At 59.4% G+C, this 55,757-nt stretch carries 54 protein-coding genes and 1 pseudogene (2 of these 55 cut by a window edge); 23 read left to right on the top strand and 32 right to left on the bottom strand.

Annotated elements, in window-relative coordinates:
* The 5 genes and pseudogenes from ASE04_RS21800 to ASE04_RS31070 form a co-directional block, all read left to right on the top strand.
* On the top strand, positions 1-993 hold the 3' portion of the coding sequence (locus ASE04_RS21800) for an oxalate decarboxylase family bicupin (RefSeq protein WP_056821868.1). It extends 144 nt beyond the left edge of the window; only the last 993 of its 1,137 coding nucleotides appear in the window; its start codon lies beyond the left edge, outside the window; the stop codon is at positions 991-993.
* Positions 994-1,109: 116 nt separating this feature from the next.
* Positions 1,110-1,823 carry a hypothetical protein gene (locus ASE04_RS31755; RefSeq protein WP_244490470.1) on the top strand — a complete coding sequence of 238 codons (714 nt, stop codon included), beginning with the start codon at positions 1,110-1,112 and terminating at the stop codon, positions 1,821-1,823.
* A gap of 144 nt (positions 1,824-1,967) precedes the next feature.
* Positions 1,968-2,852, top strand: coding sequence for an alpha/beta fold hydrolase (locus ASE04_RS21790; RefSeq protein ID WP_056821866.1), 885 nt, complete (start codon positions 1,968-1,970; stop codon positions 2,850-2,852).
* Between the two features lie 231 nt (positions 2,853-3,083).
* Positions 3,084-3,131 (top strand): annotated as a pseudogene (locus tag ASE04_RS31750) (hypothetical protein); the annotation flags it as partial.
* Between the two features lie 20 nt (positions 3,132-3,151).
* Positions 3,152-3,346 carry a hypothetical protein gene (locus ASE04_RS31070; RefSeq protein ID WP_056821865.1) on the top strand — a complete coding sequence of 65 codons (195 nt, stop codon included), beginning with the start codon at positions 3,152-3,154 and terminating at the stop codon, positions 3,344-3,346.
* A gap of 82 nt (positions 3,347-3,428) precedes the next feature.
* Here the strand turns inward: ASE04_RS31070 and ASE04_RS21780 are convergent, their stop codons facing one another.
* From ASE04_RS21780 to ASE04_RS21770, 3 genes are all read right to left on the bottom strand, one after another.
* Positions 3,429-3,695, bottom strand: a complete 267-nt coding sequence (locus ASE04_RS21780) for a hypothetical protein (RefSeq protein ID WP_056821864.1) — start codon at positions 3,693-3,695, stop codon at positions 3,429-3,431.
* Between the two features lie 108 nt (positions 3,696-3,803).
* Positions 3,804-4,805: a ketopantoate reductase family protein gene (locus tag ASE04_RS21775; RefSeq protein WP_056821863.1), complete on the bottom strand. Its 1,002-nt coding sequence runs from the start codon at positions 4,803-4,805 to the stop codon at positions 3,804-3,806.
* 308 nt (positions 4,806-5,113) lie between these two features.
* Positions 5,114-6,529 (bottom strand): aldehyde dehydrogenase family protein, encoded by a 1,416-nt coding sequence (locus ASE04_RS21770; RefSeq protein ID WP_056821859.1) that lies wholly within the window; start codon positions 6,527-6,529, stop codon positions 5,114-5,116.
* A 99-nt stretch (positions 6,530-6,628) separates the two neighbouring features.
* On the opposite strand from ASE04_RS21770, the gene ASE04_RS21765 reads away from it, so the two are divergent.
* On the top strand, positions 6,629-7,522 hold the full coding sequence (locus ASE04_RS21765; RefSeq protein ID WP_200960760.1) for a LysR family transcriptional regulator: 894 nt from the start codon (positions 6,629-6,631) through the stop codon (positions 7,520-7,522).
* Positions 7,523-7,683: 161 nt separating this feature from the next.
* Here the strand turns inward: ASE04_RS21765 and ASE04_RS21760 are convergent, their stop codons facing one another.
* The 3 genes from ASE04_RS21760 to ASE04_RS21750 form a co-directional block, all read right to left on the bottom strand.
* Positions 7,684-8,412 (bottom strand): response regulator transcription factor, encoded by a 729-nt coding sequence (locus ASE04_RS21760; protein WP_082597430.1) that lies wholly within the window; start codon positions 8,410-8,412, stop codon positions 7,684-7,686.
* The gene (locus ASE04_RS21755; RefSeq protein WP_056821850.1) at positions 8,405-9,988 is read right to left on the bottom strand and encodes a sensor histidine kinase; all 1,584 of its coding nucleotides are present in this window, start codon (positions 9,986-9,988) and stop codon (positions 8,405-8,407) included. Before ASE04_RS21755 ends, ASE04_RS21760 begins: the two co-directional genes overlap by 8 nt.
* A gap of 181 nt (positions 9,989-10,169) precedes the next feature.
* Positions 10,170-11,024 (bottom strand): oxidoreductase, encoded by an 855-nt coding sequence (locus tag ASE04_RS21750; RefSeq protein WP_056821849.1) that lies wholly within the window; start codon positions 11,022-11,024, stop codon positions 10,170-10,172.
* 307 nt (positions 11,025-11,331) lie between these two features.
* Between ASE04_RS21750 and ASE04_RS21745 the strand changes: the two genes are divergently transcribed.
* Together ASE04_RS21745 and ASE04_RS21740 are read left to right on the top strand one after the other, a co-directional pair.
* The gene (locus tag ASE04_RS21745; RefSeq protein ID WP_162260543.1) at positions 11,332-12,627 is read left to right on the top strand and encodes an ATP-binding protein; all 1,296 of its coding nucleotides are present in this window, start codon (positions 11,332-11,334) and stop codon (positions 12,625-12,627) included.
* A gap of 57 nt (positions 12,628-12,684) precedes the next feature.
* Positions 12,685-14,112, top strand: a complete 1,428-nt coding sequence (locus ASE04_RS21740; RefSeq protein ID WP_244490469.1) for an MFS transporter — start codon at positions 12,685-12,687, stop codon at positions 14,110-14,112.
* Between the two features lie 16 nt (positions 14,113-14,128).
* On the opposite strand, the gene ASE04_RS21735 is transcribed toward ASE04_RS21740, so the two are convergent.
* The 3 genes from ASE04_RS21735 to ASE04_RS21725 all read right to left on the bottom strand — a co-directional run bounded on the left by ASE04_RS21735 (position 14,129) and on the right by ASE04_RS21725 (position 18,450).
* Positions 14,129-16,672, bottom strand: coding sequence for a two-component system VirA-like sensor kinase (locus ASE04_RS21735; protein WP_056821842.1), 2,544 nt, complete (start codon positions 16,670-16,672; stop codon positions 14,129-14,131).
* Positions 16,673-16,877: 205 nt separating this feature from the next.
* Entirely contained in the window at positions 16,878-17,600 is a 723-nt protein-coding gene (locus tag ASE04_RS21730) for a response regulator (RefSeq protein WP_056821841.1), read from the bottom strand.
* A gap of 196 nt (positions 17,601-17,796) precedes the next feature.
* Positions 17,797-18,450 (bottom strand): hypothetical protein, encoded by a 654-nt coding sequence (locus tag ASE04_RS21725; RefSeq protein WP_056821839.1) that lies wholly within the window; start codon positions 18,448-18,450, stop codon positions 17,797-17,799.
* A gap of 444 nt (positions 18,451-18,894) precedes the next feature.
* On the opposite strand from ASE04_RS21725, the gene ASE04_RS21720 reads away from it, so the two are divergent.
* The 5 genes from ASE04_RS21720 (at position 18,895) to ASE04_RS21705 (ending at position 22,652) form a co-directional block, all read left to right on the top strand.
* The gene (locus ASE04_RS21720; protein ID WP_056821837.1) at positions 18,895-20,361 is read left to right on the top strand and encodes a sodium:solute symporter family protein; all 1,467 of its coding nucleotides are present in this window, start codon (positions 18,895-18,897) and stop codon (positions 20,359-20,361) included.
* Positions 20,362-20,428: 67 nt separating this feature from the next.
* Positions 20,429-20,590, top strand: coding sequence for a hypothetical protein (locus ASE04_RS31265; protein WP_200960756.1), 162 nt, complete (start codon positions 20,429-20,431; stop codon positions 20,588-20,590).
* 131 nt (positions 20,591-20,721) lie between these two features.
* Positions 20,722-21,231, top strand: a complete 510-nt coding sequence (locus tag ASE04_RS21715) for a cytochrome P460 family protein (RefSeq protein WP_056821835.1) — start codon at positions 20,722-20,724, stop codon at positions 21,229-21,231.
* Between the two features lie 416 nt (positions 21,232-21,647).
* On the top strand, positions 21,648-21,827 hold the full coding sequence (gene tatA / locus ASE04_RS21710; RefSeq protein WP_056821833.1) for a twin-arginine translocase TatA/TatE family subunit: 180 nt from the start codon (positions 21,648-21,650) through the stop codon (positions 21,825-21,827).
* Positions 21,828-21,896: 69 nt separating this feature from the next.
* Positions 21,897-22,652, top strand: a complete 756-nt coding sequence (locus ASE04_RS21705; protein WP_056821831.1) for a response regulator — start codon at positions 21,897-21,899, stop codon at positions 22,650-22,652.
* Between the two features lie 500 nt (positions 22,653-23,152).
* Here the strand turns inward: ASE04_RS21705 and ASE04_RS21700 are convergent, their stop codons facing one another.
* The 5 genes from ASE04_RS21700 to ASE04_RS21680 form a co-directional block, all read right to left on the bottom strand.
* On the bottom strand, positions 23,153-23,569 hold the full coding sequence (locus tag ASE04_RS21700) for an organic hydroperoxide resistance protein (protein ID WP_056821829.1): 417 nt from the start codon (positions 23,567-23,569) through the stop codon (positions 23,153-23,155).
* 275 nt (positions 23,570-23,844) lie between these two features.
* Entirely contained in the window at positions 23,845-24,894 is a 1,050-nt protein-coding gene (locus ASE04_RS21695) for an alpha/beta hydrolase (protein WP_056821824.1), read from the bottom strand.
* Positions 24,895-25,353: 459 nt separating this feature from the next.
* Entirely contained in the window at positions 25,354-26,166 is an 813-nt protein-coding gene (locus ASE04_RS21690; protein WP_056821823.1) for a GNAT family N-acetyltransferase, read from the bottom strand.
* A gap of 264 nt (positions 26,167-26,430) precedes the next feature.
* Positions 26,431-27,540: an FAD-dependent monooxygenase gene (locus tag ASE04_RS21685; RefSeq protein ID WP_056821822.1), complete on the bottom strand. Its 1,110-nt coding sequence runs from the start codon at positions 27,538-27,540 to the stop codon at positions 26,431-26,433.
* Between the two features lie 140 nt (positions 27,541-27,680).
* The gene (locus ASE04_RS21680; protein WP_056821821.1) at positions 27,681-28,598 is read right to left on the bottom strand and encodes a LysR family transcriptional regulator; all 918 of its coding nucleotides are present in this window, start codon (positions 28,596-28,598) and stop codon (positions 27,681-27,683) included.
* A gap of 86 nt (positions 28,599-28,684) precedes the next feature.
* Here ASE04_RS21680 and ASE04_RS21675 point away from each other — a divergent pair, with 86 nt between their 5' ends.
* Positions 28,685-29,485: an SDR family NAD(P)-dependent oxidoreductase gene (locus ASE04_RS21675; protein ID WP_056821820.1), complete on the top strand. Its 801-nt coding sequence runs from the start codon at positions 28,685-28,687 to the stop codon at positions 29,483-29,485.
* Between the two features lie 70 nt (positions 29,486-29,555).
* On the opposite strand, the gene ASE04_RS21670 is transcribed toward ASE04_RS21675, so the two are convergent.
* Positions 29,556-30,005 carry a hypothetical protein gene (locus tag ASE04_RS21670; protein WP_156408858.1) on the bottom strand — a complete coding sequence of 150 codons (450 nt, stop codon included), beginning with the start codon at positions 30,003-30,005 and terminating at the stop codon, positions 29,556-29,558.
* A gap of 392 nt (positions 30,006-30,397) precedes the next feature.
* Here ASE04_RS21670 and ASE04_RS21660 point away from each other — a divergent pair, with 392 nt between their 5' ends.
* From ASE04_RS21660 to pcaF, 4 genes are all read left to right on the top strand, one after another.
* Positions 30,398-30,754: a hypothetical protein gene (locus tag ASE04_RS21660; protein ID WP_156408857.1), complete on the top strand. Its 357-nt coding sequence runs from the start codon at positions 30,398-30,400 to the stop codon at positions 30,752-30,754.
* Positions 30,755-31,102: 348 nt separating this feature from the next.
* Positions 31,103-31,951, top strand: a complete 849-nt coding sequence (locus ASE04_RS21655; protein ID WP_056821813.1) for a CoA transferase subunit A — start codon at positions 31,103-31,105, stop codon at positions 31,949-31,951.
* A gap of 10 nt (positions 31,952-31,961) precedes the next feature.
* On the top strand, positions 31,962-32,744 hold the full coding sequence (locus ASE04_RS21650; protein ID WP_056821809.1) for a CoA-transferase subunit beta: 783 nt from the start codon (positions 31,962-31,964) through the stop codon (positions 32,742-32,744).
* A 1-nt stretch (position 32,745) separates the two neighbouring features.
* Entirely contained in the window at positions 32,746-33,951 is a 1,206-nt protein-coding gene (gene pcaF / locus ASE04_RS21645; RefSeq protein ID WP_056821806.1) for a 3-oxoadipyl-CoA thiolase, read from the top strand.
* Between the two features lie 66 nt (positions 33,952-34,017).
* On the opposite strand, the gene ASE04_RS21640 is transcribed toward pcaF, so the two are convergent.
* The 5 genes from ASE04_RS21640 to ASE04_RS21625 all read right to left on the bottom strand — a co-directional run bounded on the left by ASE04_RS21640 (position 34,018) and on the right by ASE04_RS21625 (position 36,805).
* Entirely contained in the window at positions 34,018-34,812 is a 795-nt protein-coding gene (locus ASE04_RS21640) for an SDR family NAD(P)-dependent oxidoreductase (RefSeq protein WP_056821797.1), read from the bottom strand.
* Positions 34,813-34,907: 95 nt separating this feature from the next.
* Positions 34,908-35,639 (bottom strand): glutathione S-transferase, encoded by a 732-nt coding sequence (locus ASE04_RS21635; RefSeq protein WP_056821795.1) that lies wholly within the window; start codon positions 35,637-35,639, stop codon positions 34,908-34,910.
* A 43-nt stretch (positions 35,640-35,682) separates the two neighbouring features.
* Complete coding sequence (locus tag ASE04_RS21630; protein WP_056822676.1) at positions 35,683-35,997, bottom strand: hypothetical protein; 315 nt, start codon at positions 35,995-35,997, stop codon at positions 35,683-35,685.
* Between the two features lie 84 nt (positions 35,998-36,081).
* Positions 36,082-36,255 (bottom strand): hypothetical protein, encoded by a 174-nt coding sequence (locus ASE04_RS31260; RefSeq protein ID WP_200960755.1) that lies wholly within the window; start codon positions 36,253-36,255, stop codon positions 36,082-36,084.
* Positions 36,256-36,541: 286 nt separating this feature from the next.
* Positions 36,542-36,805 (bottom strand): DUF2934 domain-containing protein, encoded by a 264-nt coding sequence (locus ASE04_RS21625; RefSeq protein ID WP_056821788.1) that lies wholly within the window; start codon positions 36,803-36,805, stop codon positions 36,542-36,544.
* Positions 36,806-37,014: 209 nt separating this feature from the next.
* Between ASE04_RS21625 and ASE04_RS21620 the strand changes: the two genes are divergently transcribed.
* The 3 genes from ASE04_RS21620 (at position 37,015) to ASE04_RS21610 (ending at position 40,546) form a co-directional block, all read left to right on the top strand.
* On the top strand, positions 37,015-38,478 hold the full coding sequence (locus ASE04_RS21620; RefSeq protein WP_056822673.1) for a phospholipase D-like domain-containing protein: 1,464 nt from the start codon (positions 37,015-37,017) through the stop codon (positions 38,476-38,478).
* Between the two features lie 88 nt (positions 38,479-38,566).
* A complete protein-coding gene (locus tag ASE04_RS21615; RefSeq protein WP_056821783.1) occupies positions 38,567-39,427 on the top strand; it encodes an endonuclease/exonuclease/phosphatase family protein in 861 nt (286 codons plus the stop codon).
* An 81-nt stretch (positions 39,428-39,508) separates the two neighbouring features.
* Entirely contained in the window at positions 39,509-40,546 is a 1,038-nt protein-coding gene (locus ASE04_RS21610) for an alpha/beta hydrolase (protein WP_056821781.1), read from the top strand.
* Positions 40,547-40,593: 47 nt separating this feature from the next.
* On the opposite strand, the gene ASE04_RS21605 is transcribed toward ASE04_RS21610, so the two are convergent.
* From ASE04_RS21605 to ASE04_RS21580, 6 genes are all read right to left on the bottom strand, one after another.
* Positions 40,594-42,054, bottom strand: coding sequence for a sensor domain-containing diguanylate cyclase (locus tag ASE04_RS21605; RefSeq protein ID WP_056821779.1), 1,461 nt, complete (start codon positions 42,052-42,054; stop codon positions 40,594-40,596).
* Between the two features lie 145 nt (positions 42,055-42,199).
* On the bottom strand, positions 42,200-43,246 hold the full coding sequence (locus tag ASE04_RS21600; RefSeq protein ID WP_056821777.1) for a sulfate/molybdate ABC transporter ATP-binding protein: 1,047 nt from the start codon (positions 43,244-43,246) through the stop codon (positions 42,200-42,202).
* 10 nt (positions 43,247-43,256) lie between these two features.
* Positions 43,257-44,129, bottom strand: a complete 873-nt coding sequence (cysW, locus tag ASE04_RS21595; RefSeq protein WP_056821775.1) for a sulfate ABC transporter permease subunit CysW — start codon at positions 44,127-44,129, stop codon at positions 43,257-43,259.
* Complete coding sequence (gene cysT, locus ASE04_RS21590) at positions 44,119-44,976, bottom strand: sulfate ABC transporter permease subunit CysT (RefSeq protein WP_056821773.1); 858 nt, start codon at positions 44,974-44,976, stop codon at positions 44,119-44,121. The genes cysW and cysT overlap by 11 nt, the downstream gene beginning before the upstream one ends.
* Before the next feature lie 8 nt (positions 44,977-44,984).
* On the bottom strand, positions 44,985-46,010 hold the full coding sequence (locus ASE04_RS21585) for a sulfate ABC transporter substrate-binding protein (protein WP_056821771.1): 1,026 nt from the start codon (positions 46,008-46,010) through the stop codon (positions 44,985-44,987).
* A 179-nt stretch (positions 46,011-46,189) separates the two neighbouring features.
* Positions 46,190-46,645 (bottom strand): PTS sugar transporter subunit IIA, encoded by a 456-nt coding sequence (locus ASE04_RS21580; RefSeq protein WP_056821770.1) that lies wholly within the window; start codon positions 46,643-46,645, stop codon positions 46,190-46,192.
* Positions 46,646-46,981: 336 nt separating this feature from the next.
* Between ASE04_RS21580 and ASE04_RS21575 the strand changes: the two genes are divergently transcribed.
* On the top strand, positions 46,982-48,025 hold the full coding sequence (locus tag ASE04_RS21575; protein ID WP_056821768.1) for an NAD(P)-dependent alcohol dehydrogenase: 1,044 nt from the start codon (positions 46,982-46,984) through the stop codon (positions 48,023-48,025).
* A gap of 49 nt (positions 48,026-48,074) precedes the next feature.
* On the opposite strand, the gene ASE04_RS21570 is transcribed toward ASE04_RS21575, so the two are convergent.
* The 3 genes from ASE04_RS21570 to ASE04_RS21560 form a co-directional block, all read right to left on the bottom strand.
* The gene (locus ASE04_RS21570; protein WP_056821766.1) at positions 48,075-48,578 is read right to left on the bottom strand and encodes a GNAT family N-acetyltransferase; all 504 of its coding nucleotides are present in this window, start codon (positions 48,576-48,578) and stop codon (positions 48,075-48,077) included.
* Between the two features lie 39 nt (positions 48,579-48,617).
* On the bottom strand, positions 48,618-49,454 hold the full coding sequence (locus ASE04_RS21565; RefSeq protein WP_056821761.1) for a nickel-binding protein: 837 nt from the start codon (positions 49,452-49,454) through the stop codon (positions 48,618-48,620).
* 86 nt (positions 49,455-49,540) lie between these two features.
* Positions 49,541-50,425, bottom strand: a complete 885-nt coding sequence (locus ASE04_RS21560) for a LysR family transcriptional regulator (RefSeq protein ID WP_056821758.1) — start codon at positions 50,423-50,425, stop codon at positions 49,541-49,543.
* 215 nt (positions 50,426-50,640) lie between these two features.
* On the opposite strand from ASE04_RS21560, the gene ampC reads away from it, so the two are divergent.
* Positions 50,641-51,825, top strand: coding sequence for a class C beta-lactamase (gene ampC, locus ASE04_RS21555; protein ID WP_056821756.1), 1,185 nt, complete (start codon positions 50,641-50,643; stop codon positions 51,823-51,825).
* Positions 51,826-52,461: 636 nt separating this feature from the next.
* On the opposite strand, the gene ASE04_RS21550 is transcribed toward ampC, so the two are convergent.
* From ASE04_RS21550 to ASE04_RS21540, 3 genes are all read right to left on the bottom strand, one after another.
* Positions 52,462-53,829 (bottom strand): FAD-containing oxidoreductase, encoded by a 1,368-nt coding sequence (locus tag ASE04_RS21550; protein ID WP_056821754.1) that lies wholly within the window; start codon positions 53,827-53,829, stop codon positions 52,462-52,464.
* The gene (locus tag ASE04_RS21545) at positions 53,829-54,287 is read right to left on the bottom strand and encodes a hypothetical protein (protein WP_056821753.1); all 459 of its coding nucleotides are present in this window, start codon (positions 54,285-54,287) and stop codon (positions 53,829-53,831) included. Before ASE04_RS21545 ends, ASE04_RS21550 begins: the two co-directional genes overlap by 1 nt.
* Before the next feature lie 140 nt (positions 54,288-54,427).
* Positions 54,428-55,757 carry the 3' portion of a transglycosylase SLT domain-containing protein gene (locus ASE04_RS21540; RefSeq protein ID WP_056822670.1) on the bottom strand. It continues 128 nt past the right edge of the window, so only the last 1,330 of its 1,458 coding nucleotides appear in the window; its start codon lies off the right edge, out of view; it ends in the stop codon at positions 54,428-54,430.

Raw genomic sequence — 55,757 nt, 5'->3', positions numbered from 1 at the left:
TTCCCGTTCGCGATGGCTCACAACCGTCTCGAGGATGGTGGTTGGGCGCGCGAGGTGACCGTGCGCGAATTTCCGGTTGCCAAGAGCATGGCCGGCGTGAACATGCGCCTCGGTCCTGGCGTGGTCCGTGAACTGCATTGGCACAAGGAAGCCGAGTGGGCCTATATCCTGCAGGGAACCGCTCGCCTTACCATTGTTGATCCGGAAGGAAATCTCTCGATCGACGACCTCGAGCCGGGCGACGTCTGGCTCGTGCCCGCCGGTGTGCCGCACTCGATCCAGGGCCTTGAAGTGGGAACGGAATTCCTTCTCGTGTTTGACGACGGCAATTTCTCCGAGAACGAGACGCTGCTGATCACCGAATACATGGCGCACACTCCGCCGAGCGTCCTTGCGAAGAATTTCGGCGTCGCCAGCGAAAATTTCGCCGACATTCCGAAATCGGAGAAATACATCTTCCGACTCCCGGTGCCGGCACCGCTTGATGCCGTGCGCCGACTGCTGCCCAACAGCCCGCCGCCCTTGTCCTATGTCTTCCATTCCTCCGAAATCCCGGCGGTCGGTTACATGGGCGGGTCGGTGAAGACGATCGATGCGCGCAACTTCCCGGTAACGACGCTTTCCGCGCTGATCATCGAGATCGAGCCGGGCGGGATGCGGGAGATGCATTGGCATCCGGACGCCGACGAATGGCAGTACTACGTCGAAGGCGAAGCGCGAATGACGGTTTTCGATGCCACGTCGAAAGCACGAACGTTCAACTATCGCGCCGGCGACGTCGGCTTCGTACCGCGTACCCTGGGCCATTACATCGAGAACACAGGCACCACGCCGGTCAAGGTGATCAACGTCTTCAACAGTCGCCTCTGCACGGATGTATCGCTGAACCGATGGATGGCATTGACGCCGCCAGACCTCGTAAAGGGCCATCTGAACCTCAACGAGACTGTGATGAAGGCTCTGCGCCAAACCCGCGAAGCTATCGTACGTTGATCACCCGTCATCCATAAGGCGACCGTGCAGACTTTTATGAAGTCAGGGTGCGTGGGCACATCTGTCCACGCACTCTCAATGGCGCGCTCGTAGCACGACCCGTAGAAAGAATTTCGATGAGAGTGAAATCAGCATTTTGTTTGGCGCTCATTTCGTTTGGGCTTATCGCCTCGGATGCGCTGGCGATGGAGAATGAGCGCTCCGCCAAGATCCACGCGCAGAAGATAGTCGGTCAGACGTCTCGACAGGAGCCTGCGGCGTCGCTACTCGTGATCGATTCAAAAGCGGCGACGCTCGAAGGGAACAAGCTTATTCTGACCGGCGTGTCCCCAAACTCGATCGTCTTCGCCGATAGGCCCACCCAGGCAGCCGGCCACCTTTCGACTGAAGACCTCATCAAGCAGTGGGACCAGGGACCCGACAGTTTTGCTGTGGACCCGCCGAACGCGACGATCTCGGTGCTGAACGGCAGATCCGATATCAGTGATGCGGTCGTAACGCTGAAGTCCGCCGCGCTCGCAGGCGACACGCTGACTTTCGATGTCACTGTGCTCGAGGGAAGCTTGAACGGTGCGAGCGGACCCGCCGCCCTCTTTGTCGATCATTGGCACGGCTGGAACAATGCGGGCTGGTACGGGCTTGGCCTGGCAACGGGCGCGGTCGCTGCGGCGCAGCTCGCTCATCCGCCGCGTCCGGTTTACGCAGAGCCTTCCTATTATGATCCCTATTATCCTCCGAGCGCGTGCCCTCCGGGTTTCTGGTTGGGACCCTGGGGTGACTGCCGGGACACTCCGTATCATGGGCAATTGCCGAACGGGGCTTGGCAGTAGGCCGGTCCCATCCGCGGTCACACCGAGCCCTGCAGTCCCTCGGTCCGTCGTTGCAACTGTAGTGCGATACAGGCCCGTTGAAACCTTGGATCGATCTGCTCGCCCCAGAATTCGAACGGGTCTTCCAAAAAACAAGGCAGTGCGATGTACGCTAAATTAAACGGCACGGAAATTTTCTTCGATATCGAAGGCAGCGGTTTCTCCATTGAGGGAAATCGGCTCAGCCCCAAGCCCTCCATCATCGTTTTGCATGGAGGCCTGGGCTTCGATCACGCCTACCTGCGGCCGGATCTCGGCAAACTCAGTGACATAGCGCAGATCATCTTTGTCGATCTGAGGGGGCAGGGCCGATCGGGCAGGCCGGATCTCAGCACCTGTACCTTGGAGCAGATGGCTGATGACGTCGTTTCCTTGTGCGGGCACCTCGGCATTTCCTCGCCCATCGTGTTCGGGCATTCGGCCGGCGGCTTCGTAGCCCTGCATCTCGCGCTGAAGTATCCATCGTTTACCGGCGGTCTCATTCTCTGCGGCAGCAGCCCGACGACCGCTTCGCTGGATGACGACGGTGGGACGGTCGCTCCGCCGCTGGCATCTCGAGCGTCGCCGGATGCCTTGGCAGCGGCTGCACGAATCTTCTCCGGAGAAATCACGTCGGAGACGATCGCGTTGTTCTTCACCGAGGTGGCACCCTATTACGCGGCACCCGCCAATATGGATCGCGTCCCGCAGCTTCTCGACCTTTGTTCCGCCGACATCGGGATGATGCGGCACTTTATGCATGACATTGCCCCGAGCTACGACGTTAGGTCTCGACTGCAGGAAATCGTCGTGCCCGCGCTGGTGCTAGTCGGCAGGTATGATTGGGTGTGCCCGCCGCGGGCAAGTCGTTTTCTCGCCAAGAATATTCCGCGATCGACATTGGTCGAGTTCGCTGCATCGGGACACTTCCTGTTCATGGAAGAATCCGAGGAGTTTTGCTCCGTCGTCAGAGAATTCGTAGGAACCATCGGCGTGCCGCAGGCCGGGTAGCGGAGCAATTCTGAAGATTTAGTAGGGCCTGTCGGCGACGTTGACGCCGGCCAGGCCCGCGAGCCGATGCACCGTGCCTCGGCGCGGCCGGTGACCCAGCGAGCTACGATAGTGGAGCATTCAATAGGATATCAGACCTCGACGATTTCCGCACTCGCGGACAGTGTGTAAGTCGGTGAGACGACCTATGGCGATTTCGGCCTCGGCACTTTCAGCAATCTTGACGATGAGATGATCGGCTTCGGTGGCGTTTTCTATCAGCTGAGATCGGACGGTTCCGCTCGCGTCGTGCGAGATGATTGGAACACGCCTTTCGCTGCCATGACATCGGACCGACGCTGCACAAGGCCTTCGAAACAGCCGGCTCGGTGCTGATCAGCGTGAACGTCGACTACACCGATAATTTCAAGCTGTTCAAAACCGTCGATCGCGACAACTCTTTCGAGACCGAACTTCTCGAAGCAGCCGCGCGACGCGTCCGACAGCGCGCGTAAAGTACGCGCCCTCGCTATTGGCCTGCTACAACACGTCGATGCGGTCAAACGGCTTCGACCGTTCGACGGTCACCGGAGGCAGTCAACTCGTTCGCATATCCGCCACGGAGGCGTATGCGGGAATGTCTCGAAACGTATGTTCCGAGAGCCACTTGTGGCAGGATGCGGCGTTTCGAAGCCCTGGTGTGGTTCGGTGTCCTTCACGGAACAAGTGGATCAGGATCGCGGCCGCCAGTTCAACGTCGGGATCGTGCAAATCCAACAAGCGTTCGTTTCGCCACTCGGTGAGCACTTCGTCGACAATTCCAAGTTCCACCGTGCCGAAGACGGTCGTAAAAAATGCATTCATTGCCACAAACTCAAATGTCATTGGTGCTTAATTCGTGAGGTCGCGATCGGCTCGAGATTGGCGCTACACAGCCGATCCGCATGATGAAACGGGGCGCGATCGAGCCGGTTAGGCAACGTCGCGGCGCCGATCTCGGCTTTTAAAATGCGCGATTCCGGTGATCGCACGAACAATGGGAAGATCGATACCGCGCCGGTCGGCCAGTTCGATTACCGCGTCGCAGATTGCGGCCAACTCCAGAGGACTGCCGCGCTCGAAATCCTGCAGCATGGAGGTCTTGACCTCTCCGAGCCGACGCCCGGATTCGAGGATTTCATCCGGGTCCAACTCAAGCTTCGATCCGTATGCGGCGATAACCGGAAGAACTTCGTGGAGCATCTGCTGGCTGATCGCTGCGAGATGTTCGTCTCCAAAGTTCTCGCCCAGCGTTGCACCGGTAATTGCAGTCACGGGATTGGAAATTAGGTTTCGTACGACCTTGGTCCAGACGGCATCCCTGATGCGTGATGCAACGCGGACGTCGATACCCGAGCGCCTCAATATCCCGGCGAGTTCTTCCAAGCGCTTGGATGGATGATCGTTCAGTTCGCCAATCGTCAGATGCATCGGATGGATTGTGCGGGCGGTGCCCACTCGCAAGCGTTCCGCGGCGATCATCGTCGTGGTGCCGATAACCTGACGCGATGGAATGAGCTTCTTTAGCGCATGGTCGGGATCAACGGAGGTGATGTCGAAGCCGCCCCAGCGGTCTCCCTCGCCGTCAAAATACCACCAGGGAATCCCGTTTATAAGCGGCACGATCATGGTGTGGTCCGCGATGAGCGGCTGAATATCCTTGGCCATCTCCGGCATGTCTTGCGACTTCGGGCAAAGAAACACGATGTCCTGCGGTCCGAAATCGCCAGCGCGGCCGACGCTGACGTGACTATGATGCTCTCCTTCCAGATCAAACAATCTGATACCATTTCGTTTAATGAAGCCGATGCTCTCGCCACGGGCGACGAGGTTCGGCGCGAGACCCGCCAGGCAAAGGCGGGCGGCGATCGTGATGCCGATTGCGCCCGGCCCCACGACACAAATCGAGCCTGCGAATTCGTCTCTATTACCCATTGTGCATTCTCCTAGAATTGCGGTTTCAGGAGAATTGAGCCGGCAGGCTTTGGAGCTATTACAGCCTCCGCATCAAGTGCTACAGATTTAACACTGGCACTTCCGCGATACGTCTCGCCTGACTTCCTGGAAGAGGTTTGTTGAGGAAGAAACGCGAGGCCGAGCTTCATGAAATCGTGTGGGGATAAGCCTTGGTACAGCTTCGCGGGCAATCGCTGCGGTACCGTTTCTACGTTGGTTCGATTTTTCGCTGCATCGCCAACGTGGGCCGGCCTCGAAATGAATCCGGCCCACGGTTGCCAAGCTCCTTATGCGAGCACGGCCTTGCGCTCCAGGAAAGCCTCCAGTCCGAACACACCATACTCGCGTCCGATACCCGATTGCTTGAAGCCGCCGAAGGGTGCGAGCGGCTCGTGCGGAGCTGCATTTATGACGACACGACCCGTGTCGATGCGTTCCGCCAATTCCCGCATGTGAGCCATGTCGCTGCCATTGAGGTAGGCCTGGAGGCCGTAGCTCGTATCGTTGGCGATCTGGATGGCTTCCTCCTCATCCCGGTAAGGAATGACGCACAGGACCGGTCCGAAGATCTCCTCGCGAGCGATCCGCATGGTGTTGTTGACCTTCGTGAAGATTGTCGGCTGCGAGAACCAGCCGCGATCGATGCCTTCGGGACGCCCCGGTCCTCCCGCAAGCAATTCAGCTCCCTCCTCGAGACCAAGCTGAATGTAGGACTGCACACGCTCGTATTGCTTGCTGCTGACCATCGGTCCAATCATCACCTCGGCCTTGGTGGGTTCACCAGGTTTGAAGGTCTTGATCCCGTCCTTGAGCCGTTCCAGCACCTCATCCATCCTGCTCTCCGGGACCAGAACGCGGGTGCCGGCCACGCACGCCTGCCCGCTGTTCATCAGACCCATCATCAGCACATTGGGGATGACCGTATTGAGATCGGCATCTTCGACAATGATGTTCGGTCCCTTGCCGCCGAGTTCAAGCGTCACGCGCTTCAGCGTTTCGGCGCCGACGCGAAGGATTTCCTTGCCGACTGCCGTCGATCCAGTGAAGGTTACCTTCGCGATGTCGGGATGACGGCTGAACTCCGCCCCGACCACGTCTCCGCGGCCGTTGACGATATTGAATACCCCTTTGGGCACATCGGCTTCGTGCAGGCATTCGGTCAGCAGTTGCGTCTGGATTGCGCTCATCTCGCTCGGCTTCATGACGAGTGTCGTTCCTGCTGCGATTGCGGTCGCAAGCTTGGTGCAGATGAAGCCGTAGTTGTTGTTCCAGGGGGTGATTGCCGCGGCGATCCCAACAGGCTGCATCGTCACCTCGGCGCGGCCGATGCGCTGCGTGAATTCGTAATCCTCGAGCACCTTCGCGAGGGTCAGAAAAGTCGCCGAGGCATTTGCAACCGAGAAGCCGGTAAAATACTGCGGAGCGCCGTATTCCTCGACCATGGCGGCAGTGAGTTCCTCGCTACGCGCAGCGATTGCCGCGCTTAGGCGCTTCAGAATGGCGATGCGTTCGGCTTTGCTGCTGCGGGAAAAGGCCGGAAACGCGCGCTTGGCCGCCGCAATGGCCGCCCGGGCATCCTCCACGTCACCAAGCCGTACCGTGCCTATCTTTTCCTCGGTCGAGGGATTGAAGAGATCGGCGGTTTCTGTCCCATGCGGGATGATGAACTGGCCGTCGATGTAGATCTTTTCGATGGTGTGCATTTCTGTCTCCGTGGAAGTGATGCCCTTCATCTAGCCATCGTCGATTGCTCTGATAAGCTGGTCAAATACGGACAAGCCGATAAGGAATTACGGACAATGATGCGTGGGACCCTGGCGGAGCTGGAGGCGGTCATGACGGTCGCGGCACATGGCGGATTCCGCGCCGCGGCGCGCGAACTTGGAATATCGGCGTCGGCTCTTAGCCAGCAAATAGGAGCGTTGGAGGCGCGGATCGGCGTGCGTCTCTTCAATCGCACGACGCGCAGTGTGGCGTTATCCTCGGCAGGAGAGCAGTTCGTTGCCGAGATCACGCCGGCATTGGCAGCCATCCGTAATGCGCTTGATCTTGCGGATGAACATCGTGCCGAGCCGACCGGAATACTGCGGATCAACACATCGCTCGGCGCTGCTCGTATGGTCCTCTCTCAGCTCGTGCTGGAATATCTGCGCCGTCACCCGAAGATGTCGCTGGAGATCGTCACGGAAGGTGCATTGGTGGACATCAATGCTCGGGGTTTCGATGCGGGTATCCGTATATTGGAAGCTGTTCCGCCGGACATGATTGTGGTTCCGATCAGCCGCTTCGTCCGGCCCGCGATCGTTGCGTCGCCCGAGTATTTCGCCGCACACGGCCAACCGCGCGTTCCTGCCGATTTGCAAAATCATGAGTGCATCCGAGGCCGCATGGCGAGCGGGGAAATATATCATTGGGAGTTCGAGCGGCGCGGGGAGACATTCACGATGAACGTCCCAGGCCGGCTCGTTCTCGACGAGAGCGACATAATGCTGCAAGCGACAAGAGCGGGTGCAGGCATTGCCTATCTCAACGAGTGGCAGGTAGGCGAGGACCTCGCTTCCGGACGCCTCGTGCGGATCCTGTCAGACTGGACGTCGCCCTATCCGGGACTATGCCTTTATTACCCCGGCCGGCGTCATATCCCCGCAAAACTCCGCGCCTTCGTAGATCTCATCAAGGAAATCCGGTGGGATTGAGCTCGCTCGCGGATAGGCCACGGATATCAATCCAGCCTGTGTGCAAGACCCGCGTAGACGGCACATCCGCGAGCGTGGACGAGTGGGCACGCCTACGCACACGATGGCATCCTGCGTTGAGAGCTTCTGTTGAGATGAGCGCCGACCGTTTCATCCTAACATTAACCGCGGGGAGGCAGTGCTATATCGCCTTGCCCGCTGCGCAACGCGCTGTTTGCCGGGCGCTTGTCGTCTGCTTGCTTCTTCAGCGCCCGATGACGGCTCACGCGCTCGTTGGCACGAACCAGTTCAGCGACAGAGGTCACCTCCATCTTCTTCATCATGCTCGCGCGGTGCAGCTTTACAGTGATTTCGCTGATCCCGAGCTTGTAGGCAATTTGCTTGTTCATCAGCCCCTCAACAACCGCCTCCAGGACGTCTCGCTCCCGGGGAGACAGAGTGTCCATCCGAGAACTGAAGCGATCAACGTCGCACATCTTCTTGCGGCGGACTGAATCCTGCTCGATCGCCGCCAGCACCGAGTCCAGCATATCCTGATCTCGGAATGGCTTTGTCAGGAAATCGATCGCGCCGGCTTTCATTGCCCTGACGCTCATCGAGATATCGCCAAATCCGGTCATAAACACGATCGGGAGTATGCTGCCGTTTCGCTCAAGATGTTCCTGGAGATCCAGCCCGTTGAGCCCTGGAAGCCTGACATCGAGAACGATGCAGCCGGGTCGGGCAAGTTCCGCACGTTCAAGAAATTCCTCCGGGCTCGCAAATGCGGTCGCCTGAAGGTTCATCGATTGGAATAGATCGATCAACGACTCACGCATTGAGACGTCGTCCTCGACGATATTGATGATTGGGTCGCGGGTGCCGCGCACCGGTGCGGTCGATTCAGGCATCAGCTTTCTCCTTGGGCAGCCGGATCTCAAACACTGCGCCTCCCTCGGGATGGTTGCGCGCCTCGAGCGTTCCTCCTCTGGCCTCGATAGCGGTCCTGCAGATCGACAGGCCCATGCCCATTCCGTTCTTTTTTGTCGTGAAGAATGGCATGAATATTTTCTGCGTGGATTCCAGGTCCAGGCCGTTTCCGGTGTCGCGGACGGAGATCAGAACGTGCTCTCCATCTGCTTCATTTCTTAACGTGATCGTCACGAGCCTTCGCTTTGCAGCGGCGGCGGCGATCGCATGAGCCGCGTTGGAGATGAGGTTTATCAGGACTTGCTGCATCTCGATCTTGATGCCGGATACCGGAGAGATCTCCTCGTCCTGGATAATTTCGACGGCGGTGCGTTCCCGCTGAAGATCATGCTCCATCAATGTCAGGGTTTCGCTGAGAAGGGCGTTGAGATCGATATGCTCAGCCTCAGGCGGAGTCGCTGATAGCATTGACCGGGTGTTCTTGATGATGTCGCTTGCGCGGTTGCCGTCACGCAGGATGCGCTCCGCGGAGCGACGTGCCGCGTCAAGATCCGGCGGGTCTTTTGCCAGCCACCTGAGCAGCGTCTGCGAGTTCACCACCACTGCGCCGAGCGGTTGGTTGAGTTCGTGCGCAAGGGATGCGGAAAGAACCCCGACGGTTGCTGCCTTCGATGCTCGGCTAAGCTCCGCCTGAGCCTCTGCCAGCGTCTTGCGCGCCTCTTCCCTCTGCGTGACATCGACCATACTGACGACGACACGGTTGAACGCAGACGTATCGTCGGGAAAACCGATGCTGAGCAGAACGGACTTCGTCTCGCCGTTCTCGCTGATGACTTCCGCACTGTGTTCAAGATGAGAGGCGCCATCCATGATCGCTTGAAGCACCTCGGTGATTGCCGCGCTCTCTGGCGGAATGTAGCCGGCCATCGCGCAGCTGGAGGGGTGATCGGGCGGTGTTCCCAGCAAGTCATTCGCGGCGGCATTGGCCGCGACGATCTCGATCATCTCGATGCAGTCCCGAATGAATTCCGGGTTGTCGCGTGCGTAAAGCTTGACGTCGCTGATGCCCCGCGCTTTCAGCGAGACGAGATGGTGGCGCAAGCGCGAATAGTCACGCTCCCAAAGAGCAACCCTTGTCCCGTGGAAGATCGAGCGATAGCGCGTTTCGCTTTCACGAAGGGCGAAATTCATCCGCAACAGCTCCGCCCTTGCCTGGTCATTTCGGACGAGCAACGCTGTCGTTACCCCAAGCGAGGCCAAGGCGACGACAAGCCGCAAGAATGCCTGCATGTCGGGATCGGGACCGTGGCCAAAGAAGAACGCGAAAAGGGTAAGCGCGATGAAAATCGCAGACAGCGCCACTAACGCTTTGCGACTGGCGGCCTGGGCGGCGAACAGAAGGGCCATCGAATAGAGGACCGCGACGGCACCCTCGATCCCTGTAAACATATCGACGGCAAATACCGCTGAACCGATCAGGAGAGACAGACCGCCGAAAACCAGGTCATGGTGTTCCGCCTCATGTCTCGCAAAGAACCCGTCAAAGCCGATAGCCATTTCTTCAACCCATTTCGATCAAGACATCGGTCATTTCGTTTTGTCGGATTTCAGTCGGCGCCTTAGGGACCGGTGTGGCGGAAATAAACAAGGGCCGCCTCTTGAGGGGGGAGGAGAGGCGGCCCTTGGCGGATCGGAGGGCGATCCGCGACTTCGGCGCGAGGAGGGGTGATCGCCGAAGTCAATTCGTCTTTTGAGGCGTGCGAACTTGCTCGAAGTCGGTGGAAAGGCTGAGCTCCTCCCAGCCATCGAGCTCAATCTGCCGCCGCTGGCTTGCAGCGCGGATTGCTTTTACGGCGTCGCTTCCCAGCGCGAGCCTGAGCGGGGGTGCATTGGCTCGAGCGACTTGCAAGATCGCCTGAGCGGCCTTCTGAGGATCGCCGGGTTGGCGTCCGTCATAGGCGCGCTGTGTTCTGGCGGCAGCGCCGACGACCTGATCGTATTCTGGACGTCCGAAATTCAGCGTGGTCGAGGCGCCTGCGAAGTCCGTTCTGAAGCCACCCGGCTCGATGATCGTCACCTTGACGCCAAACAGAGCCATTTCGCCGGCGAGGACCTCCGAGAAACCTTCCACACCCCATTTCGAGGCGGAGTAAGCACCACGACCCGGTGCTCCGAGGCGTCCGCCCACCGAGGAAAAGTTGATGAAATGGCCACTGCGCTGTTCTCGGAAAACCGGGATCACCGCCTTGGCGACCATGATGGTCCCGAACAGGTTCGTTTCGATCTCATTTCGTATATCTGCCAGCGTCGCATCTTCGATGGAATTGATCGTGCCGTATCCCGCATTGTTGACGACAACATCGAGCCCGCCGAATTGATCGACAGCTCTCTCGACAGTTGCGGAAACTTCGTCGGCGTTCGTCACGTCCAAGCGCAGGATCATCACTCGATCGCCGTACTTGAGCGACAGATCCGCGAACCCATCGGTGTCGCGAGCGGTCGCAACAACATGATGTCCGCTTTCCAAGGCGGCGTGGACGAGCGCACGGCCAAGACCCTTGGAGCTTCCAGTTACCAACCAACGTTGCTTCATCGCCAATCTCCGAGACTTTGTTTGTCCCGGATCGTTGGCCCCGTATGTATCTGGTGAATTTCGGAAGACCGCAGTTTTTGCAATGTCGTGTAAGTTTCGGCGGCCACGACATACGAGGATACAAACGCCGGCGATCCTCCGGGTGTCGCCTCGGAATAAACCCCTCATTACAGACGAAATACATCCGACCGGATCTGAAACGAAAGCATGGCTTTGGGAACGCACTACTGACCTCGATCGAGGGCTTCAAAGGATGCCCTCGGGGATAGCAGCCCGACACGTCAGTAAAGCAACCACAGAGATTCCGATGGCCAGCCGATTTTCAGATTCTCGAATGCACGGTTTCCCTAAACCGAGTGTCAGGCCCAGGCTCAGCACTATGCGGGACCGACTGATATTCGTAACGATGGCGGGAGTATTGCTGGCGCACGGAGCACTCGCACTCGGCGTGTACCAGATGCGGGGGACCTTGCATGAGCGTCGCGATCCGCAATTGGAAAGGGCGACGCCTGTAGAGTATGCCGCACTCACCGATCAAATGGTCCTCGATCCCAGGTATCAATCCCAGCGCATGCCGGAGCGTTTCCCAGCCGGATTGTTCCAACGGGCCGAAGCTGATCGTCCGGAGTTCGATGCAATCGCGGCCCCTGTGCCGTCTTTTGCGCGGCTGGAATTTCCGGCAGCGACTGTCGATCCGCTGACGGCAATGGTGGGAAGCCATATCGTTCTTCTGCTGCTGATCGGTCTGATGTTCGCTTATGTGATCCGCACGACAATCAGGCCACTGTCGCAAATCACCTCAGCCGTCAGTGCATTGGGGCCTGAACGTCTCGGCCATGAACTGGAAGAGAATGGACCACCCGAGGTGGCTGCCATGGCGAGGGCATTCAATACGATGCGTCGCCGCATGCGAGGCCATATGGACGAGCGGATTCAAATGCTCTCCGCCTTCTCTCATGACATGCAGACACCGATCACCCGGATGCGACTTCGAGCAGAGCTGGCAAACACGTTTCCGGATAGGGAGAAGTTCTTGCGAGATCTTGATGAAACTGAACGGCTGATCAGAGAGGGAATGGCCTATGCGCGAAATGCGCATGTGAGGCAGGAGGAAATCAAGTCCGTTGATCTGCACGCATTCATCGATTGCCTTGTCACGGACTATCAGGAAACCGAGCGCGCCGTGAGCCTTATCGGCAATGTGGGCGGCGTGATCATGACCCGGCCTCAGGCGTTGCGGCGCGCGCTCACGAATTTCGTCGACAATGCGCTCAAGTTTTCCGGCGCTGCCGAAGTGCGTGTTGAGCACAAAGACAACGGCAAAATCGTGATTTCGGTGTTGGACCGTGGCCCCGGTATAGCGGAGGAACTGCTCGAGAGGGTCAAGAAGCCCTTTGTGAGAGGCGCGCAGTCGGCGACGGGCCAGGTCCAGGGGACAGGCCTCGGTCTGGCAATTGCTCAGCAACTTACTGCCAGCCTGGGTGCGAATTTCAACCTTCGTCGGCGGGCCGGCGGCGGGTTGATTGCCGAGTTGATACTATCGGCCACCGCCCCGCAAGCGTTGGAAACTCCGCGTTCGGAAGCTGCTCTGGCGTCAGCTTGAGAGAAACGATCGGGCCACCTCGGTGCAGGTGTCGAGACACGCTTCACCGCCCCCCGGTTGCTCTCTTTCAGATGTAATCAGAATTCGGCTTACATTGGCGGCGGTTCAATATTAGGACCTCTGAAACTTCGATACAATTCTTATGGCCTCGCTACATTGACCCAGCATGATGCTCACACCTCTGCCAGCCGGGAGGTCTCGTCTCAACACGAACAGGAACCGCGCAGCGTGGTTCGCATGCTTGGAATAGCAGCAGCCGGCGGAGCGCTCGAGTTCTATGATTTTGTTATATTCGTTTTTTTTGCGGACATCATAAGCGTACTTTTCTTTCCTCCGGGTCTTCCGCGATGGTTGGCTACCATGCAGACCTTCGGGATCTTCGCCACCGGATATGTTTTTCGTCCGCTGGGCGGCATTGTTCTCGCGCATTTCGGCGACCTGTTCGGCAGGAAAAGGGTGTTCGCCTTTTCAATTCTTCTCATGGCCGCTTCGACGCTCGGTGTTGGCCTGTTGCCGACCTATAAGATGATCGGCCCAGTGGCTCCTGTTCTTTTGGTCGTGCTGAGGATTACACAAGGCATCGCCATTGGGGGGGAGGTTCCCGGCGCGTGGATCTTTGTCGCCGAGCACGTTCCCCATAACCGCAGGGCGGTTGCGTGCGCGCTTGTTTGCGCCGGGTTGAGCGTGGGTGTGTTTGTTGGAGCTGGGCTGTCCGGTCTGCTTTCCCTGGTCCTGTCTCCGGCGTCCATGCTGGACTTCGGATGGCGCATACCTTTCCTCCTCGGAGGGGTGTTTGGCTTTGTCGCTGTTCGACTGCGGCGGATGCTCCATGAGACCCCCATCTTCGTCGCGCTGCGAGCGCGAAGGGTCCTGGTTCCCGAGCTTCCGATCGGTGTGGTCATTCGCACCCATCTTCGTGGAGTGGCTATCTCCGCTATTTGCACCTGGATCCTCTCGGGCTCCGTGGTGATTTTGACGCTGATGGTTCCAACGATCCTTCAAGGCGCTCATCATTTCGAGCGGTCAACAGCGATGATCTCGACGACGACCAGTTCGATCTTTCTGGGAGTCGGCGTCATGGTTGGAGGGCTGGTCTACGATCGGGTCGGGGCTGGCTGGTTTTTCCTTTTGGGGGGAGGGCTCTTGGCTGTTGGCGGTTGCGCGTTTTTCAGCGTTGCCATGGTCGAGCCGTCATATGTCTATGCACTGAGCGCCCTGATTGGATTTTGCGGCGCAATCATTGCTGGCGTTCCCGTTGCGATGGTGTCGTGCTTTCCGCCCGCAGTGCGTTTCTCAGGAGTGTCGTTTTCCTATAACGTCACCTATGCGGTTGCCGGCGGTACGACACCGCTGATGATCGCCATGCTGTTGAACCTCCACCCTCAGTCGCACGTCTTTTATCTCCTCGCGATCAGCGTCCTTGCGGTTTGTCTCGGTATCTATTTTCTGGCGAAGCCCGACGTTCTTCGCTACGGCGCGGACTGACGGCGCCACGGTCGTCTCAGCCTTCCGATCTTGAATCGATCGCCACCATCTTGGTCTCGATCAGCCTCGAAAGCGTGGTCGCGAGACTGTTCGCGCTGACAGGTTTTCGCAGGGTTGGAACACTCGGAAAGCGCCTTGGATCCAGTCCGTCGCGCGCCGGATCGGTGAGGAAAAGTGTCGAGCCAAACGGATATTCCTGAGCCACTGCTTCCAGGTCCGGCGGGGACTGCCAAATATCCAGGTCGAAGACGATCAGGTCAGGATGCCGCTCACCGTCTGCGATCCATTTCCGCAGGGCGGCGAGGTTTGAAAATCCGACCGGCTCGTATCCAAGTGCTGCAATTTTCTCCTCGAACATCAGCCGTAGGCTTTGGTCTCTTTGCGCCAACGCAACCACTTGCCCGTCGCCAAGTGGGACAGTTCGCTCATCGAAGAACTGGGCGAGTGGAACGGGGTTTTCCGCTGTAAACGGAAAATAGAGCTTGAAGGTCGTTCCCGTCGCCGGCGTGCTCTCGACATGGATTCTCCCATTCATCCCGGTGACGTAGCCGTGAACAGCCGCCAGACCCAAGCCGGTCCCGCCGGATTTCGATTTGGTCGTGAAGAAAGGTTCGAAAACATGGCGCAGAAGGCCAGGCGCAATGCCGCTTCCGTTGTCGGTGACATCAATCATTATGTATCGTCCGCGAGGAAGCACATCGTGTGAGAGCGGCGTATCTCCGGCGATCTCTATCCGCTCGGCCGTGAGCCGAATGCGTCCTTCTTCTCCGGACGCCTGCGCCGCATTCATGCACAGGTTCATGATGGCCTGTTGCAGCTCCAGCGGATTGCCGACAATGGCCGGCATCTCGTCGGCGATCGCTGCGGTTACGGATATTCCCGCCGGAATAGACATCTGCACCAACGGCACAATGTCATCGATCGCTTCCTTCAAGTCGAAGGGTCGACTTACTCGCTCTCGTTTGCGGCTGAAGGTCAGAATTTGATCGATGATATGTTTCGCGCGATGTCCGCTCGAAACAATTTCCTGCAGATACTGCCGTGTGCGAGAGGTGCGATTGTTGAGGTGGAGCGCCATCTCGCCGTAGCCCATGATCGCACCCAAGGTGTTGTTGAATTCGTGAGCAATGCCGCCAGCCAATGTGCCCAATGCTTCAAGACGCTGAGAATGTTCGAGCCTGGCCTCCAGCTGCCGCCGCTCCCTTCGTTCACGCTGGCCCTTTATGCATTGTGCCAGCGTGATGATTGCGTGGCCAAGAAGACGGATTTCGTCTCCGCCGGGCTTGCTGCGGAGGTCCTTGTGTTCAAGAAACATCAGCGCAACAGAGTCGGCGTCTATGCTGGCGGCGACAACCGAACCGGCACTCATCGCCCCCTCGGGAAATGCCAGAATCTCCGATTGCTGCAGGTTGTGGTAGTAGAAGCGGTCCCAGTGGAGCTGCTCCTTCATCGTTGCCGTCGAAATTTGTTCGGAGTGCCGCTGAAGAAGAGGAGCCAAAGCGGATTGGTCCGTTTCTCCATAGCTCGACATGATCATCTTCGTTCTGCTGTCGACGATAAAGAAGCTGTATCTGCTGGCATCGAAGAAGTCGGCGACGATCGACAGGCAATCGACAAGAGGTGCCGAAACGTCGTCGGTATCGTCACCGAACCGTCGCCTTATGTCCGCCGTCAACGTTTCGAGATCCAATTGCTGCGTCAGCCGGTGGGTTTGCGCCCGCAAGCGGTAAACGAGGATGCCGATGTAGATGCACAGGAAGACCGAGATGGAGCCGAGCAATGTCCGGCTCCACGACGATCGGACGCTGATCAAGCCGTAAGCATCCAGATATTGCTTCTGAAGTATCTGCGCTTCGTAGGATGTCTTCGACGCCTGTATGGCCTGGATCGTATCGTCCACGGCCGGAAGTGCGGTCAGGATTGTGCGTGCCTGGGCGACATACGAAACGATGCTCGGATCAACGGCTTTATCGGACCGAAGCATTGCGCCTAATTTGTCCTGGATTGCACGCGCCAATCTCTCGTTCGGCTCGGTGGTAAACCGCATCATCAGATTGCCAAGATCGACGGACCTACCGACCGCCTCCTTGATGGCGGGGTCGTTGCTTTCGTGAAGTTCGGTGAGCAGTTGATTGGCTGCAGTGAGCGAGGTCTGCAGGAGTGTGTTGTCCTTTCTGAAACGCTCTACCAGCTCTTCGTCACGATCGATCGACCCCGACAGGGCATTCAATTCCATGGTGAGGGCCGGAATGTTTTCCACGCCGCTCTCGGGGAATACCGATCTCAGTCGGTTCACGGTGGCGCGCAGATCCGAGATGGATCTTACCAAGGGGTCGTAGCTTCTAAGGAGGCCGGCCCTGGCCTGCAGAACGTCACGCTGGAGGGACGCATGGTTCACGTCGATCGCGCGCAGCGACGTGAGGATAGCCTCATGGGTATCTCGGGACGGAACGCGACCGAGGGCAAGCAAGGCGAAGCAAAGAGCTCCCACGACGAGTACGGCTATGCGCCATAATTCAACCGTTGCTCGCCGCCTTGGCGGTCGTGGGCTTATTTCCATCGTCTAACCAACTGGGTCCGGTCGTGGGCAAGGGAGCAGGTGCGGCTCGCTGCACGGGCTTTCACGCGGATTCTTCGAAACGCCTAAAACATATACGCAGTCATATTGGAACCCCAGGCCGATACCGCACAACCGATACGTTGGTATAGTTGATCACACGGCGAACGCTAGGCTTCCGTCGACAGATAGAAGCCGACGAGGGCGCCTATCTCTGGCGCCTTCTAGCCTCGATAGCCACGTCGCTATCGAAAATGTACCCGGCGCCTCGTTCGGTGCGGATGAGCTTTGGTGTCGAGGGATCGGTCTCCAATTTACGGCGCAGCCTGAGAATTAGGACGTCGATGCTCCGATCGAAGATTTCCTCGTCGTGAACACGGCTGGCGGAAAGCAGCTGCTCTCGCGACAGAACCTGGCGCGGCGCATCGAGGAAGGCGATCAAGAGATTGAATTCACCCGCCGTCAGCTTGACTTCGCTCTCCTCCGCCGACATCAGCTGTCGCTTCTTGACGTTCAATGTCCACTTGTCGAAGGCGTAGATCTTTCGTTCCCTGCGATCGGTAACCACGGGACGAACTCTGAGCGCGGCGCGGACGCGCGCAAGGAATTCGCGCAGTCCAAATGGCTTTGTCACATAGTCGGACGCACCGAGTTCCAGCCCGACGACTTTGTCGGTCTCTTCGAGCCGATCGCCGCTGATGATGATGATGGGAGCATCAGACCTCCCGGACAGCGTGCGGACAATCTCGAGGCCATCTTCGTGGCCGAGGTTCAGATCGACGATAATGAGGTCCACGGGCTCGGCTTGCAGCACCTGCCCGAGTTGATGGCTATCCTTGACCCCGGTGACCCTGAAAGCGTGCTGGGACAGGTAATCGATGAGAAGACCGCGAAGCTTGCTGTCATCGTCGACGACGAGAATGTGTTTCACGTTTCCCCCTGGGGCGGCAGTCGTTGATCCGGCATTGCGTACCACATATTCAGCGATACTGTCGCTTGATCGCGTGAGTTGCAGTTCGAATTTTTCGTATCACGCCGCCAAATTTCAAATGCGTTTCAATCGGCAAAGCTTTGTTACAAATGCAATTTTCTGACACGGAGAAAGCGGCAGCCATCGGATGAGGTCGCTACCAATGGCTCTCGGCGACCTGCGCGGATTTTGGCCAGCGATGTGGGGCAAACGCCAGTCGTCTGAGCTTTCCTACCGCAACATATTCGTCGACAAGTCGTCGTTCGGCAGCGAATGGATGGTATGGGGGGCCGGAGTGCTCAAGGCCTACGATGGTCACGTTAGCCCCAGAGAACCTGTCGAGAACGGCGGCGACCAGAATAATCTCGCTGCTCGGCACCAGGTAGGGTCCAGGGCCATAGAAGCGAAGAGCGTCGTCGACCCAATCATGCAGCCGTTCATCGACCACACGAAAGACCTTTGAAGTCGCGGCACACAGTCGATCAAATTCGCCTGAGTGGTCGTCGCAAAAGTCGCGCAATTCCGGATGCAACACCGCCACCAGCGGCCGTATCGCGTTGAACTTCTTCGGATCGTTGAGGCCCCAGATCTCGGTTGCCTGCTGAACGGCAGGCTGGGATTGCCATTTCCGCGATTCAAGCACCGATCTTGCCGGTTGCCCGAAATTGCGAACCGCCACGATATCGGTCCTTGTTCCGGCAACCCCTTGCGATCGGCAGTCGTCCAAACGCACGACCAGATCTGCCGCATCAATTGTGGAAGCAAACCTTCTGTCAACTCTGCCGTTTCCGACGATGATAATTCGAGCCATCTCTTTTTCCGTTCAACGATGAACAGGGGCTGCATTCTGCCGACGATATGTGTCGGCGCACCCGTTTTCCCTGCCGAGACCTGCAGGCCGAAGGTGAGGGTTCTGTTGCAGAAGTGACCATTCTGATTTTAATCGTAACAGGCTGGCTGTGATTATTACGATCGTAAGACGATAGACGCGCGACCGGCCTCAATGGCGCTGGTCAGCCGGTTACCGAGGCGATACGGTTGCAACTGGTTGGAGCGCCTGAACATCAAAGCAGATCATGAGAAAACAGAGAGTGACCGACGGTGGCCTGTTGCTGCGTTTCGATGGTCCGCCCGGAGGAACACTGTCCATAATCCGAGCGATCGATAATGCGAAAGCGGCGAGATTGAAGGCAATTATTGGCTGGCTTTTCAGCTGTCGTGAAAGCACGCAAAGTTCTGCCTTGGAGCTGCGGACATGAACATCGCGCTCCTCTTCGTTTTCGGAATCACTGCTGGCATCATGCTCGTAGGCTATCTGGGACGAGCCCAACGGCCTATCAGTCTCGAACAGTGGGCGCTCGGCGGAAGACGCTTTGGAGCCCTGCTCGTCTTCGTCCTTATGGCTGGCGAGATTTACACGACATTCACGTTCCTCGGAGCCAGCGGATTCGCCTACGGGAAGGGCGGGGCCGCGTTCTACATTTTAACCTACACCTGCTTGGCGTTCATTTCCTCGTACTGGTTGCTGCCTCCGATCTGGCGCTTCGCCAGTCAGAGAAGGTTAGTCACCCAACCGGATTTTTTCGAGCAGAAGTACCAGAGTTCCGGTCTGGGGCTGTTGGTAACGATCGTCGGCTTGGTTGCTTTGATTCCCTACCTGATCCTGCAGCTGAAAGGATTGGGCATCATAGCGGAGACGGTGTCGGACGGTAAAATACCCCATGCGGTCGCAATCATCGTCGGGGCGGCGGTTATGGCGTTATACGTGATCGCATCCGGCATGCGGGGATCGGCCTGGGCGGCGACAGTCAAAGACGGCACGACCTGGGTGATCTGCGCGTTTCTGGGAATCTATCTTCCCTATCACTACTACGGTGGCATCGGCGAAATGTTTGCGCAGATCGAGATCGCGAAGCCGGGATTTCTCTCGCTGCCGGATGCCGGGGAAACGATCGTTTGGTACTGTAGCACGATCGCTCTGTCCGCCCTCGGTCTATACATGTGGCCGCACACATTCTCGTCGGTCTACACCTCGAAAACAGACGCCGCGTTTCGGCGAAACGCCGTCTTTATGCCGCTTTACGCCCTGGTTATGCTGTTCGCGATGCTGGTGGGGTTTGCTGCCGTTTTGCAGGTGCCCGGACTGCAAGGCGGCGAGATAGATCTCGCTCTCCTGAAACTGTCCATCAAGACCTTCGATCCGTGGTTCGTCGGTGTCATCGGAGCTGCGGGAGTTCTCACCGCACTAGTTCCCGGTTCGACGATCCTGATCGTCGGCTCGACACTGATATCGACCAATATCGTCAAACGCCTGGCACCCGCTATGTCCGATAAAGGCGCAACGACGTCCGCGCGCCTGTCTGTCGTCTTGATCAGCACCGTTGCTGTCTACTTCACCCTTGTCGGGGGAGAAAGTATCGTCGCCATCCTGATCATGGGCTACAGCATCGTGACCCAACTGTTTCCCGCGCTCTTCGCCAGTTTGTTGCCCAGGAATCCCTTCACGAAGGAGGGGGCGGCGGCCGGCATTATCGTTGGGGTCGGCACTGTCGGCGTGGTCGTAACAACCGGCCTGACCATTTCGAGTTTCTTTCCCGGTGCTCCCGTCATGATCAAGCAGGTCAATACCGGATTCATAGCGTTGACGTTGAACGTGCTGGTGGCGTTGCTCGTCAGTGTCGCGACGGCGCAGCGTCCCGTCTCGTCCACGAACTACAGGTAGCTTTCAAAATGGCTCCAGCGAAACACGTGCATTGGAGGCGACTGTGAGAGGAGTGATCGTTTTCATCATGGTGGCGATCGTTTTTGCGGGCAGCATTGCCTGCAATACCGATGGAACCGTATTCGGTCTGCCGGTTTTTTTCGTCTGGAACGTGTTCAGTGTCTTCTTGATCGCGGGAGGGATGTGGCTGATCTTCCAGTTGGATCCCCGCAACAGGGACAAGCCCTGACGGCCAATAGCTTCGCCTAAGCCAATCGCACGCGACGTACACACGGATACAAAACGGCGGGCAGCGGAAATCCGACAGATACATTCACCGGTGATCTTCTTCGAGAAGCCTGATCACCGTAGGAGTGTGGAATGAAGCTTGCTATTCTTGGTGCGGTTGCCGTTGCGGCTGCCGGTTTTGCAGTCGCGGTATCCTACTCCGAGGCCACGGAAGCACCTTCCGCCAATGCTTCGCCGATTTACGGCGTCACGATCCCTGAAGGCTATCGCGACTGGAAGTTTGTCGCTCCAGCCCAGGAAGCGCCGCCGTTGGATGAGTTGCGGGCGGTGCTCGCAAACGATATCGCCATCGATGCCTACAAGAGTGGGACGCTGCCGTTCCCGGATGGCTCCATCCTCGTCAAGCTTGCCTACAAGCGGAAGCAATCCACGGAATTTCCGCCGGCGACGGTGCCGGGTGCCCCGACGACTGTCCAGGTGATGGTGAAGGATTCGAAGAAGTATCCCGACAGCCATGGGTGGGGATTTGGACGTTTCATCGACGGCAAACCTGTCGATGTGGCTCAGCACGAAACCTGCCTGGCGTGTCACGAATCGAGAGTGAAAGACCATGACTACGTCTTCACTCGGTACGCGCAGTAGTCCGTCCAACAGCCGGAATTGCCGCCGTTCCTAGCGGCATTCCGATAACACAGCAGTTTGAAAGAGCGCAGGGGTGGCCGCAGAGCATGGGGCCGGGCGCAAGAAGTCGGCAGCCGCGCTGGCGATGAACATTATGGCACTTTTCAGACTACCGGATTATGCGTGAAACTTGCACCGATCGGTGCCGCGTCCGAGATGGTTATACTCGACATTGTATCTCAATGTGTCCAACCCAACGGCAGCTACAATAGCCTTCAATTCGATAAGCTTGCGGACATAGCCGCGATACATCGGTGCTGTTTTATCACCGATGGAAGCTGACATGCGGGGCACCAATGTTCCCGACAGAACAGTCCTTCCAAAACCAACGGATTGTAATCTGAATATCGTCGATCGTTGAGCCTATGGAGGCATATATGGGATCGTTCAGCGCCTGGCACTGGCTAATCGTCCTCGCAATCGTCGTACTGCTATTCGGCCGCGGGAAGTTTCCTGCATTGATGGAAGACGTTGCTTCCGGAATCAAAAAGTTTCGCCGGGAGATGCCCTTCGAGGACGCGATTGAGCAGAGCAACGATGATCCAAAACATGGATGAGCGCTGTGCCCAGGGATTTTAGACAGCGTAGCAATTCCGCGATTTCAGAAGAATAAACTAGAGGCGAATATGGACCACATCGATCACATACTTGTCGTGGATGATGACCGTGATATCCGCGAACTCATATCTGATTACCTTAGAAAGAACGGATTCCGCATAACGGCGGCCGCCGACGGTCGTCAGATGCGCGGCCACCTGGAAGCAAACGCATTCGATTTGATCGTTCTTGATATCATGATGCCGGGAGATGACGGGCTCGAGCTCTGCAGGGAATTGCGCTCGATGAAGGAACGTTCGCTACCGATCATCATGCTTACCTCGAGATCGGATGATGCGGATAGAATCCTTGGGCTTGAGATGGGAGCGGATGACTACCTGACGAAGCCGTTTTCCGCTCGTGAGCTATTGGCACGCATCAATGCAATCCTGCGGCGCGCGCGAATGATGCCGCCGAACTTGAGCGAGGCGGGGCTGCCCGATGTAGTGGCCTTTGGGAAATGGATGCTTGATACCGCTGCCCGTCGTCTCTTCGATAAGGGAGGAACGTCGGTTGCGCTCAGCGGAGGGGAGTATCGGCTTCTCAAGGTGTTTCTGGATCACGCGCATCGCGTGCTCAGCCGCGATCAACTTCTATATCTCAGCCAAGGCAAGGACGCGGATGTTTTCGACCGCTCTATCGACTTGCTCGTCAGCCGGCTCCGCCAGAGACTGAATGACGACGCCCGCGATCCCGCCTACATCAAGACCGTGCGGAGCGAAGGTTATGTCTTCTCTGCCCACGTCAATCAGTCGCGCGTACCCGCCAATCAAAGGACCGTCTGAGCGGTTCTCGAATGGCGCATGTGGTGGAGATACCCGGGATCATGCCGCCGTGTTTCCAGCGACGGTCGCCGCTATTGTTCATGGCCTCTTGAGCTCTGCACCGGCTCTGCTGGCGTGGTCAGAGCTATTTGTGCGATGTCCATCATCCGGCGCCAAACACTCGCCTTCAATGTCATGACTTTGCGGATCGGCCACCGTCTGCGCGAAGGCCAATCCGTGCCGGCGTACGGCTCAACTACTTGGTCGCTTTCGCCTGAAACACGAACCAACAATAGGACCCCTTATTCGAGCTCATGGACCGGTCGTTGGTAATGGCTCCTGACCGAGGCGCGAGGCGTCGATGAGGCCCACGAGTGGGGATGGTTCTTTCGAACTGATCTCGTATATGCATGGCGCTGCGAGTACGCTGGCGACAAGAATGGCAATAATTGCTGCTTTCATATCAACTCCTCGGGAGGGTAATGCCCCTCCCTTTGTCAACGGGGTGGGTTCGCGCTGGATCAAACGACTGATATCTCGACGGTGATGTTGCCGCGGGTTGCTTTGGAGTATGGGCAATTCTGATGCGCCTCGGCGACAAGGCTGCGAGCGGTTTCGCCATCAAGGCCAGGTAGAGTGACGCGCAATCTTGCCTGAAGCAGATAGCCGCCGTTTGTCATTCCGAGGTCAACTTCCGCGTCCACGGCGGTATCGGCCGGAATCTTGATATCGCGCTTCGCCGCAGCATGGCTCATTGCGCCAATGAAGCAGGCCGACCAGCCAGCCGCGAAAAGCTGCTCGGGATTGGTGCCGGCGTGATTGCTGCCGGGAGGCGAGAGCCTGATCACAAGCTGCTCGTCACTGCTCCTCGCAAAACCGTCGCGACCTCCGGTCACGTGTGTTTTGGCGGTATAGAGCACTTTGTCGATCGTCGTCATGGGGCACGTCCTTTATCGGGTCGCGGGATGCGACACGTCTTTACAGTTCCGATTCTGACGCAGGGACGTATCTCGTATATTTCCGGCAAAGCTGCTGAGTGTATCCAAGCGTAGAGGAATTCTCTTGTAGCGGTCGCCGCTCTCAGCGGTAGCGCTTGCATCTCTGGTATGAGCAGCAGTCGCGTCTCTGATGCGATCAACAAGGACGCGCAGACATCCGCGCTTGAGCGGCTATCCGGCTGCCGAAACGAGAGTTCGGCAGCCGGTTTCTGCGATTAGAGGCGCGTTACGTCCAGCATAGCCTGTGCGAAGGCTTGCGGGGCTTCCTGCGGCAGGTTGTGACCAATCCCGCCGGTCACATCACGATGCTCGTACTTGCCCGTGAATTTTCCGGCATAACTTGCCGGCGCGGGATGCGGCGCACCGTTGGCATCGCCTTCCATGGTAATCGTCGGGATGCCGATGGTTGGGGATGCGGCAAGCTTTCTTTCCAGGGCGTCGTACTCCCGCTGGCTTTCCGCGAGACCCAACCGCCAACGGTAGTTGTCGATGGTGATCGCCACATTGTCCTCGTTCTCGAGCGCCGTTGCTGAGCGATCGAACGTCGCGTCGTCGAAGTGCCAGTCCGGCGAAGCCAGCTTCCAGATGAGCTTTGCGAAGTCGTGTCTGTATTTGTCGTAGCCTTCGCGGCCGCGCTCCGTCGCAAAATAGTACTGGTACCACCAGGCGAGTTCGGCTTGCGGGGGGAGCGGCTTCTTGTTCGCTTCCTGGCTGCCGATCAGATAGCCGCTGACGGACACCATGCCCTTGCATCGCTCAGGCCAGAGAGCCGCCATGATGTTTACGGTCCGGGCGCCCCAATCGAACCCGCCGACGACGGCTTCCTTGATCTTCAGCGCGTCCATGAACTCGATCATATCGACAGCAAGGGCGGCTTGCTGTGCATTGCGGAAGGCGTTCTTCGAGAGAAAGCGGGTTGTTCCATAGCCACGCAGATAGGGAATGATAACCCGGTAGCCGGCCGCCGCGAGAATGGGAGCGACATCGACATAGCTGTAGATATCATAGGGCCAGCCATGCAGCAGTAGGGCAACAGGACCGTCCGCTGGGCCGGCTTCGGCGTAACCGATGTCCAACACTTTCGTCTTTACCTGCTTCAATGCCTCAAACGACGTGTGGGAGCCGGGTTTGACAGCCGCTGCTGCGTCGGCTGTTCCCTGTGTCTGGGCTTTTGCCGAACCGATAAGGCCGAATTCGACCGCGGCAACAGTTAGTGCGGCAGCACCGAGCAAGCCTCGTCGCTGATGGTTGATTGTATCTGGCATGAGCAGTCTCCGGTTTGTTCAACTAACAGAACTAGAAGACCTCCGCGTTGTATCCCCGTTATGTCCCTTGGAAGATGATATTGAATATGCATGTCGCAAAATAACGCCCATACATTCTTCGGTACAATGTGCCGGTGTTTCTGGGGATAGCCGGAGCATTCGCCGCCGCCGGTGGAAACTGGGCGAATGACTACGCGCACGCCACTGCTGTCGCGTTGTTGGTGCTGCTTGCGTTCGGTCGAAATCATGCGGGTCCGTATTTGATCCGGCGGCGGCGATTGCGTCAGATACGATATCCACACTGCCAGGCGATCAACGGTGGCTTTGATCGGTGTTATGGATCAGCGGCAGGCGTGCCTGTTGCGAGTACGAGGCCGCAACCGGCATCCTCTCGCATACCGACTATTCCCAAGGCTGTCGGCTCGGCCGCAAGGGATCGTATGTGCCAGGCGAGGCAAATTACCCCTTGCGGGCGAGAAGCCGTATCGTCGAGGTGCAATGGTAGCCAAGCCGCTCGTACAGCGGTCGTGCTCCCTCGGAAGCGTGAAGGACCGACCGTGTGAGGCCGGCCGCGCGATGTCCTTCGTATAAGGCCTTCTTGACCGTCGCCTCGGCGAATCCACGTCGCTGCAAGCCTGGCTTGGTCGCGACCAGTGCGATAACCAGCCGATCGTTTGTCTCGATTGCGGCCGCCGTAGAGACCGGTACGCCATCTTTCAGCGCCAGATACGCGAACGCATCTTCACGCAACAGCATGGAACGAGAGATCCCGTCTCGTCCGCTTTCGCTCGGCAGGCCATAGGCGGCTGAATTGATGTCGGCATAGGCCAGGAGGTGCTGCTCGCTCGCCACGCGAACGAATGTAAGCGATGGGTGCGATGGCGGCGCTTGAGGTATCCAGTTGCTCGCCATGCCGTAGGCTGTTTCTGCGACCTCAAGTCCAACCTCACGGGCAAGGGCGGGGAGCTGATGACGTAGCTCCACTGTCAGAAGCTCCTCGAAGAGCCAGAAGTAGCCTGGTCTCGTTCGCCGCTCCATATACTCGCGTCCTGCGAGAAGCCGTTGTGTAAGTGCCTCTTTCTTGAAGACCGGTTCGACGAGCGTGATCGAGTTGAATAGGCGAAAGTCGCTATCTGCCCACCGCCGGGCCAGACCGTTCTGATTCCAGACCGCGCCAGCGCCATAATCGAAGACAATTTTTTCCCAGGTGTCGGTGAACTGTCCGATTGACTCATGGAGCTCGGAATAAAGCTCATTCGCTCTCAGATGCATGGCGCCCTCCAGTTCATGTTGGCAATGTAACGATGGAGGGCGAGCAAAAGAGCCGAATTTCGAATCCAGAGATGCGGGTTTCAGATGCAATTGTCCTCGACGAACCGACCCGAGTTGCGAGGGTTATTTCTTGCGTGTCCGGCGGGCGCCAACTGTTCTCGCGTCCGGTTCGGCTTCTTGTTCAAACCAGCCCTTTTCACACGTGAGCGCGGGAGGCGCTGGGCGTCAGCGCTGCGTCGCAAAGATGCGTTCGTGTTGCCAGTGTCAGCGAGGGAACGGTTCGATCAGGGAGTCGTAGGCGACATGGTACAAGCGGTTGCCGAGAACACCGAGAAGCATGTTCCGGACAAGATCGGGGGCTGTTCTCAGTCTGTCGCGATTGCGGCTCTGCTTCTGAACCCACGCAACGCGATGCTTGCGCAACTCGTGAAATTGCGACAAGGCGCTCGTCACGGGCTGAGGTCGAGAGATGCATTCCGCCAGGACGACTGCGTCCTCTATCGCCATCCCAGCGCCTTGCGCCATGCTGGGAGATGAAGCATGGGCGGCGTCTCCAATCAGGGCGAGCCGGCCGGCGATAAACGTACTGAAGGGAACTTCCTCGATCGCTGATCGATGCGCGTCGATGACATCCGACAGATTTGCGACGATCGGGCCAAGGGGTGAGGCGAAATCCCGGAATGCTGCCTTGAGAGCGGAAATCGAACCGTCGCCAAAGTCCTTGGCGAAAGAATCCGCGTAGAGATAAAGCTCTGAATCGTTCAGCGGTATGGCGAGAAGCGTTTTGCCCGCGCCGAGCATCGCCGTCCACCCTTCGATCCCGTACCTGTTTTGCGTCAAAAGGCGCCATGCGAACAGGCCGGTTGGCTTGGGCACACTCTCCGGAAAGGCAGAAGCGCGGATCGATGAACGAAGCCCGTCCGCCCCGATCACGAGATCATATTCCTGCACGCGACCGTCGGAGAAGTAGACCTCACGGCACTCCGGCCTCGAAATCGTGTGTATTACCGAGGTTCCAAAGTCGATCTGAGTGTTGGCGAGCGATTGTTGGATTACCTCGATGAGCGCGCGGCGATGGAGTGCGACACACGGCCCGCAGGAGTCCCAGAGATCATTTGTAACGACATGATTCAGGACCTTGCCTCGGGATGACATGATCGTTTGCGCGCCGATTGGACAAGCCTGTGCGCGGACCTGCTCCTGCAGCCCCAAATCGCCGAGCGCGCGCATCGCGTTTCCGAGGAGGAAGATACTTTGCCCGGCGACGGGAGACTCGGTGTGACGCTCGACGATGTTGACCCGATGACCGTGTATTTCCAAAGCGCGGGCCGCGGCGAGACCGGCAATGCCTGCTCCAACAATCAGTATTCTCAAAAGCGTTCTCCTGGTCCGCGGCCATCATCAAGAGCCCGGCCGAGACAGGATGCTTCCAGCTTATGTCGCGTCGACATCAGAACGCGAGTAACGCGTTTCATTTGTAAGCAGTCGCGGTACCCCACTTCTTGATCGGGCACTCAGGAACGATCGGGTTCAGCCCGGATTTGGCTGATCAACGCCCTGAGAGCGGCCGACGGATTTCGATTCCTGGGATAGTAGAGACAGAGACGTGAGTGTTTGGGCATCCAATCGTCGAGGACGTAACGGAGCCGTCCCAGATCGACTGCTTCCCGGGCAACCGCCTTCGAAATGTAGGCGAGGCCCATCCCGTCAAGGGCTGCCTTCAGCATCAGATTTTGGTCGTCTAGCGTCAGGGAGCCGTGGACTTCGACCGCGTGGGCTCGTCCCTGCTCCTCGAACTCCCAGCGATATGTGCTCCCGTTCGGTATGGCTGCCTTTATGCAGGCGTGGTCGATCAGATCCGCGGGCTTTTGGGGAGCGGGGTTGCTGTCCAGATATTCGGGAGATCCGACAACGCAGAAATCGAGATTAAATGGGAGCGGCACGGCGACCATGTCGGCCGGAATAGACTCGGCGAGCCTGATACCCACATCGCAACCTTCTAGGACCACGTCGACGAGACGCGTTTCGGTCGTCACTTCCACGTGCACATCAGGGTATTTGCCGAGGTAGTCGCGCAATAGCGGCGACAAGATCTCATGGGCCGCGGTGACCGAACTGTTGATGCGAAGAGTGCCGCTCGGCGTCGTCCCGTGGCTTCCGGCCGCGTCCATGGCGCGCTCGATCTCGTTGAGAGACGGGGCCACCCTGCGGATGAATTCCTCGCCGGCGGATGTCAGTGAGACGCTGCGTGTCGTGCGGTTGAACAGGCGGATGCCGAGGCGATTTTCAAGCATGCGAACGTTGCTGCTGAGTGCGGTCGCCGACATCCCAAGCGCGTCTGCTGCGGCGCGAAAGCTAAGGCACTCTGCCACGGTGATCGCAGCCCTTAGTTCCGTAAAACCACTCGACTGAATTGTACGGAATTTCGGCATAACTCATCCCGATTGAGCAGTCTAAACAGGATAATTCATATCGCTTACTTCTTCGGTATCCAAGAGTGTTACCGTGGAGAAATTGAATGGATATGCACCTCACAGGGAAAAGAGCGCTTGTCACCGGTTCGTCCGCCGGACTGGGCGAGGCAACTGCAAAGATGCTTGCCGCTGAAGGAGCGGCGGTCGTCGTTCATGGTCGGGATGCGGCTCGCGCGAATGCGGTGGCGAAGGAGATTCGTGAAGCCGGCGGGCGGGCCGACGTTGCGATCGGTGATCTCGCAAACGATGAAGGCGCCGATACCGTGGCCAATCAGGCATTGGCAGGCGGCGACATCGACATTCTCGTCAACAATGCCGGTCACTACCATCATCTGGATTGGCACTCAGCGACACCGGACATATGGGCAGAGACCTATCAGATCAACGTGCTGTCCGGTGTCCGCATGATTCAACAGCTTGTTCCGGCGATGGTCAAACGTGGATGGGGCAGGGTCATTCAGATCGGCGGAGGCCTGGCGAGCCAGCCCATTCCCATGCAGCCGGACTACGAAGCATCGCTTGCCGCTCGTCATAATCTTGCGGTTTCGCTGGCGCGTCGGTTGAAGGATACCGGCGTAACGTCGAACATCGTTTCGCCCGGCGCCATTCTCGTGCCCGCAGTGAAGGACCTGCTTGAGAAGATCGCCCCCAGCCACGGTTGGGGTGACAGTTGGGATGAGATTGAACGTGGTTGTGTGAACGATATGGTCCCGAACGACATTGGCCGATTGGGACGCCCCGAGGAAATCGCCGGCGCGGTTACCTATCTGGCGAGCGTTCACGCTGGCTACATCAGTGGTGCGACACTCCGCGTCGACGGGGGCACGGTCCGGTCCGTGAACTGAGTTCACCGCCAGCATGGAATGCCGGCAACGGAGCGCTGGATAGGATCAGATCCTTTCCAGCGCTATGTCGTTAATACCAATCAATGTCCGGTCCGAAAGGGCCGTCGAAGTTTGCGATGTCGGACCCCCATCTCGACCAATCCCAGCTCGTATCGGCGTAAGTCTGGGCCGCCTGCAACTGCCGGTTCGCGATCTTTTCCTGGATCCGCGTCTTTTGATAGCGCCCATAGGCCTGCGATGATCCGACATAGAGGCAGTCGCAGTTCTTCGGGTCCGCATACACGTAGTTCACGGTCTTTCCACGCGCCAGGATAAGGAGTTTGTTCGGCGGAAGCCGCTTCAACATGGCTTCGCGTTCGGGTGTATTGGCCGGGCGTGCGACGAAGCCCGCTGCCGCCAATCGATCCTCCCGGCTCTGGCCCTTGTCTGCCACTGTCGTGCACGAAGCGATCAAGGGAACTGCACCCAGAGTGAGAACGGTTGCTGCTATAATGTTGCGAAAATCTTTCCTCGATCTCATGTCCACTCTCTCGATTTGTTTTGAACAACGAGAGCATGGCATCTTCCACTAAGGCCCAATGCTATACTGTTGGATCGGAAGCCTACCCATTGGTTTACGCGTCAGCGGTCACTCCCTGGGTCCGGCCGATTTGGCTCCTTCCCCAATAGCGATGAGGTTCGCGATTTTGCCGCGGCAGGCCGATCGATGCCTCGTCGTCGCCGGCTGAATAGACCGCTGAAAATGAACTCCCCAAACCAAAGGATAGGCGCGAAAGCACTTGAGTATGATTTCAGCGCTCTCGTCCGGAACATAGGTTTTACGAGCCGCCCACAGAGCGGTTGACTGAATAAACATCGTTGTTTGCAGCGCTGGCGGAAACCCGCAGCGCCCTTGATCGAAAGGATAAAACCATGAACCGCATTTCAAGCTTCGCAATCGCTGCCGCTTTCTCCACGCTTGCTTTCGCGAGCGCCAGCTACGCCGACAGCCTCGCGATGAACGACGGCCCGCAGATCGAAAAGACGCTGGCGACTTTCGACCAGGGCTTCGACGTCAAGTATCTCAACGACTATCAGAACCAGAAGGATCAGCCGGACGCGGAGGATACCGCAGCACCGCGCACCACGGAAGGTGTCCAGCACATCCAGGCCGCCATCAAGTCCAACAAGCCGCTTTCCGAGAAGCTTGCCTCCAAGGGCATCGCCGTCGACAACGTGGTCAACGTCGAGCAGGCCGCCGACGGCAGCATGACCTTCTGGATCCGCTAACGAATCGACTGGTCCGGCTGCTGCAAGAGAGCCGGACCAGTCGCTTGATGAGATAGCCGAAAAAGCGAGACACCCAACGACAACTGGAAAGCCGGTGCGATTGCTGCGCGAAGGATGCTTGCCGGAACGGTTCCCGTGGGAATTGCCGCGAGCCTGTCACGGCGCATTCATTCCCGTGTGAACTAGCCAGCAGTCGTTCGAAGGTAAGCGATCAGCTCGCTGGCCCGCAAACTCAGTGCTTCAATGTGCGATATACGAACAAATATCAAATAACGCACAAAATATTTGACCATACGCCGGCACTGGCGCTTATTGGCGCGCATTCGACAGAAGAGTGCGGGAGGCCATATGGCGAAGATCGTATCGTTGAAGGAAGCCGTTGCCGAAAACGTCAGGGATGGCGACACGGTTGCCATGGAAGGCTTCACCCATCTCATTCCCTATGCCGCCGGTCACGAAGTGATCCGTCAGGGCAAGAAGGATCTTTTCCTCATTCGCATGACCCCGGATATCCTCTACGATCAGTTGATCGGCGTAGGTGCAGCTCGTGGCATGAAATTCTCCTGGGGCGGCAATCCCGGTGTCGGTTCGCTGCACCGCTTTCGCGATGCCGTGGAAAACCAGTGGCCGCGACCGCTGGAGATCGAGGAACACAGCCATGCCGCGATGGCCAATGCCTATGAGGCGGGCGCCGCGAACCTGCCGTTCGCGGCATTGCGCGGTTACATCGGCGCCGATCTTCCGAAGGTGAACCCGAATATCAAGTCGGTGACATGCCCTTTCACCGGCGAGGTGCTGGCTGCGGTCCCGGCGATCCGCCCCGATGTCACGATCATCCACGCGCTGCGCGCCGATCGTAAGGGCAACGTGCTGCTTGAAGGCATTGTCGGCGTCCAGAAGGAGGCGGTTCTTGCGGCCAAGCGATCGATCGTCACGGTCGAGGAGATCGTCGACGAACTCGATCCGCCATCTCCGAATTCCGTTGTGCTTCCGAGCTGGGCCGTGACTGCCGTCGCCGAGGTTCCGGGCGGTGCCTTTCCGTCTTACGCTCAGGGTTACTATCCGCGCTCGAATGCCTTCTATATCGCCTGGGACGAGATCGCACGCGATCGTGACAGCTTCCTGAAATGGATCGACGAGAACGTCATGCAGGCAGGTCCGGATGATTTCGCCGGGCATGCGAAGAAGGTTGCGTGAGGAGGCCAGGATGAGCGATTTTACCCCCACTGAAATGATGACCATCGCGGCCGCGCGTGCCCTTACCAACGAAGATGTCTGCTTCGTCGGCATCGGCGCGCCGTCGGCGGCCTGCAACGTTGCGCGTCTCACACATGCGCCCGACATGACGCTGATCTATGAGAGCGGCACCGTCGGCACGAAACCCGATGTGCTGCCGCTCTCGATCGGCGACGGCGAACTCTGCGACACCGCTCTGTTTACCGTCTCGGTGCCGGAAATGTTCCGCTACTGGCTGCAGGGCGGCCGCATCACCACCGGCTTTCTCGGTGGCGCCCAGATCGACAAGTTCGCCAATCTGAACACCACCGTCGTCGGCCCATACGACCATCCGAAGGTTCGTCTGCCGGGCGGCGGCGGTGCGCCGGAAATTGCCAGCAATTGCGGCCAGATCTTCATCACCATGGCGCTCTCCAAGCGCGGCTTCGTCGAAAAGCTGCCCTTCATCACCTCCATGGGCCACGGCGAAGGCGGCAATCATCGCGAGCGCCTCGGCATGAAAACAAAGGGACCGACGCGGGTCATCACCGATCTCTGCATCCTCGAGCCCGATCCGGTGACGAAGGAGCTGACGGTCGTGTCGATCCATCATGGCGTCAGCCGCGAGCAGATTGTCGAAAACTGCGGCTGGGCGATCAGGTTCGCCGACCATGTGATCGAGACGCCCGTTCCAACCGAGACGGAGCTTGCGACGCTGCGCGACATCAACGCGCGCACGAAGAAGGCCCATCAGGGCGACAAGGAGGCCGCTTGAAATGGCTGATGCTTTCATCTGCGACTATATCCGTACGCCGATCGGCCGCTTTGGCGGCTCGCTGTCGGCCGTTCGCGCCGACGATCTCGGCGCGGTGCCGCTGAAGGCGCTGATCGAGCGAAACGGCAATGTCGATTGGGAAGCGGTCGACGACGTGATCTTCGGCTGCGCCAACCAGGCCGGCGAAGACAACCGCAACGTCGCCCGCATGTCGACGCTGCTTGCCGGCCTGCCGGTGTCCGTGTCCGGCACGACGATCAATCGCCTGTGCGGCTCCGGCATGGATGCCGTCATCGCGGCGGCGCGCGCCGTCAGGGCCGGCGAGGCCGAACTGATGATCGCAGGCGGTGTCGAGAGCATGTCGCGTGCGCCTTTCGTGATGCCGAAGGCTGAAACGGCTTTCTCCCGTAACGCGGAAATCTACGACACGACAATCGGCTGGCGTTTCATCAATCCGCTGATGAAGAAGCAGTACGGCGTCGACTCGATGCCGGAGACAGGCGAGAACGTCGCCGCGGACTACAAGGTCTCCCGCCAAGATCAGGATGCGTTTGCCGTTCGAAGCCAGGCAAAGGCCGCCGCCGCCCAGGGCAACGGCCGGCTGGCGAAGGAAATCACGCCGGTCACGATCGCGCAGCGCAAGGGCGATCCGGTCGTCGCGGACAAGGATGAGCATCCGCGGGCAACGACGATGGAAGCGCTCGGCAAGCTTTCCACGCCCTTCAAGAAGGACGGTGGGACCGTGACGGCCGGCAATGCTTCCGGCGTGAATGACGGCGCGGCCGCCCTCATCATCGCCAGCGAGGCTGCCGCCAGAAAATATGGGCTGACACCAATCGCCCGCATTCTGGGCGGGGCGGCGGCCGGCGTGCCGCCGCGGATCATGGGCATCGGCCCGGTTCCGGCGTCCAGAAAACTGATGGCTCGCCTAGGGATGACGGAAGACCAGTTCGACGTCATCGAACTCAACGAAGCCTTCGCCTCGCAGGGCCTAGCCGTTTTGCGCGAACTCGGTATCGCCGATGACGATAGCCGCGTGAACCGCAATGGTGGCGCGATCGCGCTTGGTCACCCGCTCGGCATGTCCGGTGCGCGCATCGCCGGCACGGCGGCTCTGGAGCTGCGGGAAACCGGCGGGCGCTACTCGCTGTCGACAATGTGCATCGGCGTCGGGCAGGGGATTGCCATCGCGCTCGAGCGCGTCTGACCTGCCCCGCAAAATGAAAACGGCGCGGAGATCGTCCGCGCCGTTTTCACAAACGAAAGTCTGTGCTTATGGCATCAGCTGGCCGCCATTGACCTCGATGATCTGGCCAGTAACGTAGCCTGACAGCGTTGGGGACGCCAGGAAGAGATAGGCCCCGACGCAATCCTCCGGCGTTCCGACGAAGCCCATCGGGATGGATTTACGCTGGAGTTCCATTTGTTCGTCGTTGGTGTAGCGCTCGTGGAACGGGGTGCCGATGACTCCAGGCGCCACCGCATTCACGCGGATGCGATCCGGAACGAACTCCTTGGCTTGACCGCGCGTGATGGTCGAAACGAAGCCCTTTGATGCCGCATAGAGCACGGCGCCATTACCGCCGCCGTTACGCGCTGCAATCGACGTCGTGTTGATGATGAAGCCGCCCTGCTTCTTCAGCCACGGATGGGCCGCGCGTGTCGCGGCGAGCACCGAGCGTGCGTTCAGATCCATGACCTTCAGGTAATGCTCGTCGGTATATTCGGCTGTGGGCTTGCGACCGAGCATGCCGCCAGCGTTGTTGATCAGGCCGTCGAGATGGCCGAAGGTTCTGGCGGTCTCCTCAACCACCCGTTCCGTCTCTCCCTCCTTCGACACGTCGCCGTGAATGAGGTGTACCGTGCCGCCGGCCCCTCGGATTTCTTCAGCCAGCGCCTCGGCGGGCTCCCGGCTGGCATTGTAGTGAATGCCGACCTTCATGTCCTGCGCGGCAAAGGCGCGGGCAAGCGCCGCACCGATACCGGTCGAGGCGCCGGTGATCAGCACTGATTTTCCGGCGAGATCCGGAATCTTGATGGATCCAAGCAATTGAGCAAGATTTGCCATGGCAGCGATAGCCTCCAGGAATGTGTTGGGACGGGGTAAGGGCGAGTTGGTCAGACCTTATCAGCCACTATCGACGCGCCGCAATGGCATATCCGCTATGGCACGAGATCAAGCTCCGGATAGTGGCGGAAGATTCCATCCTCATTGAAGGCGAGGCGGCGATCCGAACGCAGATAGGCGGCAATGTTCGGGCGTTTGGCGACATTGTCGTGCAGCGCTGTCAAGCCCGGATAGTCGGCCGCATAGATCTTCATCGCTTTTGGAAAAGCATAGCGCAAACCCTCGATCACCTGAAACAGTGAAAGATCGACATGGCTGAGCTTATCGCCGACGACATGTGCCGCGCCGCTCGGGTTTTGCTGAAGCACTTGCTCGAAATAGCCGAGGAATTTCGGGATGCGTTCCTTGATGAACGCAGCGGAGCGAGCCTTCGCCTCCTCCTTCTGGTCCTCGTAGTAAAGCGACGTTGCGATCGGATGGTGCGTGTCGTGCACCTCGGCGACAAGGTCGGTGATCGTCAGCTGCAAGCCGTTGGCCACGTAGCGCAGCTTTTGGTCCTCCGGCGCAAGACCGAGCTTCGGACCGAGATAGAAGAGAATATTGGCGACGTGAGATATGATGAGGTCGCCGTCCTTCAGAAAGGGCGGCGCAAACGGGAGGTGTGGCTCGTGCTTGCTTTTCATGAGCTCAAGCATGGCGCCGGTGCCCATGCCGTGGCCCGATTGCCTTGCTATGTCGATATACTCAGCCCCGGCCTCTTCAAGCGCGAGACGGACGAACTCGCCACGCCCCTGAATGCCGTCCCAATAATATAGCGCGTAGGCCATCGATATCCCTCCCGATGTTCTTCCGTTGGTTTCTCACCCGCCATCAGTGATGCGCGTGCTGCTCATTGCGCTTACGCGTGGCCGCGGCCTTCTTTGCGGATGCGGAACGTTCGGCTGCCGGACGCGCCGCCGCGGCAGCTCCGCCTTTTCGCCCGCCCTTTTCGGAGGACTCGTGTGTGTCGGCCTTGCCCCGGCCGGATCCGGACTTGTTGCCGCCGCCGCTTTCCTTGTTCACGGTTGCCCAGGCGCGGCGTTCGGCCTCCTTCGTGGAAACGCCGCGATCCTCGTAGCCTTCCTCGATATGCTCGGCCTTGCGTTTCTGCTTGTCGGTGTAAGCGGATTTGTCGCCTCTAGGCATGTCGATCTCCTTTCGTTGAAAGAAGGTCAATGATGAGGCGTGCGAAAGGTTCCGAGCCCTTTTTCACAACGGAGACGATGAAATCTAGCGGCGGTAATACTTGCGGGATACGGCAATGACGCGCGCGATCGTCGACAGGCGCTGCGCCGAAATCTGGCTCGTTTCCCGGAAGAAAAGGCCGACCATGTTGTCGACCGCGATCACGAGGATCATGGCAAGGATGAGATAGGAGATTGCGGCGAAAACCACGAGGTACATTACATCTCACACGGGGGCGATGAACAGGTAGCAACCTGCGACGATCAGGGAAACCAGAATGGCGTCAAAATAGCTTCTGTTCATGACGATCCTCCATCGATGCACGCAGAAAACATTCGAGCCCGATTTTTGTTCCATCCGGTCGAGCCGAGATGAATTTTCTGTGAGTTGGAATCATGTCGTGAACGCGCCGATGACAACGATAGTGAGCGATTGCTTCAGGCGTATGACGCGTTAAGTAAGGGCGCCCATGGGCGCCCTTGAAACTGAACAGAAATCTTCTGCGTCAGGCGGATTTTCGAACCGAACCGCGCTTTGCCTCGGTCTTCGGAACATCCTTCGCGGCGCCGTTGGATTTGGGCGCGCTGGCAGCGCGCTTGGCGCGATTTTTCACTTCTTTTCCGTCGACCGAGGCGGCCGACCCTTCAAGTGCCGCGCGTTCCCGCTTGGCCTGTTCCCAATGGATGTGGTCTCGGCCGCTTTGGCGACCTTCTTCTTCCCAAAGCGCATAGGCGCGCTTTTTGATCCACTCTTCCTGAGTTTCCGTCATCGCCGATCTCCAGTGCAAGGATGCGAATGTCTAACGCGATACCAAAGGCAGAGTTCCAGACGAATCACCCTCTTTCAAGCTATTTTTGATGCGCTGCGGCAATATATTTGCGCCGCAACATTGGGGGTTTCGGGTGCGGTCATAGCGGTGGGCCAGAGCCGTCCTTTTGATGCAATTGAATGGCGAGCGATAGCCGCTATATTTTGCGCATGTTTTATATGATATCGACCTACTGGCCGCATATATTATTCGTTCTTTCGATTGCCATGGGCGCGGCGGCAGCAATACACGCCACCATGACCAAGGAGGAGGTTCGCGCCGCGCTCGGCTGGGTCGGCGTCATCCTCCTGTCGCCCATCGTCGGTGCCGTCTTCTATGCCATCGCCGGTATAAACCGCATTCGCCGGGCCTCGCTCAGCCTGCGCCGCGACGCCCTGATACCCGAGGCGGATCTTGACGAACTGGAGAGCTTCGATGCGGACGCGGAGCTTGTCATCAGCGGCTTTGGCCGGCGGTTTGCTGCTCTGCAGACGCTCGGCGATCGCGTCGCCCGCAACCCGATCGCAACGGGTAACACCATCGACATGCTGGAAACCGGCGACGACTGCTACAATGCCATGCAGTCTGCGATCGGCAACGCCCAGCGCTCCATCCTCCTCGAAACCTACATATTCGACCGCGACAGGATCGGGATGCGCATTGCCGACGCTCTGATTGCGGCAGCCAAGCGCGGCGTCGAGGTTCGGGTGCTGATCGACGCGGTTGGCGCCCGCTATTCGGTGCCGAGCATTCTCAGTTACCTCGACAAGGGTGGCGTGCGGGTCGCGGTCTTCAACGGTAACGTCATCATGGGTTTGCGGCTGCCCTATGCGAACCTTCGCACCCACCGCAAGATTCTCGTCGTCGACGGCGGCCTCGTGCTGACGGGTGGGATGAACATTCGGGAGGGCTTTTCGCGGGAGACCGTTGGTGACAGTTTCGCGCGCGATACGCATTTCTCGGTGACCGGGCCGGTGGTTGCCGACCTCTTCAACGTTGCTGCCGAAGACTGGCGCTTCACGACGGGCGAGGAATTGACGACGGAAGCGTGGCGGATTGCGCCGCCCGAACGGGCCGTCGGCGATCCCGTGTTTATCCGCGCCGTTGCCTCCGGGCCGGACAGAAGCATTGAGACAAACCACAAGATGCTGATGGGCGCATTCTCGGTTGCCCGCAAATCGATCAGGATCATGTCGCCTTATTTCCTGCCGGATCGCGAACTGATCAGCGCGCTGGCGACGGCCGCGCGCCGCGGTGTGGAGGTCGATATCGTCGTCCCGCAGGTCAATAATCTGGTGCTGGTCGATCGAGCGATGACCGCGCAATTCGACCAGATCGTTGCCAACTACTGCCGCATCTGGCGGGCGAGCGGCGCCTTCAGCCACTCGAAGCTGCTGTCGATCGACGGGGTCTGGTCCTATGTCGGGTCCTCCAACCTCGATCCGCGGTCGCTGCGCCTGAACTTCGAGATCGATCTCGAAGTTCTCAATGAGGGGTTCGCCAACGAGATCGACGAACATATCGACGAGGCAATCAAGTCAGCCTCGCCCGTTACCTTGAATGGGCTGCGATCGCGTCCGTTCCTGGTGCGGCTGCTGGACAAGATTTTGTGGCTGGGATCGCCATACCTGTGACAGTTTTTCCGCGATCCGACATGGCAAGTTTCGGTAGGGCGCCTATACTGCCATAGGTGCCCCTGTTTAACGGAACCTCGTCATCGCGATGCATGCCCGCAAAGATAGCCTCCCCGCCAGCATTCTTGCTTCGATCCGAAACCGCAAGAAACGACTGGATGCGCTGCATCTCGACAAGTCGCCGCGCCAGCAAGGCACTCTCATCGCGTCCTACAATGTCCACAAGTGCGTGGGCAACGATCGGCGTTTCGATCCGGAGCGAACAAGTCGCGTGATCCACGAGATCGATGCCGACGTCATTGCGCTGCAGGAGGCGGATACGCGCTTCGGTGAACGAACCGGGATACTCGATCTGAACCGGCTGGAACGGGAAACCGGGCTGCTGCCGGTCCCGGTGGCGGGGATGAGCAAGGCGCACGGATGGCATGGCAATGTCGTTCTCTTCAAGAAGGGTCTCGTGCGCGACGTCCACCAGATCGTTCTGCCAGGGCTGGAGCCGCGTGGTGCGTTGGTCGCCGAGCTTGAGCTTGAGGCGGGTGGCGGGCTGCGCATCATCGCCGCCCATTTCGGCTTGCTCCGGCATTCTAGGGCGCAACAGGCGAAGGTTCTCGTGGAGTTGATGGGACAGAAATCCGATACGCCGACCATTCTGCTCGGGGACTTGAACGAATGGCGCCTTGGCGACCGGTCGTCGTTGCACACGTTCCAATCCGTTTTCGGACCTCAACCGGTCGCCGTTCCGAGCTTTCCCGCTCGTCTGCCTGTTCTGGCGCTGGATCGTATCATGGCAAATCGCCGCGGGGTGGTAACGGCCGTCGAAGCGCACGATACGCCGTTGGCGCGCATTGCCTCCGACCACCTGCCGATCAAGGCGATCGTCAATCTGCGCGGTGAGGACGGGAATGTGGTTGGAAAACCCTCCCGCCCGAAAGCCGGCCACGCCGGATAATGACCAAATCCACACGCTTGACTCCGTAGCGGGACATGGCAGTTTCAGCGGCATTCGATTGAGCATTGGAGAGGCTCGACTATGCCGACGTCGCATGTGGCAGGAAAAGCGCAACTGCGTGAGCGTGTGCGACGCGTCGCGGTGTTGATTGCATCGGCGGTGCTGTCGTCGACCATCGGCCTCGCGGCGGCACATGCCATCGACCAACCTCCGCAAAGCGACGCGTCGAAACAGCAGGTCAGCGACCTGCAGCAGAAACTGCAGACGGGCTATGCGGGCGCCAAGAGCCTGAAACAGCGGCGCTACGCCTTCGATGAGCTGATGGAGCAGGCTCCGGAAGCGTCACGTGTGCAGGTCAGGCAGGTGGATGCGGGAGGCGTGGATGCGGAACTCATCTGGCCGGCCCGATTGCACCATCCAATGGGTAAACGCGTGATCCTTTACGTTCACGGCGGCGGTTTCTTCGCTGGGTCACCCGAGACGCATCAGGCACTCGCCGGTTCCCTGGCGAAGGCGGCGTCGTCAGATGTTCTGCTGATCGATTATCGGCTTGCGCCGGAGTATCCGTTTCCGGCTCAGATAGATGACACGCTCACGGCTTATCAGTGGCTTCTGGATTCCGGTTACGAGAACGACAATGTGATTATCGCCGGCGACTCGACGGGGGCCACCCTTGCGATCGAATCCGTGCTGCGGCAGATGGCCCTGAAGGGACCGTTGCCCGCGGCAGTCATCGCCATGAGCCCGGTGGTCAATCTGCAGCCAGCGGCTCAGGATACCTCGGACCCTTTGATCGGCAGCTTTTTGGCGGACGACGCGCGCGCGGCCTACCTGGGCGCCCGTTCGCCAACTGATCCGCGGATATCGCCGCTCTATGCAGACATGACAGGCTTTCCGCCGCTGCTGGTCCAGGTCGGTTCGAACGACGTATTGCTAAACGATACGCTGCAGCACGCGGAGAAAGCCCGGCAGGTCGGGGTCGATGTTACCCTGCAGCAGTGGCCGGGGATGACCCACCAATGGCAGCTCTTCCCATTCTGGCTGGATGATGCCCGCCAATCCAACCAGAAAGCAGCCGAATACGCGCTGCAGCATTTTTCAGACCGACCAAAGGAATGAACTTTGCGGCCTGGCGACCTACGTCGGTAGCGTAGAGGTTCGTCGGCTCACACAGCCTGGATGCGGGGTGAGCCGCGCTTGCTGTCTGCGTGATAGGCGCGCTTCTGCTCGTACATCGCGAGATCGGCCCGCCGAACCGTTGCTTCCATGGTCTCGCCGGCATCGCTCGTCGCAACGCCGAAAGATATGCTCAACGGTGCGTTCGAGTAGAACTGGTTGTTGATCTTCAGCAGCTCGTTGATGGTCTCCATCATAACGCCCGCAGCCTGTCGATCCGCGCCGGGCATCAAGACGGCGAATTCGTCGCCGCCGATGCGGGCGGCATGGTTCGGAAGCGAGACCGCGCCGTTCAGCACCTCGCCGAGCCGCCGCAAAAGCGCGTCGCCGGCATCGTGGCCAAGCTGGTCGTTGGCATCCTTCAGACCGTTGAGGTCGATGATGATCGCCGAGACCGGACGCAATGTCTTGCGCTCCAGCCGGTTCAGTTCGTCCACATAGAAGGCGCGATTGTGCAGTTTCGTCAGAACGTCGTGCTTGCCGAGGTATTCCAGATAAGCTTCCGCCTTCTTGCGCGCCGTAATGTCGGTGAGCGCAACCTGGATCAGCGACCAGTCTTTCTCGTGTCCGGGCAGGACCGAGAATTGCAGGAGGACGAAGCGCTCGGAGCCATCGAGCGCATAATTGATGACTTCGCGCTGGTGGATGAGATTTCCGTTCCACAACTCGATCAGTTGCTCACGGAAATGCTTTTCCATCTCGTCGCGGAAGATGCTGTTCAGGCTTTGCAGCAGCGTCTTGCGGTCGGGCGCGCAGAACAGGTCGAGTGTGGCCTGGTTGACGTTGATGACCTTGATTTCGCTCATGCACTGCCGAACGAATTCCGGGTGGACGTCGGTGAAGACGCGAAAATCGACGATACCGCGATCGCGCACGTCCTGCAGCAATATCTTTATGCGGCTGAAGTCCTCGACCCAGAGCGATACCGGAGAGTGCTCGAATATGCCTTCGGCATACTGGCGGTTCTCGCGTTCGTTCCGCCGCGCCTGCTCCCGGTCGCTGACATCTTCCGTCGTCAGAAGGAGCCGGGACAAGGTTTGCTCATGCCCGGGAAGCACCGCACCGCGCAGCTGAATGTCGAGCCGTCGTCCGGAGAGGCTATAGTTGACAGCGCTGCCGCTGAATTCCGTCTTTCCTTCCCAGAGAGCCGCCAATTCATTGACGTGGCTTTCAAGCATTTCGTCGCGAAACACCCTGCCGAGATTGCTGGTCAGGTGATCGATGTCTTCGGCTTCGAAGAGCTCGAGTGTCTTGGCGTTGACCCGCAGGACCCGGATCCGGGCGGAGCAGCTTGCGACCCGCGACGGGTCTTCCCGCAGGAATGCGCGGATGTCTTCAACGCCGGCTGAGCGCCAGGCATCGAATTGGGCTTTGACGCCGCTGAAATCCTCGATCCACATCGCAATTGGCGCCAGATCGAAAACGTCAGTGTCGGCCGAGTCAGCTGTCATGGGGTCACCGCTAGAGCGTCAAATCGTAAGCGCGGTCGAAGGCGCGCGCCTGATCGGGAGATTGCTTCAACTTTTACTAGCGATTGGTAAACCATAGATTGACGTTGGCGGCACCATTTTGCCAGTGCCGACAGTCAGACCGGTGTCACGATTCCGTGCGAAACAGCTTCCAGCGCGTTGGTCGGAAGGCGATCCGACTACGGTCGAGGCTGTCGATCTGGGCGGGTGGAAGCTCCAGCTCGATCGGCGGATGGTCCTTGCCGATGTTCAGCTCGATGTGACGGGTGCCGGCGACGCGTCTGCTGCTCGTCATCAGTCCTGCGATGCAACCGCCGCAGCCGTCCCTGAGCTCAATATCGTGTGGGCGGAAGTAGAGCTGCGCCTCGCCGTCCGGTTCACCTTCGACCTTCAGCCCCAGTGGCCGATCCTCGAACCAGATGTCTCCATCCGCGATCCTGATCTGCAGACAGTTGGACTGGCCGACGAAGCCGAACACGAAGGGCGAGTTCGGGTTGTCATAGACGTCATCGGGAGTGCCGACCTGTTCGATCGCCCCCTGGCTCATCACCACGACCCGGTCAGCGAGTTCCATCGCTTCATCCTGGTCGTGCGTCACGAAAACAGTCGTGTGGCCGGTGCGATCGTGGATCTCGCGGAGCCATTTGCGCAGATCCTTGCGGACCTGGGCGTCGAGCGCGCCGAACGGTTCGTCAAGCAGCAGCACGTTCGGCTCGACTGCCATGGCGCGCGCCAGGGCGACGCGCTGGCGTTGGCCGCCCGAAAGCTGCGTGGGATAACGCTTCTCCAGACCGGAAAGCTGAACCAGCTCCAGCAGTTCCAGTGCGCGGCGGCGAATTTCCGCCTTCGACGGCCGGCGCACGCCGTTACGCACCTTGAGACCGAACGAGACGTTGTCGAGAACGGTCATATGCCGGAACAACGCGTAGTGCTGGAAGACGAAGCCGATGTTGCGTTCCTGTACGGTCTTCCTGGAGGCATCTTCGTTGCCGAAGAACACCTGGCCCTCGGTCGGGCTTTCAAGGCCGGCGATCAACCGCAGAAGCGTGGTCTTGCCCGAACCGGATGGTCCGAGCAGAGCGATGAGCTCGCCCGAGCGGATGTCGAGCGACACATCGTGAAGAGCCGGAAAGCGCTCGAATTCCTTGCGTATGTTTTGGACGCGAACTTCCATTCTATTTCCTTCAATGCCGCCGGCTTGCGGCGATTTCTTCGCTGTAGCGCATTTCGAGGAGCGTCTTCAAAACGAGCGTGACCAAAGCAAGCAGGGCAAGCAGCGTGGCAACAGCGAAGGCACCGGTGAAATTGTACTCGTTATAAAGGATTTCGACCTGCAGCGGCATCGTGTTGGTCTGGCCGCGAATATGGCCCGAAACAACCGATACCGCGCCGAATTCGCCCATGGCGCGGGCGTTGCAAAGCAGCACGCCATAGAGCAGGCCCCATTTGATGTTCGGCAGCGTGACATACCAGAAGGTCTGCCAACCATTGGCGCCGAGCGAAATTGCCGCCTCTTCATCGCCCGTTCCCTGCTCCTGCATCAGCGGGATCAGTTCCCGCGCCACGAAGGGAAAGGTCACGAACATGGTCGCGAGGATGAGACCGGGGACCGCGAAGAGAATCTTGATGTCGTGCGAGCTCAACCAGTGGCCGAGATAGGTGTTGGCCCCGAACAGTAGAACGAAGACCAGACCGGCGATGACAGGCGATACCGAAAACGGCAGGTCGATCAATGTCGTCAGGAAAGCCTTGCCCTTGAACTCGAATTTGGCGATCGCCCAGGCGGCGGCAACGCCGAAGACCAGGTTCAGCGGTACGCTGACGCCCGCCACGATCAGTGTCAGCGTGATCGCGGAGAAGGTCTCCGCGTCCTGAAGCGCTTCGAAGAATGCGGCTCCGCCCTTGCGGAAAGCCTCGACGAAGACGGCGGCAAGCGGCAAGAGCAGGATCAACGTTAGAAAGACGAGCGATGCCAGGATCAGCGTCCAACGCGCCACCCTGTTTTCGGTGACGACGGAGCGAACCTTGGTCGTCGTGACGGTGCCATCAAGCGCCATAGCCGTACCTCCGCCTGCTCCATCCCTGGATCAGATTGATCACCAGCAGCATCGCGAACGACAGCACCAGCATGACTGCGGCAATGCCCGTGGCGGCTGCGTAGTTGTATTCTTCCAGCTTGATCACGATCAGCAGGGGCGCGATTTCCGATTTGAACGGCAGGTTGCCGGCGATGAAGATCACCGAGCCATACTCTCCGACGCCGCGCGCGAAGGCGAGGGCAAAGCCGGTCAGGACAGCAGGCGCTAGGCCCGGCAACAGTACGCGAAAAATCGTCTGAAGGCGCGTCGCGCCGAGCGTGGCTGCCGCTTCCTCGACTTCCTTGTCGATCTCTTCCATGACAGGCTGGACCGTTCGAACCACGAAGGGCAGGCCGACGAAAACGAGAGCGATGACGATGCCGAGCGGGGTAAAGGCGATCTTGATCCCGAGCGGCGTCAGAAACTGCCCGACCCAGCCGTTCGGCGCATAGAGGGTGGCGAGCGCAATACCGGCCACTGCTGTCGGCAAGGCAAAAGGCAGGTCGACCATCGCGTCGATCACGCGTTTTCCGGGGAAGCGATAGCGGACCAGCACCCAGGCAAGCACGATGCCGAACACGGCGTTGACACAGGCGGCTGCAAAGGCCGTTCCGAAGCTGATGCGCAAGGCGTTCAGCGTGCGGGCATCGAATGCGATAGCCCAGAAATTTGCCCAGCCGAGCTCGCTCGACCTCCAGGCAAGGCCAGAGAGCGGGATGAGGATCAAGAGGGTGAGCCAGGTCAAGGTGAGGCCGAGCGCCATTCCAAATCCTGGAATGACGCTCGGCCGTCTGAACCGCCACCGTGAGGGGCTATGTGCTGTCATGCGATGTATTACTGGGCCGGCTTGTAGATTTGGTCAAATACACCGCCGTCGCCGAAGAACTTCGGCTGAGCGTCCTTCCAACCACCGAAGTCGTCGATCGTTGCCAGCGTCAGCTTCGGAAAGCGGGCGATATCCGCAGGATCGGCGGCTTCCGGCTTGAACGGACGGTAGAAGTGCTTGGCGGCGATCTTCTGACCTTCGTCGGAATAAAGATAGTTGAGGTAGGCTTCGGCCACCTTGCGGGTGCCCTTCTTGTCGACGTTGCCGTCGACGATCGCAACCGGCGGGTCCGCGCGGATCGAGAAGCTCGGCGTCACGATCTCGAACTGGTCAGGTCCGAGCTCTTCGAGGGAGAGGTAGGCCTCATTTTCCCAGGCAAGCAACACGTCGCCCAGGCCACGCTGTACGAAGGTCGTCGTCGCGCCGCGCGCGCCGGTATCGAGAACCGGAACGTGCTGAAGCAGCTTGGTGACGTATTCCTGAGCCTTGGCGTCATCGCCACCATTGGCCTGCTTCGCCCATGCCCAGGCAGCCAGGAAGTTCCAGCGAGCGCCGCCCGAGGTCTTCGGGTTCGGCGTGATGACCTGGACGTCGTCCTTGACCAGATCGCCCCAGTCCTTGATGCCCTTCGGATTGCCCTTGCGGACGAGGAAGACGATCGTCGAGGTGTAGGGCGTGGAATTGTTCGGGAACTTGGTCTTCCAGTCGGCCGGGATTTTGCCGGTCTTCTTGGCGATCGCGTCGATGTCGCCTTCGAGCGCCAGCGTCACGACATCGGCCTCAAGCCCGTCGATCACCGAGCGAGCCTGTGCGCCAGATCCGCCATGCGACGCCTGGATCGTAACCGCTTCGCCCGTGTCCGCCTGCCACTTCTTCGCGAACGCTGCGTTGAAATCCTTGTAGAGTTCCCTCGTCGGATCGTAGGAAACGTTCAAGAGGGTCTGGTCCGCGAATGCGGGCGCCGCAGCGCTGATTGCTACGCTGCCTGCAAAAACCGCGGCTGCCAGAAGCCGCGTGATCCGTACTGATTTCATCGGGAACCTCCTTCGTTCGTGAGCCAAACTCTACCAAGTTGGTCGTATAATGAAACGAAGATTGTTTCTGTTCCGCGGCTGCCAGCCGGAATGGAGTGCCATTTCGGGCCGACTTTTGAAATGAACTTGCTCGCACCCCTGGTGACTGCCTGGGGAAGCACGAGACCGATGCGCGGCTGTCAGGTGCGGGAGTCGGCCAGGAAATCGGAGTAGAGTTCCTCCGAAGTCTTTGCCTTGCGCATCGCCATGAGGATTCCAGGCGACTGCAACTGGCGGGCAATCGCTGCCAGCGCGTTCAGATACTCGCCGCGCTGCGCCTCGCCAAAGAGGAGCGCAAAGGCGATGTCGGTCGGCAGGTCGTCGACGGCTTCGAAATCCACCGGCTTGGCAAATCGCAGCAGCAGTCCGCGCGGATGGGCCATTCCCTCCACGACCGCATGCGGCACGGCGACGCCGTTGCCGATCCCGGTCGAGCCCAGGCTTTCGCGGCTTTCCAAGGCATGAAGGATCGTCTTTTCCTCGATCCCGAATGCACGCGATGCCTTTTCCGCGATCGCTTGCAGCCCGCGCCACTTTGTCGTTGCGGAAACGCCGATGAACACATGCTCCGGCTGAATGATCTTCGTGAAGTCCATAGAAATTCTCTGCTCGTCTGCATGGCCACGCGATGGCTCGCGCAATCGTCGCAGGTTTATCCGGGCGCGCTTGCTGGAAACTGAAGTTCCCGCGCAACGTTCAGTCGTTCATATGTTCAATTCGGGTAAATGGTCGAGGGGGTGTGGGGTCGGGAAATATAAAGGAGGCATAAATGCCGCAGCCCTTCGTGAAACGTCAGATTTCGAGCAATTCATCGTTTCGTGGGCAAAAGCCAGAAGGGCGCGATTGAATTTCGAGCGCTTCGGGTCTTATAGTCCTCCCAAAGGCGCGTCGATTTGATCGGCGCGGGGAGGCAACGGGAAGGAAACAGAACAATGGCCAAAGTCCGCGCCCTGGTGCTCGAGCGCCAGCATGAACTCGCGCTCCGTGATATCGACCTGCCGATGGATACCGGTCCCGGCCAGGTGAAGATCAAGATCCACACGGTCGGCGTCTGCGGTTCCGATGTCCATTATTACACCCACGGCAAGATTGGTCCCTTCGTCGTCAACGAACCGATGGTGCTCGGCCACGAAGCCGCCGGCACCGTTGTCGAGGTCGGCGCAGGCGTGACGCATCTCAAGGTCGGCGACCGCGTCTGCATGGAGCCCGGCATTCCCGATCCCAATTCCAAGGCGAGCCGGCTCGGCATGTATAACGTCGACCCCGCCGTCACCTTCTGGGCGACGCCGCCTGTTCACGGCGTGCTGACATCGGAGGTCGTCCATCCCGCCAATTACACCTACAAGCTCCCCGATAATGTCAGCTTTGCCGAAGGCGCCATGGTCGAACCCTTCGCGGTCGGCATGCAGGCCGCGACGAAGGCGAAGATCGCCCCCGGCGACACCGCCGTTGTCCTCGGTGCCGGCCCGATCGGAACGATGGTGGCGATCGCCGCTCTTGCCGGTGGCTGCGCTCGCGCTGTCGTCGCGGACCTTGCGCAGCCGAAGCTCGACATCGCCGCGCAGTATCAGGGCGTCATCCCGGTCAATATCCGCGAGAAACGCCTCGTCGAGGAAGTCGCGCGCCTGACCGACGGCTGGGGCGCCGATGTGATCTTCGAATGCTCCGGCTCGCCGAAGGCCTGGGAAACCATCATGGAGCTGCCGAGACCGGGCGGCGTCATCGTTGCCGTCGGCCTGCCGGTCAATCCTGTTGGTTTCGATGTGTCGACGGCGTCGACCAAGGAAATCCGCATCGAGACGGTGTTCCGCTATGCGCACCAATACGAACGCTCGATTGCGCTGCTCGGCTCCGGCCGTGTCGATCTGAAGCCGCTGATCTCGGATACATTCGGCTTCGAGGATTCCATCAAGGCCTTCGATCGCGCGGTCGAGGCCCGTCCCGACGACGTGAAGCTGCAGATCGTGATGGGGTAACGCGACGCCGATGGGAGGCGAGGCGGCTCTGGAAGAGCCGCCGAACCGATCAGATGCTGCGGGACAGGAAGATTTCCGTGTGCCGGATGTCTTCGGGAACCGTCCGGAACGGCTCGCAGCGTCGAAAGGCGAAGGCTTCATACAACGCGACGGCCTGCGTCATGTAGATCGCCGTGTGCACCAGTACCGTTCGGTGTGCGGCCTCGCGGATCGCGTCCAGCGCCGCTGCCATCAAGGCATGGCCGATGCGTCGGCCGCGAAAGGCTGGATCGACATAGAACTTGTGAATCTCGCCCGCCTGTGTGTCGAAGGCCGTGAGCCCGATGCAGCCTGCGGCCGTGCCGTTCCAATTGGCGATGAGCATCAACGCATCCGCCGAGCCGAATTTCTCGGCGAGGCTACCACCGGTCTGGCCGTGATAGAGGCCAAGGATCAGGTCCGCCGGAACGCCAAAGGCTTTGCCCTGAGCCACGTCCCACTCGCCAAGCGCACGGCAGAATGAGGCGCAGGTGTCGAAGTCTTCTTCATTCCGCGCCGGTGCGATCGAGATCATTCCGAGTCCCTTCGTTGCATTTGCCGCGACTTGAAGACGTCAGTTCGGCCGTGCCCCTTCGGAGTCCGCCCACTCGCACTCGAATGCCAGTACCGGCTTCGCAAATCCCTTGAGATTCCGTCGCGACGCGTTGGCGAAGAGGTCCGCCGCCCCGTGCTCGCGAAAGATGTTTTCGGAAACCAGAATCTGATCGACTTCGGCCTCTGCGCAGAGGCGCGCGGCCAGTTGCACGGTTGAGCCGAAGAGGTCACGGCTGTCCTCGATCGGCTCACCGCAATCGAGCCCGATCCTGACATGGATGGGTTCCGGCGTGCCGCTGTTGTAGATTCGGAATTCGCGCTGGATGCTCATCGCACAGCCGACAGCCGCGTGCGTGGAGGCGAAGGCAGCCATGATACCGTCACCGGTGTGCTTGACCTCCCGACCCTCGCATTGCGCCAGGCAGCGGCGAACGATGGCGTCATGCGCCCTCACGAGTTCGGCAGCCATCCGGTCGCCGAGCCGCGAGGTCATCTCGGTCGAACCGACAATGTCGGTAAACAGGATGGCCCTGTGACCGGCATCCCTTTCAGCGCCGGTCTCGCCCGCCTTTTGTTCCGGCTCGTTGATGCGCCCAAGAAACGCCTCGACCGCCGACAGCGCCACCTCGACCACTTCGCCCGCGATAAAGCCATGGGCTTCGCGATACACGCATTGGGCCATTTCGGCATCCGGCGCATCGATCAGACAGAATGCGGTTCCGCGCCGCTGGTCGTACCAATAGGTCAGGAACCTCACCCCGTACCTATCCTCGACAGCCAGATCCCTGCGATGCGCATCGGCTATGTCTTCGGCGGATGTACCCGCAAGATCATGCCGGTCCATGAAGATAGCCACGTTCGTGCGTCCTTCGGAGAGCCCCTCAGCATTGGCGGCATCCTACGCCGTTGCCATCGCGAGGTCCACAGCATGGAGCATCAGGCTCAGACGGCGGGTGTAGCCGCCGCCTCGCTGAGCCAAAGACGGAAGGCCGTCATCGCCGGCGTCTCCGGCCGGGACTGCAGGCGGGTCAGCCAGTAGCTCCCCATGGTGACGGTGATGTCGAAGGGCTGGCGGATTGCCTCGGCAAGCAGATGCCGGGAGAACATCAGCGGCGGCGCCAAGGCAACGCCCGCGCCCTGCAGCGCGGCTTCCATCATGGCAAGTGATGAATCGAAGACGATGTTCTTAAACGGTGGCAGGCTCGCCTCCAGCCCGGCAGCCGCGAACCACTGCGACCACTCATCCGCGCGGTACGAGCGCAGTAACGTCTGCTTCAGCAGGTCGGCCGGCGAATTCAATTGCGTCGCGATCTCGGGCACGCAGAGCGGCGACAGCGGCGCCTCCAGCAGCCGCAAGGCCTCGATGCCGTGCCATGCGCCAGAACCGAAGCGGACCGCATAATCCAGACCCTCGGCGGCAATGTCGACCCGGTTGTTGTTGGTCGAGAGCCGCAAGTCGATGAACGGGTGCTGAGCCTGAAAGGCCCGCAGCCTGGGCAACAGCCAGCCGACCGCAAAGGTCCCGACGGCGCCGACGCGCAGCACTTCGCGGTAGTGCCCGCCCTCGAACTGCTCCAGTGTACCGGCGATCCGGTCGAAGGCATCGCGGAGCGCCGGCAGCAGCGTCTCGCCTTCGCTGGTCAGCATCAATCCGCGTGGCAGTCGCTCGAATAAGGTCACGTTCAGCCGCGTTTCCAGGCTCTTGACCTGATGGCTGACGGCGGCCTGCGTGACGCAGAGCTCGATCGCGGCTTTGGTGAAGCTGAGGTGCCGGGCGGATGCTTCAAACGCTCTGAGTGCGTTCAGCGGCAGATGCGGACGAACCATGCCAACCCCCAATTTTTCTAATGCCTCACGCTAGATATCGTCGTTTGAGACAGCGGTACAGGTCCCGTATACAAACCCCGCCCGAGCCAATCCACTTCTCCGACGATAATCGACAATGCCGGTTTGCTCGGTGTCTCAAGGCATTTTGCACCGGACGTCCTGTCGCGGCGACCAGCGCGCGGCAATTCCACGAACCCCGAGGCTCCGTATCTGTTATGAGAAATATTCCGCAATCCACATTTGCTATTCTCGCCGCCGCTTCAGTTTTTATTGGATCTGGTGCGCAGGCGACCGACCGCCAGAACGAACTCGCTCGCGTCGTTGACGCGGTGGCCGTCCCGCTGATGGCGAAGAACAACATCCCCGGTATGGCAATTGCCGTCACGGTGGGAGGAAAGCGATACATCTACAATTATGGCGTGGCATCGAAGGCCGGCCGACGGAGTGTGACGGACGCGACACTGTTTGAGATCGGCTCGGTCAGCAAGACCTTCACCGCGACCCTTGCAGGCTACGCTCACGCGAGCGGCGATCTCTCGTTCGCCGACAGCCCGGCCAAATACCTTCCGGAACTCGCCGGCAGCCGCCTTACCGAAACGACCATGCTCGACCTCGGCACCTATACGGCCGGTGGGCTGCCGCTGCAGTTCCCCGATGACGTCACCGACCACAAGGCGATGGTTGGCTACTACAGGAACTGGAAGCCGGCCTATGCGCCCGGAACCCGGCGCGTCTATTCCAATCCGAGCATCGGCTTGTTCGGCTACGCGGCGGCAAAGGCGATGGGTTGGCCCTTCGACGACCTGATGCAGCAAAAGCTCTTTCCTGCGCTCGGCCTCAGCCATACCTTCATTTCGGTTCCGAAGATTGAGGATGGGAACTACGCCTATGGCTATTCGAAGACCGGCAAGGCCATCCGTGTGTCCCCCGGCGTCCTGGATTCCGAAGCCTATGGCGTGAAGATGTCGGCGAATGACATGCTCCGTTTCGTCGAAGCCAACATGGATGGCGCCGATCTCGACAAGACCATGCAAGCCGCGATCGCCGCGACTCATACGGGCTATTACAAGGTCGGCGGCATGACCCAGGGCCTCGGTTGGGAAATGTATGATTACCCGACGACCCTCGACCAGCTTTTGGCGGGCAACTCGGCCGACATGACCCTCAAGGCCAACGAGCTCGAGAAGCTGTCGCCGCCACGGCCGCCGCGCAAAGATGTGCTTCTCAACAAGACCGGTTCGACCAACGGCTTCGGTGCTTACGTCGCCTTCGTGCCGTCGAAGAGCATCGGCATTGTCCTCTTAGCAAACAAGAACTATCCGAACAGCGAGCGCGTAAAGGCGGCCTACAAGATATTGGCGACGCTCGACGGCGATTTTCCTGCCGTAAGCTCCGACTGAGCACCCGCCGACAGGGGGACAAGGGCACACGCCTCCTCCAATATCATCAAGGAGTTAGACCGGCTTACGTCCACGCGGCACCAATGACTACGATAATGAGCCATCCCGTCGCGGATACACCGCAAGGCGTTGCGGCGAGGCGGGACCGGCGCGGGGTGTGGGGGTAGGACGCAAAACCTCACACACCGGGTCCGCAGAAAATGGTCTCCCTCCGGGGACGGCGGCGCCCGCGCGAATGCGGCGTCGAGTTGAGCCCCGGACGTGCCTGTGTGGCACACATGGCCCCCGGGGAGGCGAAAGCTTCCTCGGGCAAGGCGGCAGAGGGACCCAAGTTGCGGGCATAAACCGCTGAACGGGGCGCTGGGAAGCGCCATATTGTTTTTACTCCAGCGAGGCAATTTCCAGCGCCCCGTCCGAGTGAAGTGCAGGATCAAGCCACGGGCCGCAAGGATCGCGTGAGGGCGAAACCATGTGTTGTCATTCCCGCCATCGCCTCTCCTCCGTCACCCCGGACTTGATCCGGGGTCGAGTGTGCTCAAGCCCTTGAGCGCGAAGGACCGATACGGGCCGCAGACGCGGCGCCACTGAATGCCGGATCAAGCGCTGCATGACGGAAGCACTTGGGCTGATCACCAACTACACCGGCTTCAAATCCCCAAGCAGCGTCGGGATCAGCTCGGACACGGTCGGATGAATCGGCACCGCCCATTTGAGCACGGGATAGGGGGCCTTGGCATTCATGGCGTCGATGAAACCGTGGATCGCCTCGTCGCCCTCGATGCCGAGAATGGCGGCACCCAGGATTTGCTGCGTGTCGGCATCGGCGATCACCTTCATGAAGCCCTTGGTTTCGGCGCGCTCGTTGGCGCGGCCGACTCGGCTCATCGGGCGGGTGGAGATCATGATCTTGCGGCCGGTGGCCCGCGCTTCCTTCTCGCTCATCCCGACGCGGCCGAGCGGCGGATCGATATAGAGCGCATAGGCGAGGATGCGGTCACTGAGCTTGCGATCCTCGCCATCGAGCAGGTTGGCGGCAGCAATCTCGAAGTCGTTGTAGGATGTATGGGTAAAGGCGCCCCGGCCGTTGCAATCGCCGAGCGCCCAGATGCCCTCGACATTGGTGGCAAGCTTGTCGTCGACGGTGATGTAGCCGCGCTTGTCGGTGATGACGCCGGCCTTGTCGAGCCCGAGGTCGCCGGTGTTCGGCGTGCGCCCGGTGGCGACAAGCACGTGGCTTGCCTTGATTGCCGGCTGGCCATTGCCGATACTGACCTCGACCCCGTCTGCCGTCTTCGAGAAGCCGATGCCATCGGCATCGGTGTGGACGGCAATGCCTTCCGAGCGCAGGATATCGGCGATCGCATCGGAGATGTCGGCGTCCTCGCGCGACGCGAGCTTCGCGCCTCGCTCGATCACCGTCACCTCGGCACCGAAGCGGCGATACATCTGCGCGAACTCCAGCCCGATATAGCTGCCGCCGATGACCGCAAGATGCCTCGGAAGCTGGTCGAGATGGATGATCGATGTGCTCGTCAGATAGTCTATATCGCCGATCCCCGGCATATCGGGAATGGTCGGCCGCGCGCCGACATTCAGGAAGATCTTCGGAGCGGTCAGTGTCTCGCCATTGACGCTCACCGTATGAGCGTCGTCGAAGCGGGCGTGGCCGTAGATGACGGTCATGCCTTCCATGCCGGCAAACCAGTCGATCAAGCCGTTGCGGGCATTCATCGTCACGGTTTCGGCGCGCTTGCGCACCACCGTCATGTCGATGCCGATGGCGCCCGGGATCAGCACGCCGTAGTCGGCGGCGCGTCGCGCCACATGGGCGGCGCGAGCGCTGGCGACCAGCGTCTTCGTCGGCATACAGCCGGCGTTGACGCAGGTGCCGCCGAGGAACTTGCGCTCGATCAACGCCACCTTCATGCCCTTCGCGACCATGCGGGCGGCGAGGAAGGGACCGGACTGGCCGGCCCCGATGACGATGGCGTCGAAACTTGGCATCACACTGCTCCCACGATGATGAGCGCGCCGATGATCGCAACCGCATCCTCGATCAGGGCGGCCGGTGTATCCCTGCCGAAGGCGGCGGCGAGCCTGCCGCGCGCGGCCGCTCCGCCAAGTGTGCCAACCGCGGCGCCGACCACGCCCGCAACCAGCCCGCCGACGAGCGAACCACCGGAGGCGCCGATGGTGGCGCCCGTCAGCGCGCCCATGATCAGGCGGGCGGCAAACTGCATCGGGACCTTGCGAGATGGTGTCGAGGGCAGCTGGTCGGTGATCAACTCGACGACGGCGAGCAGGCTGAACACCCACGGAGTCCAGCGATATCCCATGAAGGCAAGCGGTGTCTGCGAAACGTCAAACCAACCGAGAGCAGCGCCCCAGGCAACGGCGGCCGGCGCCATCATGGCTCGGAGCCCTGCGATAATTCCAATCAGAAATGCAAGAAACAAAAGCATGTGCAATCCCCCATGCCGCGTGCAATTCAATCGCGGTCACGGGAGGCTTGCATATTGTTGCGCAGGTTTCAATTTGCGCGATGGTCTACTTGACGCAATTGGCAATGGCGGTGACCCACCGACGATCGTCAAGCATGCGGTTATTTCTGTTGCAGTAGTTCCGTCCGCTTACGCTCGTCCATGCGCTCCACGAGTAGTGAGTAGGCGACGTAGTACTTGTAGATATTGCTGACGTATTGAACGGTCTCTCGTCCGACAATGGCTGCCGCGCCATTTTCGACATTGCCAAACCAGACGTCGGGATCGAGCCCCATCGTCTTCGCTTTCTCGCGGAATTTGCGAAGATTTCCAGGCCCCGCATTGTAGGCAGCGAAAGCGAAGAGTTGCCGATTCTTGGGTTGGAGGTTCTCATCGTCGATATATGTTTTGATCAGGTGACGCAGGTACTTCGCGCCGGCCTCCACGTTCCGATCAGGATCCTTATCGATGCCGTTGATGCCGATGTCCTTGTCCTTGGCGGTCGAAGGCAGCATCTGCATGATGCCGACAGCACCCCTCGGCGAGCGTCTCGACTGGTCGAGCTGCGATTCTTGATATCCTTGTGCCATCAGCATCAGATAATCAAAGGAATATGTGTCGCCATACTTTCGAAAAATCTCGATCAGCGCCTGGAACCGCTGCACATCAGAGGGCGAGTAGGCGCGCTTGACGATCTTGTCCTGCTTGAAGAAGGTCGTACGCAGGATGTTGCCGAATGTCGTGCCGACCTTATGGGTTGCCACGAAGGCATTGAGTTCGGTTTTCAGCAGTGGGCTGTTCTTGCGGATCGCCCACGCGATCTTGCCTTCCGATGACACCACGACGTCGTCGCGCACTCTCAAGTCGGGAAAGACATGCGCCCAGATCGCTGCCTTGTAGGAGTCGACGACCGTGAACGGAAAAAGGCCTGCATTGACCATTTCCATCAGGTCCTCGTCTTCGAGGCTTTCGTCCATCGAATCGATGACGATCTCTTTCTTTCCGCTGGAGACGAGTTCCTGGTTTCTGGCGAGAAGATGCTCGTAATAGCTGCTCGACTTGCGCACAGCGACGTGTTGGCCTGAGAGGTCATCAAGGCCAGCCACGCTTGGACTGGCTGGCGATGCGACCAGGACTTCCTTCGCATCGGCATAGAGCGGATCGGTGAAATCAACGGTCTTCGCCCGCTCGTCCGTGATCGTGAGGTTGGCCATGACGATATCGCCAAGTCCCTCATTCAGCGCGGTGAGCAGCTGGTCTCGCGGCGTCGGCACGAAAATGACGTTGACTTGATCGATCTGCTTCTTTCGGTCTTTGTTCAGGACCTTTTCGAGCTCCCTGCCAAACTCGACCGCCGTGCCAAACTGGCGCCCCTTGTCGACGAAGTAGATCGTTTTGCTGAAGGGAACGAGCACACGAACGATGCGGCGCTGCTTCATCGCGTCGAGGTCG

The organism is Rhizobium sp. Root708, assembly GCF_001429725.1.
Lineage (GTDB): Bacteria > Pseudomonadota > Alphaproteobacteria > Rhizobiales > Rhizobiaceae > Rhizobium.
Note: the sequence above shows the minus strand (reverse complement) of the source record. Positions and strands in the feature narration are given on the sequence as shown.

What these genes read in the sequence shown, in the direction of transcription:
- ASE04_RS31755 (WP_244490470.1), top strand. Translation starts at nt 1,110, where the DNA reads ATGAGAGTGAAATCAGCATTTTGTTTGGCGCTCATTTCGTTTGGGCTT.
- ASE04_RS21790 (WP_056821866.1), top strand. Translation starts at nt 1,968, where the DNA reads ATGTACGCTAAATTAAACGGCACGGAAATTTTCTTCGATATCGAAGGC.
- ASE04_RS21780 (WP_056821864.1), bottom strand. Translation starts at nt 3,695, where the DNA reads ATGAATGCATTTTTTACGACCGTCTTCGGCACGGTGGAACTTGGAATT.
- ASE04_RS21775 (WP_056821863.1), bottom strand. Translation starts at nt 4,805, where the DNA reads ATGGGTAATAGAGACGAATTCGCAGGCTCGATTTGTGTCGTGGGGCCG.
- ASE04_RS21770 (WP_056821859.1), bottom strand. Translation starts at nt 6,529, where the DNA reads ATGCACACCATCGAAAAGATCTACATCGACGGCCAGTTCATCATCCCG.
- ASE04_RS21765 (WP_200960760.1), top strand. Translation starts at nt 6,629, where the DNA reads ATGCGTGGGACCCTGGCGGAGCTGGAGGCGGTCATGACGGTCGCGGCA.
- ASE04_RS21760 (WP_082597430.1), bottom strand. Translation starts at nt 8,412, where the DNA reads ATGCCTGAATCGACCGCACCGGTGCGCGGCACCCGCGACCCAATCATC.
- ASE04_RS21755 (WP_056821850.1), bottom strand. Translation starts at nt 9,988, where the DNA reads ATGGCTATCGGCTTTGACGGGTTCTTTGCGAGACATGAGGCGGAACAC.
- ASE04_RS21750 (WP_056821849.1), bottom strand. Translation starts at nt 11,024, where the DNA reads ATGAAGCAACGTTGGTTGGTAACTGGAAGCTCCAAGGGTCTTGGCCGT.
- ASE04_RS21745 (WP_162260543.1), top strand. Translation starts at nt 11,332, where the DNA reads ATGGCCAGCCGATTTTCAGATTCTCGAATGCACGGTTTCCCTAAACCG.
- ASE04_RS21735 (WP_056821842.1), bottom strand. Translation starts at nt 16,672, where the DNA reads ATGGAAATAAGCCCACGACCGCCAAGGCGGCGAGCAACGGTTGAATTA.
- ASE04_RS21725 (WP_056821839.1), bottom strand. Translation starts at nt 18,450, where the DNA reads ATGGCTCGAATTATCATCGTCGGAAACGGCAGAGTTGACAGAAGGTTT.
- ASE04_RS21720 (WP_056821837.1), top strand. Translation starts at nt 18,895, where the DNA reads ATGAACATCGCGCTCCTCTTCGTTTTCGGAATCACTGCTGGCATCATG.
- ASE04_RS31265 (WP_200960756.1), top strand. Translation starts at nt 20,429, where the DNA reads ATGGTGGCGATCGTTTTTGCGGGCAGCATTGCCTGCAATACCGATGGA.
- ASE04_RS21715 (WP_056821835.1), top strand. Translation starts at nt 20,722, where the DNA reads ATGAAGCTTGCTATTCTTGGTGCGGTTGCCGTTGCGGCTGCCGGTTTT.
- tatA (WP_056821833.1), top strand. Translation starts at nt 21,648, where the DNA reads ATGGGATCGTTCAGCGCCTGGCACTGGCTAATCGTCCTCGCAATCGTC.
- ASE04_RS21705 (WP_056821831.1), top strand. Translation starts at nt 21,897, where the DNA reads ATGGACCACATCGATCACATACTTGTCGTGGATGATGACCGTGATATC.
- ASE04_RS21700 (WP_056821829.1), bottom strand. Translation starts at nt 23,569, where the DNA reads ATGACGACGATCGACAAAGTGCTCTATACCGCCAAAACACACGTGACC.
- ASE04_RS21695 (WP_056821824.1), bottom strand. Translation starts at nt 24,894, where the DNA reads ATGCCAGATACAATCAACCATCAGCGACGAGGCTTGCTCGGTGCTGCC.
- ASE04_RS21690 (WP_056821823.1), bottom strand. Translation starts at nt 26,166, where the DNA reads ATGCATCTGAGAGCGAATGAGCTTTATTCCGAGCTCCATGAGTCAATC.
- ASE04_RS21680 (WP_056821821.1), bottom strand. Translation starts at nt 28,598, where the DNA reads ATGCCGAAATTCCGTACAATTCAGTCGAGTGGTTTTACGGAACTAAGG.
- ASE04_RS21675 (WP_056821820.1), top strand. Translation starts at nt 28,685, where the DNA reads ATGGATATGCACCTCACAGGGAAAAGAGCGCTTGTCACCGGTTCGTCC.
- ASE04_RS21670 (WP_156408858.1), bottom strand. Translation starts at nt 30,005, where the DNA reads ATGAGATCGAGGAAAGATTTTCGCAACATTATAGCAGCAACCGTTCTC.
- ASE04_RS21660 (WP_156408857.1), top strand. Translation starts at nt 30,398, where the DNA reads ATGAACCGCATTTCAAGCTTCGCAATCGCTGCCGCTTTCTCCACGCTT.
- ASE04_RS21655 (WP_056821813.1), top strand. Translation starts at nt 31,103, where the DNA reads ATGGCGAAGATCGTATCGTTGAAGGAAGCCGTTGCCGAAAACGTCAGG.
- ASE04_RS21650 (WP_056821809.1), top strand. Translation starts at nt 31,962, where the DNA reads ATGAGCGATTTTACCCCCACTGAAATGATGACCATCGCGGCCGCGCGT.
- pcaF (WP_056821806.1), top strand. Translation starts at nt 32,746, where the DNA reads ATGGCTGATGCTTTCATCTGCGACTATATCCGTACGCCGATCGGCCGC.
- ASE04_RS21640 (WP_056821797.1), bottom strand. Translation starts at nt 34,812, where the DNA reads ATGGCAAATCTTGCTCAATTGCTTGGATCCATCAAGATTCCGGATCTC.
- ASE04_RS21635 (WP_056821795.1), bottom strand. Translation starts at nt 35,639, where the DNA reads ATGGCCTACGCGCTATATTATTGGGACGGCATTCAGGGGCGTGGCGAG.
- ASE04_RS21630 (WP_056822676.1), bottom strand. Translation starts at nt 35,997, where the DNA reads ATGCCTAGAGGCGACAAATCCGCTTACACCGACAAGCAGAAACGCAAG.
- ASE04_RS31260 (WP_200960755.1), bottom strand. Translation starts at nt 36,255, where the DNA reads ATGTACCTCGTGGTTTTCGCCGCAATCTCCTATCTCATCCTTGCCATG.
- ASE04_RS21625 (WP_056821788.1), bottom strand. Translation starts at nt 36,805, where the DNA reads ATGACGGAAACTCAGGAAGAGTGGATCAAAAAGCGCGCCTATGCGCTT.
- ASE04_RS21620 (WP_056822673.1), top strand. Translation starts at nt 37,015, where the DNA reads ATGTTTTATATGATATCGACCTACTGGCCGCATATATTATTCGTTCTT.
- ASE04_RS21615 (WP_056821783.1), top strand. Translation starts at nt 38,567, where the DNA reads ATGCATGCCCGCAAAGATAGCCTCCCCGCCAGCATTCTTGCTTCGATC.
- ASE04_RS21610 (WP_056821781.1), top strand. Translation starts at nt 39,509, where the DNA reads ATGCCGACGTCGCATGTGGCAGGAAAAGCGCAACTGCGTGAGCGTGTG.
- ASE04_RS21605 (WP_056821779.1), bottom strand. Translation starts at nt 42,054, where the DNA reads ATGACAGCTGACTCGGCCGACACTGACGTTTTCGATCTGGCGCCAATT.
- ASE04_RS21600 (WP_056821777.1), bottom strand. Translation starts at nt 43,246, where the DNA reads ATGGAAGTTCGCGTCCAAAACATACGCAAGGAATTCGAGCGCTTTCCG.
- cysW (WP_056821775.1), bottom strand. Translation starts at nt 44,129, where the DNA reads ATGGCGCTTGATGGCACCGTCACGACGACCAAGGTTCGCTCCGTCGTC.
- cysT (WP_056821773.1), bottom strand. Translation starts at nt 44,976, where the DNA reads ATGACAGCACATAGCCCCTCACGGTGGCGGTTCAGACGGCCGAGCGTC.
- ASE04_RS21585 (WP_056821771.1), bottom strand. Translation starts at nt 46,010, where the DNA reads ATGAAATCAGTACGGATCACGCGGCTTCTGGCAGCCGCGGTTTTTGCA.
- ASE04_RS21580 (WP_056821770.1), bottom strand. Translation starts at nt 46,645, where the DNA reads ATGGACTTCACGAAGATCATTCAGCCGGAGCATGTGTTCATCGGCGTT.
- ASE04_RS21575 (WP_056821768.1), top strand. Translation starts at nt 46,982, where the DNA reads ATGGCCAAAGTCCGCGCCCTGGTGCTCGAGCGCCAGCATGAACTCGCG.
- ASE04_RS21570 (WP_056821766.1), bottom strand. Translation starts at nt 48,578, where the DNA reads ATGATCTCGATCGCACCGGCGCGGAATGAAGAAGACTTCGACACCTGC.
- ASE04_RS21560 (WP_056821758.1), bottom strand. Translation starts at nt 50,425, where the DNA reads ATGGTTCGTCCGCATCTGCCGCTGAACGCACTCAGAGCGTTTGAAGCA.
- ampC (WP_056821756.1), top strand. Translation starts at nt 50,641, where the DNA reads ATGAGAAATATTCCGCAATCCACATTTGCTATTCTCGCCGCCGCTTCA.
- ASE04_RS21550 (WP_056821754.1), bottom strand. Translation starts at nt 53,829, where the DNA reads ATGCCAAGTTTCGACGCCATCGTCATCGGGGCCGGCCAGTCCGGTCCC.
- ASE04_RS21545 (WP_056821753.1), bottom strand. Translation starts at nt 54,287, where the DNA reads ATGCTTTTGTTTCTTGCATTTCTGATTGGAATTATCGCAGGGCTCCGA.